Origin of the sequence: Streptomyces venezuelae ATCC 10712 (assembly GCF_008639165.1) — a bacterium.
GTDB classification, from domain to species: domain Bacteria; phylum Actinomycetota; class Actinomycetes; order Streptomycetales; family Streptomycetaceae; genus Streptomyces; species Streptomyces venezuelae.
In genome coordinates this window covers 2430284-2487102 of sequence record NZ_CP029197.1, presented here as the reverse complement: position 1 = coordinate 2487102, position 56819 = coordinate 2430284, and the positions used below count along the sequence as shown (strand labels likewise).

The 56819-nt window shown below is 72.8% G+C and carries 49 protein-coding genes (2 of these 49 running past the window's edge); 21 read left to right on the top strand and 28 right to left on the bottom strand.

Annotation, left to right across the window (positions count from 1 at the left end; translation table 11 throughout):
* Positions 1–112: the end of a DNA repair protein RecO gene (gene recO / locus DEJ43_RS11405; RefSeq protein ID WP_015033505.1), read on the top strand. The gene continues 638 nt to the left of window position 1, outside the view; only the last 112 of its 750 coding nucleotides appear in the window; its start codon lies beyond the left edge, outside the window; the stop codon is at positions 110–112.
* A gap of 12 nt (positions 113–124) precedes the next feature.
* Positions 125–949 carry an isoprenyl transferase gene (locus DEJ43_RS11400; RefSeq protein ID WP_015033504.1) on the top strand — a complete coding sequence of 275 codons (825 nt, stop codon included), beginning with the start codon at positions 125–127 and terminating at the stop codon, positions 947–949.
* A gap of 88 nt (positions 950–1037) precedes the next feature.
* Here DEJ43_RS11400 and DEJ43_RS11395 read toward each other — a convergent pair whose 3' ends face one another.
* From DEJ43_RS11395 to DEJ43_RS11380, 4 genes are all read right to left on the bottom strand, one after another.
* On the bottom strand, positions 1038–1448 hold the full coding sequence (locus DEJ43_RS11395) for a Fur family transcriptional regulator (RefSeq protein ID WP_041662368.1): 411 nt from the start codon (positions 1446–1448) through the stop codon (positions 1038–1040).
* A gap of 72 nt (positions 1449–1520) precedes the next feature.
* On the bottom strand, positions 1521–2414 hold the full coding sequence (locus DEJ43_RS11390) for a metal ABC transporter permease (RefSeq protein WP_015033502.1): 894 nt from the start codon (positions 2412–2414) through the stop codon (positions 1521–1523).
* Positions 2415–2430: 16 nt separating this feature from the next.
* The gene (locus DEJ43_RS11385; RefSeq protein ID WP_015033501.1) at positions 2431–3198 is read right to left on the bottom strand and encodes a metal ABC transporter ATP-binding protein; all 768 of its coding nucleotides are present in this window, start codon (positions 3196–3198) and stop codon (positions 2431–2433) included.
* A 26-nt stretch (positions 3199–3224) separates the two neighbouring features.
* Positions 3225–4214 (bottom strand): metal ABC transporter substrate-binding protein, encoded by a 990-nt coding sequence (locus tag DEJ43_RS11380; protein ID WP_015033500.1) that lies wholly within the window; start codon positions 4212–4214, stop codon positions 3225–3227.
* A gap of 166 nt (positions 4215–4380) precedes the next feature.
* Between DEJ43_RS11380 and DEJ43_RS11375 the strand changes: the two genes are divergently transcribed.
* Positions 4381–5760 carry a glycine--tRNA ligase gene (locus tag DEJ43_RS11375; protein WP_015033499.1) on the top strand — a complete coding sequence of 460 codons (1380 nt, stop codon included), beginning with the start codon at positions 4381–4383 and terminating at the stop codon, positions 5758–5760.
* Between the two features lie 112 nt (positions 5761–5872).
* Here the strand turns inward: DEJ43_RS11375 and DEJ43_RS11370 are convergent, their stop codons facing one another.
* The 4 genes from DEJ43_RS11370 to DEJ43_RS11355 all read right to left on the bottom strand — a co-directional run bounded on the left by DEJ43_RS11370 (position 5873) and on the right by DEJ43_RS11355 (position 10040).
* Positions 5873–6634, bottom strand: a complete 762-nt coding sequence (locus DEJ43_RS11370) for a VC0807 family protein (protein ID WP_015033497.1) — start codon at positions 6632–6634, stop codon at positions 5873–5875.
* Positions 6635–6742: 108 nt separating this feature from the next.
* Positions 6743–7333 (bottom strand): TetR/AcrR family transcriptional regulator, encoded by a 591-nt coding sequence (locus DEJ43_RS11365; protein WP_015033496.1) that lies wholly within the window; start codon positions 7331–7333, stop codon positions 6743–6745.
* Between the two features lie 44 nt (positions 7334–7377).
* Positions 7378–8415 (bottom strand): aldo/keto reductase, encoded by a 1038-nt coding sequence (locus tag DEJ43_RS11360; protein WP_015033495.1) that lies wholly within the window; start codon positions 8413–8415, stop codon positions 7378–7380.
* Positions 8416–8567: 152 nt separating this feature from the next.
* The gene (locus DEJ43_RS11355; RefSeq protein ID WP_015033494.1) at positions 8568–10040 is read right to left on the bottom strand and encodes an MFS transporter; all 1473 of its coding nucleotides are present in this window, start codon (positions 10038–10040) and stop codon (positions 8568–8570) included.
* Between the two features lie 110 nt (positions 10041–10150).
* Between DEJ43_RS11355 and DEJ43_RS11350 the strand changes: the two genes are divergently transcribed.
* Positions 10151–11038, top strand: a complete 888-nt coding sequence (locus tag DEJ43_RS11350; RefSeq protein WP_015033493.1) for an MmyB family transcriptional regulator — start codon at positions 10151–10153, stop codon at positions 11036–11038.
* A gap of 88 nt (positions 11039–11126) precedes the next feature.
* On the opposite strand, the gene DEJ43_RS11345 is transcribed toward DEJ43_RS11350, so the two are convergent.
* Complete coding sequence (locus DEJ43_RS11345) at positions 11127–12584, bottom strand: MFS transporter (RefSeq protein ID WP_015033492.1); 1458 nt, start codon at positions 12582–12584, stop codon at positions 11127–11129.
* A 52-nt stretch (positions 12585–12636) separates the two neighbouring features.
* On the opposite strand from DEJ43_RS11345, the gene dusB reads away from it, so the two are divergent.
* From dusB to DEJ43_RS11330, 3 genes are all read left to right on the top strand, one after another.
* A complete protein-coding gene (dusB, locus tag DEJ43_RS11340) occupies positions 12637–13776 on the top strand; it encodes a tRNA dihydrouridine synthase DusB (RefSeq protein WP_041662365.1) in 1140 nt (379 codons plus the stop codon).
* Between the two features lie 366 nt (positions 13777–14142).
* Positions 14143–16854 carry a pyruvate, phosphate dikinase gene (gene ppdK / locus DEJ43_RS11335; protein WP_041662363.1) on the top strand — a complete coding sequence of 904 codons (2712 nt, stop codon included), beginning with the start codon at positions 14143–14145 and terminating at the stop codon, positions 16852–16854.
* 622 nt (positions 16855–17476) lie between these two features.
* The gene (locus DEJ43_RS11330; RefSeq protein ID WP_015033489.1) at positions 17477–18499 is read left to right on the top strand and encodes an ArsR/SmtB family transcription factor; all 1023 of its coding nucleotides are present in this window, start codon (positions 17477–17479) and stop codon (positions 18497–18499) included.
* 29 nt (positions 18500–18528) lie between these two features.
* Here the strand turns inward: DEJ43_RS11330 and DEJ43_RS11325 are convergent, their stop codons facing one another.
* Positions 18529–19689 carry a PhoX family protein gene (locus DEJ43_RS11325; protein WP_015033488.1) on the bottom strand — a complete coding sequence of 387 codons (1161 nt, stop codon included), beginning with the start codon at positions 19687–19689 and terminating at the stop codon, positions 18529–18531.
* 360 nt (positions 19690–20049) lie between these two features.
* Here DEJ43_RS11325 and DEJ43_RS11320 point away from each other — a divergent pair, with 360 nt between their 5' ends.
* Entirely contained in the window at positions 20050–20499 is a 450-nt protein-coding gene (locus DEJ43_RS11320) for a group III truncated hemoglobin (RefSeq protein WP_015033487.1), read from the top strand.
* 103 nt (positions 20500–20602) lie between these two features.
* The gene (locus DEJ43_RS11315) at positions 20603–21016 is read left to right on the top strand and encodes a VOC family protein (RefSeq protein WP_015033486.1); all 414 of its coding nucleotides are present in this window, start codon (positions 20603–20605) and stop codon (positions 21014–21016) included.
* Positions 21017–21028: 12 nt separating this feature from the next.
* Here DEJ43_RS11315 and DEJ43_RS11310 read toward each other — a convergent pair whose 3' ends face one another.
* The 6 genes from DEJ43_RS11310 to DEJ43_RS11285 form a co-directional block, all read right to left on the bottom strand.
* The gene (locus tag DEJ43_RS11310) at positions 21029–21790 is read right to left on the bottom strand and encodes an SDR family NAD(P)-dependent oxidoreductase (RefSeq protein ID WP_015033485.1); all 762 of its coding nucleotides are present in this window, start codon (positions 21788–21790) and stop codon (positions 21029–21031) included.
* 65 nt (positions 21791–21855) lie between these two features.
* Complete coding sequence (locus DEJ43_RS11305) at positions 21856–23127, bottom strand: MFS transporter (RefSeq protein ID WP_233447943.1); 1272 nt, start codon at positions 23125–23127, stop codon at positions 21856–21858.
* 209 nt (positions 23128–23336) lie between these two features.
* Positions 23337–23921 (bottom strand): TetR/AcrR family transcriptional regulator, encoded by a 585-nt coding sequence (locus DEJ43_RS11300; protein ID WP_041662362.1) that lies wholly within the window; start codon positions 23919–23921, stop codon positions 23337–23339.
* A gap of 51 nt (positions 23922–23972) precedes the next feature.
* Complete coding sequence (gene nirD / locus DEJ43_RS11295) at positions 23973–24320, bottom strand: nitrite reductase small subunit NirD (protein WP_015033482.1); 348 nt, start codon at positions 24318–24320, stop codon at positions 23973–23975.
* The gene (nirB, locus tag DEJ43_RS11290; protein ID WP_150253456.1) at positions 24317–26851 is read right to left on the bottom strand and encodes a nitrite reductase large subunit NirB; all 2535 of its coding nucleotides are present in this window, start codon (positions 26849–26851) and stop codon (positions 24317–24319) included. The genes nirD and nirB overlap by 4 nt, the downstream gene beginning before the upstream one ends.
* Positions 26848–28065 carry an NAD(P)/FAD-dependent oxidoreductase gene (locus tag DEJ43_RS11285; RefSeq protein ID WP_015033480.1) on the bottom strand — a complete coding sequence of 406 codons (1218 nt, stop codon included), beginning with the start codon at positions 28063–28065 and terminating at the stop codon, positions 26848–26850. Before DEJ43_RS11285 ends, nirB begins: the two co-directional genes overlap by 4 nt.
* A 303-nt stretch (positions 28066–28368) precedes the next feature.
* On the opposite strand from DEJ43_RS11285, the gene DEJ43_RS11280 reads away from it, so the two are divergent.
* The 3 genes from DEJ43_RS11280 to DEJ43_RS11270 are packed head-to-tail and all read left to right on the top strand — an operon-like array spanning position 28369 to position 30683.
* Complete coding sequence (locus DEJ43_RS11280; protein ID WP_071892430.1) at positions 28369–29676, top strand: ferredoxin reductase family protein; 1308 nt, start codon at positions 28369–28371, stop codon at positions 29674–29676.
* Positions 29669–29860 carry a hypothetical protein gene (locus DEJ43_RS11275; protein ID WP_145953701.1) on the top strand — a complete coding sequence of 64 codons (192 nt, stop codon included), beginning with the start codon at positions 29669–29671 and terminating at the stop codon, positions 29858–29860. The genes DEJ43_RS11280 and DEJ43_RS11275 overlap by 8 nt, the downstream gene beginning before the upstream one ends.
* Positions 29861–29897: 37 nt before the next feature.
* Positions 29898–30683 carry a sulfite exporter TauE/SafE family protein gene (locus tag DEJ43_RS11270; protein ID WP_015033476.1) on the top strand — a complete coding sequence of 262 codons (786 nt, stop codon included), beginning with the start codon at positions 29898–29900 and terminating at the stop codon, positions 30681–30683.
* 15 nt (positions 30684–30698) lie between these two features.
* On the opposite strand, the gene DEJ43_RS11265 is transcribed toward DEJ43_RS11270, so the two are convergent.
* From DEJ43_RS11265 to DEJ43_RS11245, 5 genes are all read right to left on the bottom strand, one after another.
* Positions 30699–31316, bottom strand: coding sequence for a class F sortase (locus DEJ43_RS11265; protein WP_015033475.1), 618 nt, complete (start codon positions 31314–31316; stop codon positions 30699–30701).
* Positions 31317–31396: 80 nt separating this feature from the next.
* Positions 31397–31903, bottom strand: a complete 507-nt coding sequence (locus DEJ43_RS11260; protein WP_015033474.1) for a hypothetical protein — start codon at positions 31901–31903, stop codon at positions 31397–31399.
* A gap of 227 nt (positions 31904–32130) precedes the next feature.
* Positions 32131–32556: a hypothetical protein gene (locus DEJ43_RS11255; RefSeq protein ID WP_015033473.1), complete on the bottom strand. Its 426-nt coding sequence runs from the start codon at positions 32554–32556 to the stop codon at positions 32131–32133.
* On the bottom strand, positions 32553–34265 hold the full coding sequence (locus tag DEJ43_RS11250) for a right-handed parallel beta-helix repeat-containing protein (RefSeq protein ID WP_015033472.1): 1713 nt from the start codon (positions 34263–34265) through the stop codon (positions 32553–32555). The genes DEJ43_RS11255 and DEJ43_RS11250 overlap by 4 nt, the downstream gene beginning before the upstream one ends.
* A 16-nt stretch (positions 34266–34281) precedes the next feature.
* The gene (locus tag DEJ43_RS11245) at positions 34282–35043 is read right to left on the bottom strand and encodes an aminotransferase class IV (RefSeq protein WP_015033471.1); all 762 of its coding nucleotides are present in this window, start codon (positions 35041–35043) and stop codon (positions 34282–34284) included.
* Between the two features lie 92 nt (positions 35044–35135).
* Here DEJ43_RS11245 and DEJ43_RS11240 point away from each other — a divergent pair, with 92 nt between their 5' ends.
* The 4 genes from DEJ43_RS11240 to cutA are packed head-to-tail and all read left to right on the top strand — an operon-like array spanning position 35136 to position 40161.
* Positions 35136–35768 (top strand): NADPH-dependent FMN reductase, encoded by a 633-nt coding sequence (locus DEJ43_RS11240; RefSeq protein ID WP_015033470.1) that lies wholly within the window; start codon positions 35136–35138, stop codon positions 35766–35768.
* Positions 35769–35780: 12 nt separating this feature from the next.
* Positions 35781–37514 (top strand): ABC transporter ATP-binding protein, encoded by a 1734-nt coding sequence (locus DEJ43_RS11235; protein ID WP_015033469.1) that lies wholly within the window; start codon positions 35781–35783, stop codon positions 37512–37514.
* Entirely contained in the window at positions 37511–39445 is a 1935-nt protein-coding gene (locus DEJ43_RS11230; protein WP_015033468.1) for an ABC transporter ATP-binding protein, read from the top strand. Before DEJ43_RS11235 ends, DEJ43_RS11230 begins: the two co-directional genes overlap by 4 nt.
* Positions 39442–40161: a divalent cation tolerance protein CutA gene (gene cutA / locus DEJ43_RS11225; protein ID WP_015033467.1), complete on the top strand. Its 720-nt coding sequence runs from the start codon at positions 39442–39444 to the stop codon at positions 40159–40161. The genes DEJ43_RS11230 and cutA overlap by 4 nt, the downstream gene beginning before the upstream one ends.
* Here the strand turns inward: cutA and DEJ43_RS11220 are convergent.
* From DEJ43_RS11220 to DEJ43_RS11210, 3 genes are read right to left on the bottom strand one after another with little or no spacing between them, the layout of a single operon-like run.
* Positions 40127–42286, bottom strand: coding sequence for a molybdopterin oxidoreductase family protein (locus tag DEJ43_RS11220; RefSeq protein WP_041662360.1), 2160 nt, complete (start codon positions 42284–42286; stop codon positions 40127–40129). The genes cutA and DEJ43_RS11220 overlap by 35 nt on opposite strands.
* A 45-nt stretch (positions 42287–42331) precedes the next feature.
* Entirely contained in the window at positions 42332–43048 is a 717-nt protein-coding gene (locus DEJ43_RS11215; RefSeq protein WP_015033465.1) for a SanA/YdcF family protein, read from the bottom strand.
* 34 nt (positions 43049–43082) lie between these two features.
* Positions 43083–43808: an aquaporin gene (locus DEJ43_RS11210; protein ID WP_015033464.1), complete on the bottom strand. Its 726-nt coding sequence runs from the start codon at positions 43806–43808 to the stop codon at positions 43083–43085.
* Positions 43809–44093: 285 nt separating this feature from the next.
* Here DEJ43_RS11210 and DEJ43_RS11205 point away from each other — a divergent pair, with 285 nt between their 5' ends.
* The 5 genes from DEJ43_RS11205 (at position 44094) to DEJ43_RS11185 (ending at position 50690) form a co-directional block, all read left to right on the top strand.
* The gene (locus tag DEJ43_RS11205; RefSeq protein WP_015033463.1) at positions 44094–44858 is read left to right on the top strand and encodes a sirohydrochlorin chelatase; all 765 of its coding nucleotides are present in this window, start codon (positions 44094–44096) and stop codon (positions 44856–44858) included.
* 35 nt (positions 44859–44893) lie between these two features.
* A complete protein-coding gene (locus tag DEJ43_RS11200) occupies positions 44894–46213 on the top strand; it encodes a deoxyguanosinetriphosphate triphosphohydrolase (protein ID WP_015033462.1) in 1320 nt (439 codons plus the stop codon).
* Between the two features lie 141 nt (positions 46214–46354).
* Positions 46355–47617: an NAD(P)/FAD-dependent oxidoreductase gene (locus DEJ43_RS11195; RefSeq protein WP_015033461.1), complete on the top strand. Its 1263-nt coding sequence runs from the start codon at positions 46355–46357 to the stop codon at positions 47615–47617.
* Positions 47618–47639: 22 nt separating this feature from the next.
* Entirely contained in the window at positions 47640–49532 is a 1893-nt protein-coding gene (gene dnaG, locus DEJ43_RS11190; protein ID WP_015033460.1) for a DNA primase, read from the top strand.
* A gap of 57 nt (positions 49533–49589) precedes the next feature.
* Positions 49590–50690, top strand: coding sequence for an RNA polymerase sigma factor (locus DEJ43_RS11185; RefSeq protein ID WP_181399427.1), 1101 nt, complete (start codon positions 49590–49592; stop codon positions 50688–50690).
* Positions 50691–50697: 7 nt separating this feature from the next.
* Here DEJ43_RS11185 and DEJ43_RS11180 read toward each other — a convergent pair whose 3' ends face one another.
* From DEJ43_RS11180 to DEJ43_RS11165, 4 genes are all read right to left on the bottom strand, one after another.
* The gene (locus DEJ43_RS11180; RefSeq protein ID WP_106433837.1) at positions 50698–51921 is read right to left on the bottom strand and encodes a TerD family protein; all 1224 of its coding nucleotides are present in this window, start codon (positions 51919–51921) and stop codon (positions 50698–50700) included.
* 51 nt (positions 51922–51972) lie between these two features.
* Positions 51973–53898: an ABC transporter ATP-binding protein gene (locus tag DEJ43_RS11175; protein WP_015033457.1), complete on the bottom strand. Its 1926-nt coding sequence runs from the start codon at positions 53896–53898 to the stop codon at positions 51973–51975.
* Entirely contained in the window at positions 53898–55631 is a 1734-nt protein-coding gene (locus tag DEJ43_RS11170; protein WP_015033456.1) for an ABC transporter ATP-binding protein, read from the bottom strand. Before DEJ43_RS11170 ends, DEJ43_RS11175 begins: the two co-directional genes overlap by 1 nt.
* A gap of 74 nt (positions 55632–55705) precedes the next feature.
* Positions 55706–56819, bottom strand: partial view of an FGGY family carbohydrate kinase gene (locus DEJ43_RS11165; protein ID WP_015033455.1) — the 3' portion only. The gene runs 326 nt beyond the window's last position; only the last 1114 of its 1440 coding nucleotides appear in the window; the start codon falls outside the window, past its right edge; the stop codon is at positions 55706–55708.

Sequence of the window (56819 nt, the reverse complement as noted above, 5' to 3'; positions counted from 1 at the left end):
GGACGCGTGCGAGCCGCGTCACGTCAGGGAGGGCGGCGGACTCGTGTCCGCCTATCTGCACTGGCACCTGGAGCGCGGCCTGCGCTCCCTGCGGTATGTGGAAAAGAGCTAGGAGAGACCACCCATGGCCATCGCACGACTGCTCGGTCGCCAGCGCCGGGAGTACACCACCCCCGAGCCGCACCCCTCCGGCGCCCGGCCGCCGAAGCTCCAGTCCGAGCTCGTCCCGGAGCACGTCGCGATCGTCATGGACGGCAACGGCCGCTGGGCCAAGGAGCGCGGCCTGCCCCGCACCGAGGGCCACAAGGTCGGCGCCGAGCAGGTCCTCGACGTGCTCCAGGGCGCGATCGAGATGGGCGTGGGCTCGATCTCGCTGTACGCCTTCTCCACCGAGAACTGGAAGCGCTCCCCCGAGGAGGTGCGCTTCCTGATGAACTTCAACCGCGACTTCATCCGCAAGTCCCGCGACCAGCTCGACTCCCTCGGCGTGCGGGTGCGCTGGGTCGGCCGGATGCCCAAGCTGTGGAAGTCGGTGGCCAAGGAGCTCCAGGTCGCGCAGGAGCAGACCAAGGACAACACCAAGCTCACCCTGTACTTCTGCATGAACTACGGCGGCCGCGCGGAGCTCACCGACGCGGCGCAGGCGCTCGCTGAGGACGTGCGGGCGGGCCGGCTCGACCCGGCGAAGATCACCGAGAAGACCATCCAGAAGTACCTCTACTACCCGGACATGCCGGACGTGGACCTGTTCCTGCGGCCCAGCGGCGAGCAGCGCACCTCCAACTACCTGATCTGGCAGAGCGCGTACGCCGAGATGGTCTTCCAGGACGTGCTGTGGCCCGACTTCGACCGCCGCGACCTGTGGCGGGCCTGCGTCGAGTTCGCCCAGCGCGACCGCCGCTTCGGCGGCGTCGACCCGGCCGACCTGGCCGTCCTCGACAAGGCCTGAACGCCCGCGGGGTGTGACAGGCGCGCGTGAAGGCCCGTACCCCGGGACGGGTACGGGCCTTCACGTATGTCAGGTCACCGCGCGGAGGTCACTTCCCGGCGCACTCCGCGCAGGTGCCGAAGATCTCCACGGTGTGCGCCACGTTCACGAAGCCGTGCTCCGAGGCGATCGTCTCGGCCCACTGCTCCACCATCGGGCCCTCCACCTCCACGGCCTTGCCGCAGACCCGGCACACCAGATGGTGGTGGTGGTCGCCGGTCGAGCAGCGGCGGTACACCGTCTCGCCCTCGCTGGTGCGCAGCGCGTCGACCTCGCCCGCGTCCGCCAGGGACTGCAGCGTGCGGTAGACGGTGGTGAGGCCGACCGAGTCGCCGCGGTGCTTGAGCATGTCGTGCAGCTCCTGGGCGCTGCGGAACTCGTCCACCTCGTTCAGCGCCGCCGACACGGCGGCCCGCTGCTTGGTGGAGCGGCCTCGTACGGGGGGTCCTGCCGTCACCACGGGGGCCTCCTTGAATTCCTTGTCTGCCCCCGCCATTCTGCCAGCCCCCCGGGCCGCCGGGCCCGGTCCCGATCAGACCTTCACGTCGTCCGCGGGCCGCCGGGTGGCCGGAACCGGTGCGTCACAGCTCTCCGCGTCCGCCTCGGCCGCCCGCGCCCGCCGTTTGGCGAGCGGCGTGGCGAGCAGGGTGAGCAGCACGAAGACGCCGATCGCGTACAGCACGATCGTCGCGCCGGGCGGCACGTCCTGGTAGTACGAGGTGACCGTGCCCGCCAGGGTGACCGTGATGCCCGTCACCACGGCGAGGACGAAGGTCGCGCGGAAGGACTTCGACAGCTGCTGGGCCGCCGCCACCGGCACCACCATGAGCGCGCTGACGAGCAGCAGGCCGACGACCCGCATGGCGACCGTGACGGTGACCGCGGCCGTGACCGCGATCAGCAGGTTCAGGGCGCGCACCGGAAGGCCGGTGACGCGGGCGAACTCCTCGTCCTGGCTGACCGCGAAGAGCTGCCGGCGCAGCCCGACGGTGACCAGGATCACGAAGGCGGCGAGGATCCCGATCGCGGTGATGTCCTCGGTGGAGACCGTGGAGAGCGAGCCGAACAGGTACGAGCTGAGGTTGGCGTTGGAGCCGGTCGGCGAGAGGTTGATCAGCAGGACGCCGCCCGCCATGCCGCCGTAGAAGAGCAGCGCGAGCGCGAGGTCGCCGCGGGTCTTGCCGTACGCCCTGATGAGCTCCATCGCGACCGAGCCGGCGACGGCGACCAGGGTCGCCATCCAGACCGGGCTGGAGTTCAGCAGGAAGCCGAGGCCGACACCGGTCATGGCGACGTGCCCGATGCCGTCGCCCATCAGCGCCTGGCGGCGCTGGACGAGGTAGATGCCGACGGCGGGCGCGGTGATGCCGACGAGCACGGCCGCGAGGAGCGCGCGCTGCATGAAGGCGAGCTGGAGGAATTCCATGGTCAGGTCAGCTTCCTCAGGTCAGCAGACCCGTACGGAGCGGCTCACCGGCCGCATGCGGATGGACGTGGTCGTGGCCCGGCAGGGCGTGCTGGCCGAGGGCCTCCGGCGGCGGGCCGTCGTGCACGACACAGCCGTCGCGGAGCACCACCGCCCGGTCGATGAGCGGCTCCAGCGGGCCCAGCTCGTGCAGCACGAGGAGGACGGAGGTGCCGCTCGCGACCTGCTCGCGGAGGGTGGCGGCCAGGATCTCCTGGCTCGCCAGGTCGACCCCGGCCATCGGCTCGTCCATGATCAGGAGTTCGGGCTCGGAGGCGAGCGCGCGGGCGATCAGGACCCGCTGGTGCTGGCCGCCGGAGAGCGCGGAGACGGAGTCGTCGGCGCGGTCGGCGAGCCCGACGAGCCGGATGGCCCGCTCGACGGCGGCCTTGTCGTTCCTCGTCAGCCAGCCGAACGGGCGTCGGGCCAGCCGGCCGGAGGAGACGACCTCGCGGATGGTGGCGGGGACGCCGCTCGCCGCGGTGGTGCGCTGGGGCACGTAACCGACCCGGGCCCAGTCGCGGAAACGCTTCCGCTCGGTGCCGAACAGCTCGATCGCGCCGCCGGTCAGCGGCACCTGGCCGATGACGGAGCGGACGGCGGTCGACTTGCCGGAGCCGTTCGCGCCGAGCAGGGCGACGACCTCGCCGCGGTGGACGGTGAGGTCGACGCCGCGGAGGACGGGCCGGGCGCCGAGGGCCGCCGTGGCCCCGCGGACGGAAATGACGGGTTCCGGGGCTGCCATGGCTCGTACCTCCTGCTGTGCGGTGATCACTTGGCGCCGAGGGCCTTCTGCAGCGCGGCGAGGTTGGAGCGCATGACCTCGATGTAGTCATCGCCCTTGGACGCGTCCGTGATTCCCTCCAGCGGATCGAGCACGTCGGTCTTCAGACCGGCGTCGCCCGCGAGGGTCTTCGCCGTCTTGTCGCTGGCGAGGGTCTCGAAGAAGACGGTGCTGACCTTGTCCTTCTTCGCGATGTCCTGGAGTTCCTTGATCCGGGCGGGGCTCGGCTCGGACTCGGGGTCGATGCCGGAGATGCCCTCCTGGTCCAGGCCGTAGCGCTCGGCGAGGTAGCCGAAGGCGGAGTGGGTGGTGATGAAGGTCTTCGTGGTGGTGTTCTTCAGGCCGTTCACGAAGGCGGTGTTCAGGCCGTCGAGCTTCTTGACGAGCGCGTCGGTGTTCTTCTTGTAGTCGGCGGCGTGGGCCGGGTCGGCCTTCTCCAGGGCGGCGCCGACGCCCTTGGCGACCTCGGCGTACTTCACGGGGTCGAGCCAGATGTGGGGGTCGGCGCCGGCCTCGGAGCCGTGGTCGTGGCCGGCCTCATCGGCGCCGTGCTCGCCCTCGGCGTGGTCGTGGCCCTCGTGGCCGACCTCGGTACCGTGCGCCTCGAGCTTCGTGAGGGTGGCGGCGTCGACGGTGTGCTTGACGCCGGCCTGGGCGATCGCGTCGTCGACGGCGGGCTGGATGCCCTTGAGGTAGAGGACGACGTCGGCCTCGCCGAGCTCGCCGATCTGCTTCGGCTTGAGCTCCAGGTCGTGGGGTTCGACGCCGGGCTTGGTGAGCGTGTCGACGGCGACGTGGTCGCCGCCTATCTGCTCGGCCAGGTACTGCATGGGGTAGAACGACGCCACCACGTCCAGCTTGCCGCCGCTGCCCTTGTCGGCCGCGTCGGAGGTTCCGGCGCAGGCGGAGAGGGTGACGACGCCGAGCGTGACGGCTCCGGCGAGGGCGGTGGCGGGTATCAGGCGACGTACGTTCATGACACTCATTTTCAACAAAACTGGAAACGATTGTCAATTGTCGTACGTGTGGTCCCGCCCACGGGGCCCCCGCCCGGGCCCGACCACCGAACCGATTTGATACGGGGGGTGCGGGCGCCGGTAACCTGAGGCATTCGCACTTCGTCGTCGTAATGAAGAGAGCACCGTGGCCGCCGACAAGATCGACACCATCGTCAGCCTGAGCAAGCGCCGTGGCTTCGTCTACCCGTGCAGTGAGATCTACGGCGGCCAGCGCGCCGCCTGGGACTACGGACCGCTGGGTGTCGAACTCAAGGAGAACCTGAAGCGTCAGTGGTGGCGTTACATGGTCACCGCGCGCGAGGACGTCGTCGGTATCGACTCGTCGGTCATCCTGGCCACCGAGGTCTGGGAGGCCTCCGGCCACGTCGCGACCTTCACCGACCCGCTGACCGAGTGCACCTCCTGCCACAAGCGCTACCGCGCCGACCACCTGGAGGAGGCGTACGAGGAGAAGCACGGCCGTCTCCCCGAGAGCCTCACCGACCTCAACTGCCCCAACTGCGGCAACAAGGGCACCTTCACGGAGCCCAAGCAGTTCTCCGGCCTGCTCTCCACCCACCTCGGCCCGACCCAGGACAGCGGCTCCGTCGCCTACCTGCGCCCCGAGACGGCCCAGGGCATCTTCACCAACTTCGCCCAGGTGCAGACCACCTCGCGCAAGAAGCCCCCGTTCGGCATCGCGCAGATGGGCAAGTCCTTCCGGAACGAGATCACTCCGGGCAACTTCATCTTCCGCACGCGCGAGTTCGAGCAGATGGAGATGGAGTTCTTCGTCAAGCCGGGCGAGGACGAGCAGTGGCAGGAGTACTGGATGGAGCAGCGCTGGAACTGGTACACCGGCCTGGGTCTCCGCGAGGAGAACATGCGCTGGTTCGAGCACCCGAAGGAGAAGCTCTCCCACTACTCGAAGCGCACCGCCGACATCGAGTACCGCTTCTCGTTCGGCGGCAGCGAGTGGGGTGAGCTCGAGGGCGTCGCCAACCGCACCGACTACGACCTGAGCGCCCACGCCAAGGCCTCCGGCGCCAACCTGTCCTTCCTGGAGCAGGAGTCGGGCGAGCGCTACACGCCGTACGTCATCGAGCCCGCGGCCGGTGTCGGCCGCGCGATGCTCGCCTTCCTGCTCGACGCGTACATCGAGGACGAGGCGCCGAACGCCAAGGGCGTCATGGAGAAGCGCACCGTGCTGCGCCTCGACCACCGTCTGGCCCCGGTCAAGGTCGCCGTCCTGCCGCTGTCCCGCAACCCGCAGCTCTCCCCGAAGGCCAAGGGCCTCGCGGCGGACCTGCGGCAGAACTGGAACATCGAGTTCGACGACGCCGGCGCCATCGGCCGCCGCTACCGCCGTCAGGACGAGATCGGCACGCCGTACTGCGTCACCGTCGACTTCGACACCCTCGACGACAACGCGGTGACCGTGCGCGAGCGCGACACCATGAAGCAGGAGCGCGTCTCCCTCGACCAGATCCAGAGCTACCTGGGCAGCCGCCTGCTCGGCTGCTGACCTCCGGTCGCTTACGGGAGAGCCCCCCGGTTCCGTCAGGAACCGGGGGGCTCTCCCTTTGCCGGGCCGGGCCGGGGCCAGGCCGGGGGGCGGGCTGGGATCAGGCCGAGGATCAGGCCGGGGTCGGGCCCGGTCGGGCCGCCCGCGCGGCCGCCTCGGCCTCGGCCTCAGCCTGGCGCCGCTCACCCTCGGCGGCCCGGCGCTTGCCGAACCAGGCCGTCCACACCCCGAGCGCGCCGAGCACGCCGTAGATCATGAGCGGGCTGAGCGTCACCATGGTCGAGGTGCTCAGGGTGAAGGCGAGCCCCACCCGCACCAGCGCCTCGGCCACGTACGCCACGCCCCACACCAGCGTCATCGTGCGCATGGTGGAGCGGAAGCCCTCGTACTGCCACATGCCGTTCCACCAGGCGGTGCTCGCCGGGGTGCCGTCGGTGGCGAACTTGCGGCCGAAGTAGAACATCAGCGGTCGCGGCGCGAGCAGGGTGGCCAGGCAGAGCAGCCCGAACAGGCCCGTCACCCCCGAGTCCTTGACCAGCAGCGCCCGCGCGGTGTGCGCGCCGATCAGCGAGACGAGCGCCGTGATCACCAGGAACACCAGGGTGACGACGGCGAACTCGTCGACCTTGCGCCGCCAGGCGACCATGATCGCGCTGTCCAGGACGGGCCAGGCGCTGCCGGCGAGCAGGGCGGTGAACTCGGACCAACCGTGGTCCTCGGTCAGGATGTTGTACGTGAGGATCGGCGCGACGACGTTGAGCCCGATGGTCAGGACCCAGCCGGCGGCCGAGGCGCCCCCGGAGCGGGGCGGCGGTCCCGGCCGCCCGTCGGTCGTGGTGGCCGGTGCGGCCGGTGGCCGCTCGTGCGCGGACATGGTTTCCCCCTGGAGGCGTCTCGGTCGCGGTGCGGGGGAACGCTAGTCGGCATCCGGACAGGGAAGGGGAAAATCCGAGCCAAATGATCTTCAAAAGGAGCGTGCGGGTCAGGCCCGCAGCGCGCGCTGCGTCAGGGAGATGACCGCCGCGAACGCGTCCTCGATGTCCGTCGTCGACCAGTCGGCGGCGTGCGCCGGGTCGTGGAAGCGGTCGGTGGCGTCGAAGACCGCCCGGGCCGTCGTCGCGTAGTCCCGCTCCGGCGCGGCGAACACCCCCTCGCGGTGGCCGTCCTCCACGATGCGTGCGATCTGCTCCACCAGATGGTCCTCGTGCCGGTGGACCACCGCGCTGTTCTCACCGATCAGCACCTGGAAGGTGGCCATCAGCTCCGGGTCCCCGCCCGCCTTGCGGCGCTTGAGGGCGAACAGGGCGGTCAGCCAGCCGGTCAGCCGCTCGTCGGCGGAGCCCGGCGCCTCCACGTACGGCTCGAGCGCGACGATCGTGCGCTCCAGCCACCGCTCGGTCACCGCCTCGCGCAGCGCCGCCTTGGTGCGGAAGTGCCGGTAGACGCTGCCATGGCTGACGCCCAGCACCCGCGCCACGTCCACGACGGTCGCCTTCGCCGGACCGTAACGCCGCAGCACCTCCTCGGTGGCTTCGAGGATGCGCTCGGCGGTGAGGGTCTCGGTGGCGGCCATGGAATGACACTACCTGTCAGTCATCGGCGTCCGGGGGCCGCCGGTCAGCGCTCGCTGTCCAGGTGGGCCATCTGCGACGCGGGGTAGCGGTCGCCGGAGGCCGCGCCGGCCGGGACGGCCTCCTCGATGGCGGCCAGGTCGGCGGCGTCCAGGGTGATGTCCAGGGCGCCGAGCGCCTCCGCGAGGCGGTCGCGGCGGCGGGCGCCGATCAGCGGGACGATGTCCACGCCCTGCCGCCCGGCCTGGGCCAGGACCCAGGCGATCGCGGTCTGCGCGACCGTCACGCCCTTCGCCTCGGCCAGCGCCCGCAGCCGGTCCACCAGGTCGAGGTTCCGCTGGAGGTTCTCGCCCTGGAAGCGCGGGCTCATGCCCCGGAAGTCGTTCGCCGCCAGCTCCCGGTCCCGGGTGAAGTGGCCGCTGATCAGGCCGCGCGACAGCACCCCGTACGCCGTGACGCCTATGCCGAGCTCACGGGCGGTGGGGAGGATCTTCTCCTCGATGGAGCGGGAGATCAGCGAGTACTCGATCTGCAGGTCCGAGATCGGCGCCACGGCCGCCGCCCGGCGCAGGGTGTCCGCGCCGACCTCGGAGAGCCCGATGTGCCGCACGTGCCCCGCCTCGACCAGCTCGGCGATGGCGCCGACGGTCTCCTCGATCGGCACGTCCGGGTCGACCCGGGCGATCCGGTAGATGTCGATGTGGTCGGTGCCCAGGCGCTGGAGCGAGTACGCCGCGAAGTTCTTCACGGCGGCCGGCCGGCCGTCGTACCCGGTGAAGCCGCCCTCGACCGTGCGCAGCGCACCGAACTTCACGCTGGTCAGCGCCTGCTCGCGGGCGGCCGCTGGGGCCGTGCGCAGGGCTTCGTTGATCAGTAGTTCGTTGTGGCCCATCCCGTAGAAGTCGCCGGTGTCGAGCAGGGTCACCCCCGCCTCCAGGGCGGCGTGGATCGTCGCGACCGACTCGGCGCGGTCGGCCTCACCGTACAGCGCGGACATGCCCATGCAGCCGAGGCCGAGGGCGGAGACCCGCGGCCCGGTGGTGCCGAGCGGGCGGGTGGGGACGGGACGCCCGGTGGTGGTCATGGCGGTCTCCTCGGGTTCGGGAAGCGATGGATCGGTGTGACACCACAACCATGGCATGACCGATGACAGATTTCAATATCTGTCATTCCTTCGAGTGGTGCGGGGCGAACCCACCCCAGGGGAGCCGAGCCGACGCCGGCCGGCGGCGGCACCTACCCCGCCGACCTCGGCAGCCGCACCGACAGCGCCACCGTCACCGCCACCATGGCCAGTTGGGCCAGCAGCGTCACCGTCAGCGCCGTACCGGCGGCCGCCCCGCCGGAGCCGGCCAGGCCCAGATAGAGGGAGCCCAGGGTCGCGACCCCCAGCGCCAGGGCGGACTGCTGGGTCGTCACCATGACGCCGCTGCCCACGCCCGCGCGTTCCCCCGGCACCTCCGAGAGGATCACCCGGAACAGCACCGGCAGCTGGAGCCCCTGGCCCAGGCCCGCGATCGCCATGCCCGGCAGCAGCAGCACCACCGAAAGGTCCGGCCAGGCCCGCCAGACCGTCACCGCGAGCAGCCCGATGCCGAGGCCCTGGACCAGGCCGCCGGCCGTCACCACCCGCGTCCCCCACCGCCGCACCAGCCGGGGACCCGCCAGCGAGGCCCCGAAGAACGCCACCGCCATCGGCACCAGCGCCGCGCCCGAGGCCACCGCGCCCATGCCCAGGCCCTGCTGGAGCGCCACCGCGATCACGAACATGAAGCCGCCGAAGCCCATGCAGAGCGGCAGCAGCAGCACCAGCCCGCGCCGCAGCGAGACCAGACCGAGCAGGCTCGGCGGCACCAGCGGCGTGCCGCCGCCGGCGTCCGCCCGCCGCTCGATCCGCCGCTCCACCCGCCAGAACGCCACCGCCGCGAACGGGAACACGGCCAGCGCCACCCACGTCCACACCGGCCACCCCGCCGCCCTGCCCTCGGTCAGCGGCGCGAGCAGCGTCACCAGGGCGAGCCCCAGCAGCAGCGTCCCCGGCACGTCCACCGGCGCCGGCCGCTCCGAGCGGGTCTCCGGCACCTCACGGATGGCGAGCACCAGCCCCGCCACCGCCACCGGCACGTTCACCAGGAACACCGCACGCCAGCCGAGGCCCCAGAGGTCGGCGGCGACCAGCACCCCGCCCAGGATCTGCCCGGCCACCATGGAAAGCCCCGCGGTCGCCCCGTACAGACTGAGCGCCCTGGCCCGCCGGGGGCCCTCCGTCGAGGCATGGATCGTCGCGAGCACCTGCGGCAGCATCAGCGCCGCCGCCGCGCCCTGCGCCCCGCGCGCCCCGACCAGCGTCCAGGCGTCCGGGGCGAGCCCGCACGCCAGCGAGGTCAGACCGAAGGCGGCCATGCCCGCGAGGAAGAGCCGACGGCGCCCGAACAGGTCGCCGAGCCGCCCGCCGAGCACCAGCAGCACCGCGTACGTCAGGCCGTACCCGGCGACGATCAGTTCGAGCAGTGCGGGGCCCGCCGCCAGGTCGTGGTCGATGGACGGCAGGGCCACGTTGACGATGGAGAAGTCGACCAGGGGCAGCGAGGCGCCGAGGAGGACGGTGAACAGGCCGAGCCGCCCGAGCGCGGGCCGGCCGTGGACGACGGGCGGAGCGCCGCCCGCAGGAGCGAGCGGGGAACGGGGAGAGGGGGAGGTCGTAGTCACGCGACCGACGATCCGCCGTCGCTCAGCCTGGTACCAGAGTGTCTTTATCCTGGTAGAAACACCACCTGGCAACGGGCTGTCCCGCCCCGCACCCTGAGAGCGTGACGACCATGACGACCGCCGAACCCGGCACGCGGCGACACGAACTCGCCGCCTTCCTGCGCAGCCGGCGCGAGCGCATCACCCCCGAGCAGGTCGGCCTGCCCCGGGGGCGCCGCCGCCGCACCCCCGGCCTGCGCCGCGAGGAGGTCGCCCACCTCTCCGCCGTCGGCGTCACCTGGTACACCTGGCTGGAGCAGGCGCGGGACATCCAGGTCTCCCCGCAGGTCCTCGACGCCCTCGCCGGCGCCCTGCTGCTCGACCCGACCGAGCGGAACCACCTCTTCGCCCTCGCCGGACAGAGCGACCCGCACCCCGAGACGACCTGCCCGGCCGTCACCCCCGCCCTGCGCGCCCTGCTGCACCAGCTGGAACCCGTCCCCGCCTGCATCCAGAACAGCCGGTACGACTTCCTCGCCTACAACCGCACCTTCGGGCGGCTGTACCGCGACCTGGACGCGCTGCCCCGCGAGGACCGCAACACCCTCTGGCTCGCCTTCACCGACGAGGAGTTCCGCGCCGCCTTCACCGACCTCCCCGAGGTCCTGCGCTCGATGGTCGGCAAGCTCCGCGCCTCCATGGCCGAGCACCTCGCCGAGCCCGCCTGGAAGGCGCTGGTCCGGCGGCTCCACGACGCCTCCCCGGAGTTCCGCGAGCTCTGGGCCCGGCACGACGTCGCCGACCTCGGCAGCCGCGCCAAGGTCATCCGCAACGCCCACGTCGGTGTCCTGCGCCTGGACCACACCAACCTCTGGCTCGGACCGGCCGCCGGGCCGCGCCTCGGCACGTACGTCCCCCTGGACGAGGCGTCCCGGGCGGGGCTCGAACGGCTCCTGGAACTGGCCGTACGGGAAGAGGCGGCGGCCCCGGAGGCCGCCACCGCCCTCACCGCGGCCTGACCCGGGCGTCCTTCCAGGGCCCCCCCTCAGCCGCCTGAGCCGCGCGTCCTTCAGCGCCGCCTGACCCGGGCGCCCTTCCTGAGCCCCCTCACCGCCGCCCCAGCCCCCGGCCCTTCTCCGGGGCCGGGCGCGGGTCGGCCTCGGTGGCCAGACAGGCCGCCGTCCGTTCCGCCGTGCGCCGGGCCCACTTCCCGCTGGTCAGCGCCCCGACCGTCAGGACCGCGAGACCGCAGGCCGTCACCACCCAGTAGCCGGGCCGCGCCGCCACCACGAAGTCGTCCGGGGACATCCCGGCGCCCACCCCCGTCGCGAGCACCGTGCCGACCACCGCCACCCCGAGCGTCTGCCCCACCTGGCGGCTCGTCGAGGCCACCGCCGCCGCCACCCCGGCCTGCGCCCGTGGCATGCCCGAGACCGCGGTGTTGGTGATGGGGGCGTTGACCAGGCCGAAGCCGATGCCGAAGACCACGTACCCGGCGAAGAGCAGCGGATCGTGGGTCTCCGCCCCGAACGCGGCGAAGAGCAGCGCCCCCGTCGCCATCGCCGTGCCCGCGAGCAGCAGCGGCACCCGTGGCCCGCGCGCCCCGGTGAGCCGCCCCGACAGCGGGGCGAAGACGAAGGTCATGCCCGCCATCGGCAGCATGTAGAGGCCCGCGCGCAGCGGGGAGAGGCCGCGCACCTCCTGGAGGTACAGCGTGTTCAGGAAGAGGAAGCCGCCGAAGCCCGCGAAGGCGCAGATCGCGACGACGGTCGCCCCGCTGAACGGCGCGCTGCGGAAGAACCGCAGGTCGATCAGGGGCTCGCGGCGCCTCGGCTCGTACCACAGGAGTCCGGCGAGGGCCGCGGCGGCGATCCCGGCGAAGAGCGGGTCGGTCTCGATGATCGCGTACGTGAGGGAGCCGAGGAGCGCCGCCACGAGCAGCTGTCCGACCGGGTCGGGGCGGCGGGGCCTGGGCGCCCGGGACTCCGGGACGTACCGCAGGGTGAGCAGCAGGGCGGTCAGGGCGACCGGCAGGTTGACCCAGAAGATCGCCCGCCAGCCGACGGACTCGACGAGCAGCCCGCCCACCAGCGGACCCAGGGCCATGGAGATCCCGACGACGCCGCCCCAGACGCCGATGGCACGCGCGCGTGCCGCCGGTTCGGTGAAGGTGTTGGTGATGATCGACATGGCGACCGGGTTCAGCATGGAGCCGCCCACGGCCTGCACCGCGCGGAAGGCGATCAGCGCCTCCAGGCTCGGGGCGAGCGAGCAGAGCAGCGAGCCGAGCGCGAAGACGACGAGGCCGGTCACAAAGACCTTGCGGCGGCCGACGCGGTCGGCGGTGGAGCCGGAGAGCATGAGCAGCGAGGCCAGGACGAGGGTGTACGCGTCGATGACCCACTGCAGTCCGGAGACGGAGGCGCCCAGGTCGCGCCGCAGGGAGGGCAGGGCGACGTTGAGCGCGGTGTTGTCGAGGCTGACGATCAGCAGACTCATGCAGCAGATCGCCAGGACGACGAGCTGTCGGCTCCGGGGGAGCTGCGCGGGTGTGAGCTCCGGCATGTTCGGATAGTACGGCTAACTAATGACCGGCGCAGTGCGCGACAATGGCTCAATGACCGCGTTCTCCCCCCTCGCCATCGGGCCGCACATCGTGCAGCCGCCGGTGGTGCTCGCCCCGATGGCCGGCATCACCAACGCCCCCTTCCGTACCCTCTGCCGTGAGTTCAGCGGCGGCAAGGGACTGTTCGTGAGCGAGATGATCACGACGCGCGCCCTGGTCGAGCGCAACGAGAAGACGATGCAGCTCATCCGCTTCGACGCGACCGAGCAGCCGCGCTCCATCCAGCTGTACGGCGTGGACCCGGTGACGGTCGGCAAGGCCGTGCGGATGATCGTCGACGAGGACCTCGCCGACCACATCGACCTGAACTTCGGCTGCCCGGTGCCCAAGGTGACCCGGAAGGGCGGCGGCTCGGCCCTGCCCTACAAGCGGCCGCTGCTGCGCGCGATCCTCCACGAGGCCGTGACCAACGCGGGCGACCTGCCGGTCACGATGAAGATGCGCAAGGGCATCGACGACGACCACATCACCTTCCTCGACGCGGGCCGGATCGCGGTGGAGGAGGGCGTGACGGCGATCGCCCTGCACGGGCGGACGGCGGCCCAGCACTACGGCGGCACGGCGGACTGGGACGCGATCGCGCGGCTCAAGGAGCACGTGCCGGAGATCCCGGTGCTCGGCAACGGCGACATCTGGTCCGCCGACGACGCGCTGCGGATGATGCGGGAGACGGGCTGCGACGGCGTGGTCGTCGGCCGTGGCTGTCTCGGTCGCCCGTGGCTCTTCGCGGACCTGGTGGCGGCCTTCGAGGGCACGGGCGGCGGGTACGCGCAGCCCGGGCTGCGGGAGGTCGCGGACGCGATGGTGCGGCACGCGCGGCTGCTCGGCGAGTGGCTCGGCGACGAGGCACGCGGTGTCATCGACTTCCGCAAGCACGTGGCCTGGTACCTGAAGGGCTTCTCGGTGGGCTCCGAGATGCGCAAGAAGCTGGCGATCACCTCGTCCCTGGACGAACTGAGCGCTCAGTTGAGCGAGCTGGACCTGGACCAGCCGTGGCCGGTGGGTGCCGACGGTCCTCGGGGTCGTACGTCCGGAAACAACCGAGTTGTCCTGCCGGACGGCTGGTTGAAGGACCCCTACGACTGCTCCGGCGTGAGCGAGGACGCCGAGCTGGACACGTCCGGCGGCTGAGATTCGGCCCTGATCCGGCCGTTCCGAAGGAGTGATCCTCGCCACCCTTGAGGGGGGTGGTGCTCAGATGAGCAGGTTACGGGCGGCTGCATCGCCTGAAGGGTGGCACGGGGTGCCACCCTTTTTGCGTTCAAGAGTTGAACGCAAGTGCTTCGATGTGCGCTCATGTGAGCGAGTTCTCTCTGCTTTGGGTCATGGCGGCTTCGGGGCCTGAAAGCGGCGGCTACTTGCTGGTTACTTTCGAAGTGCTGGCGGACGGGTGGTTAAGGCCACGTGACCGCTAGGCGTACCTCCCCAGAAGCCTTCGATCTGGGTATGTTCCTCGCCGTCAGGGCAGCCAACCGAGTCATCGAGGAGTCGGGACCCGTGTCGGAAAACAATGATCAGAAGTTCGTGTACGACTTCACCGAGGGCAACAGGGACCTGAAGGACCTGCTCGGTGGCAAGGGCGCGAACCTGGCCGAGATGACCAACCTCGGTCTGCCGGTCCCCCCCGGGTTCACGATCACCACCGAGGCGTGCAAGGTCTACCTCGAGAGTGGCTCGGAGCCGGTCGAGCTCCGCGACGAGGTGACCGCCCACCTCGACGCCCTCGAGCAGAAGATGGGCAAGAAGCTCGGCCAGGCCGACGACCCGCTGCTGGTCTCCGTGCGCTCCGGGGCCAAGTTCTCCATGCCGGGCATGATGGACACCGTCCTCAACATCGGCCTCTCCGACGAGTCCGTCGCCGGCCTCGCCCGCCAGGCCGACAACGAGCGCTTCGCCTGGGACTCGTACCGCCGTCTCATCCAGATGTTCGGCAAGACCGTCCTCGGCGTCGACGGCGAGCTCTTCGAGGACGCGCTGGACGAGGCGAAGACCGCGAAGAAGGTCGCCAGCGACACCGACCTCGACGCCGCCGACCTGAAGAAGGTCGTCGAGCACTTCAAGAAGATCGTGAAGGCCGAGACCGGCCGCGACTTCCCCCAGGACCCGCGGGAGCAGATGGACCTCGCCATCGAGGCCGTCTTCAACTCCTGGAACACCGACCGCGCGAAGCTGTACCGCCGCCAGGAGCGCATCCCGGGCGACCTCGGCACCGCCGTCAACGTCTGCTCGATGGTCTTCGGCAACCTCGGCCCCGACTCCGGCACCGGTGTCGCCTTCACCCGCGACCCCGCCTCCGGCCACGAGGGCGTCTACGGCGACTACCTGCAGAACGCGCAGGGCGAGGACGTCGTCGCCGGCATCCGCAACACCGTGCCGCTGGCCGACCTCGAGTCGATCGACAAGACGTCGTACGACCAGCTCATGGACATCATGAACACGCTGGAGACCCACTACAAGGATCTCTGCGACATCGAGTTCACCATCGAGCGCGGTCAGCTCTGGATGCTCCAGACCCGCGTCGGCAAGCGCACCGCCGGTGCCGCCTTCCGCATCGCCACCCAGCTCGTGGACCAGGGCCTGATCGACGAGGCCGAGGCGCTCCAGCGCGTCACCGGCGCGCAGCTCGCCCAGCTGATGTTCCCCAAGTTCGACGAGGACGCCAAGGTCGAGCAGATCGGGCGCGGCATCGCCGCCTCCCCGGGCGCCGCCGTCGGCAAGGCCGTCTTCGACTCGTACACCGCCGTCAAGTGGTCCCGGTCCGGCGAGAAGGTCATCCTGATCCGCCGCGAGACCAACCCGGACGACCTGGACGGCATGATCGCCGCCGAGGGCATCCTCACCTCCCGCGGCGGCAAGACCTCGCACGCCGCCGTCGTCGCCCGCGGCATGGGCAAGACCTGTGTCTGCGGCGCCGAGGAGCTGGAGGTCGACACCAAGCGCCGCCGGATGACCACGGCCGACGGCCAGGTCGTCGAGGAGGGCGACGTCGTCTCCATCGACGGCTCCACCGGCAAGGTCTACCTCGGTGAGGTACCCGTCGTACCGTCCCCGGTCGTCGAGTACTTCGAGGGCCGCATGCACGCCGGCGCCGACGACGCCGACGAGCTGGTCCAGGCCGTGCACCGGATCATGGCCTACGCGGACCGCGTCCGCCGGCTGCGCGTCCGCGCCAACGCCGACAACGCCGAGGACGCCAACCGCGCCCGCCGCTTCGGCGCCCAGGGCATCGGCCTCTGCCGCACCGAGCACATGTTCCTCGGCGAGCGCCGCCAGTTCGTCGAGCGGCTGATCCTGGCCGACACGGACGCCGAGCGCGACGAGGCCCTGGAAGCCCTGCTGCCGCTGCAGAAGACCGACTTCGTCGAGCTCTTCGAGGCCATGGACGGGCTGCCCGTCACGGTCCGGCTGCTCGACCCGCCGCTGCACGAGTTCCTGCCCGACATCACCGAGCTCTCGGTGCGCGTGGCCCTCGCCGAGTCCCGCAAGGAGCCGCACGAGAACGACCTGCGCCTGCTCCAGGCCGTGCACCGGCTGCACGAGCAGAACCCGATGCTGGGTCTGCGCGGTGTCCGTCTCGGCCTGGTCATCCCCGGCCTCTTCACCATGCAGGTCCGGGCGATCGCCGAGGCCGCGGCCCAGCGCATCGACGCCAAGGGCGACCCGCGCGTCGAGATCATGATCCCGCTCGTCGGCACCGTCCAGGAGCTGGAGATCGTCCGCGAGGAGGCCGAGCAGGTCATCGCCGAGGTCCAGGCCCGCACCGGCGTCGAGCTCAAGCTCGCGCTCGGCACCATGATCGAGCTGCCGCGCGCCGCCGTGACCGCCGGTCAGATCGCCGAGGCCGCGGAGTTCTTCTCCTTCGGCACCAACGACCTGACGCAGACGGTGTGGGGCTTCTCCCGCGACGACGTGGAGGCCTCGTTCTTCACCGCGTACCTGGAGAAGGGCATCTTCGGCGTCAGCCCGTTCGAGACCATCGACAAGGACGGTGTCGGGGCGCTCGTGCGCAGCGCCGTGGAGGCCGGCCGGGCCACCCGGCCCGACATCAAGCTCGGTGTCTGCGGCGAGCACGGCGGTGACCCGGAGTCGGTGCACTTCTTCCACGAGGTCGGTCTGGACTACGTGTCCTGCTCGCCCTTCCGGATCCCGGTGGCGCGTCTGGAGGCCGGCCGCGCGGCGGCCGAGTCGAAGGGCAGCGACAGCCGCTGAGTCCTGCTGAACGGGGGGTCAGGAGTGGCGGTCGGGCCCTCCTGAACCCCCGTTCAGCAGCGGGGATCCACGGACCGCTCCGGTACCACCGGGGCCGCCGCCGGTCACCTCACCACCCTCACCGGCGGGCGGCGGGCCCGGAATCACAGAGACGGGACGGACACCTTTGTGCGGAGGTGTCCGTCCCGTCGTTTGTTTGTTGAGCGGATGTGAGGAGTTGTTCAATTGCGCCTGATTGAATTATTGGCCATTGAACTTCTTCGCCACTCGGGGGCTAGTCGGAGGCTAGTCGAGGGCTACGCGGCGGCTACTCCGCAAAGGTCCCGCCGCAAAGAATGGAGCGGGCGCGACCCCCGGATCCCCACCCGGAGGCCGCGCCCTTTACCGATGCCGGGCAGGTGAGCCGCAACCTCGCCGACCGCCGCCGGACGGGCAAAGCCCCCCACGGTCTTCACCACGTCACCTCGGTCCTGAAGGTTTCCTGCCCGACCCGTACAGCTTTTCGGTTCCGCCCCGATTGCCGCGATGCTTTTCAACTGTGGCTGAAACACCCTGGTAACGTGCAGTGATGCTGTGCATACTCGTCGTCGGGGGTGGTTGCGAGTGCACAGGTGGGGACGTCATGCTGCGGATTCATTTCACCGGAAACGACTTGGCGGGGGTGCGGACGGCCGCCAGGCCTGACGTTCTGTGGGAAACGATTCTCAGCTTTCACCGTTTAAGGGACCGGCGCGGCCCCGTCGTCTTCGGAGAATGGCGATCCGAAACCCGGATGCGGCTCGGCGGTGAGACCCGGCTCCTCGCGGCGCTGGTCCCCAGCCGCGGCTATTTTCCCGACTTCCTGACGCCCGCCGAGGGCGTCCACGGGCTCGACGAGGGCCTCCAGGCGATCCGCGCGACCGACTCCGGCCGGCTCCGCGGCGAGCTCTCCCTGTTGGCCGCCGACCGCTCCGGCGGGCGGACCGTGCCCCATTCGCTGCGCGCCCTCGCCGACGGCGGCGCGGCGCCCTTCGACCGGCTCGTGGGGGCGCTGCGGAGCTACCACCGGGCCGCCGTCGAGCCGTACTGGCCGCACATCCGGGCCCGCGTCGAGGCCGACCGGGCCCGCCGCGGCCGCGCGCTCCTGGACGGCGGCGCCGACGAACTCCTCGCCTCGCTGCCGCCGATGCTGCGCTGGCGCGCGCCCGTCCTGGAGGCCGACTACCCGGTCGACCGGGACGTCCACCTGGACGGGCGGGGACTGCTGCTGCAGCCCTCGTACTTCTGCCGGGGGACCCCCGTCGTGCTGCGCGACCCCGCGCTGCCGCCGGTCCTCGTCTACCCCGTCACCCATGGCGAGGCGCCGACCGTGCGCGCGCCCGGCGGCTCCTCGCTGGCCAAGCTGGTCGGCCAGACCCGCTCGGCGGTCCTGCACGCGATCGGCGACGGCGGTACGACGAGCGAGCTGGCCCGCCGGGCCGGGGTGTCGCTCGCCTCCGCGAGCCAGCACGCGGGCGTCCTGCGGGAGGCCGGGCTCATCGCGACCCTGCGCCACGGGAACGCGGTCCTGCACACGCTGACGCCGTTGGGCGCCGCCCTGCTCGGCGGCGCCCAACGGACGGTGGACCTGCGGTGCTACGCGCGGAACGGGGCTGTCATCTCGTAGCCGCCCCGGGGCCTGTCACCGCGCGCGGGTCACGCGCGGAACGGGCCCGTCACCTCGTAGGTGATGCCGCCGGAGGAGCTGCCGCTGGTGCCCCGCTGGCTGGAGAAGTACAGGCGCCTGCCGTCGGGGGAGAAGGCCGGGCCGGTGATCTCGGAGGAGGACTGGCCGGTGATCCGCAGGAACGGGGCGACGACGTCGTCCGGGGTGATCACGCAGATCTCCATGTTGCCGCCGTCCTCGGCGATGAACAGGTCGCCGGAGGAGGAGCCCGTCACGTTGTCGACACCGGTGAGCGGGGCGGCGCCGCTGGGGACGAGCGAGTCGTCGTATGCCAGCTCGTAGGTGTTGGTGGTGAGGTTGAGCTGCCAGAGGCGGTTGTCGCCCTTGGTGGTGAACCAGACGGTGTCGTTGGCGTAGTGGCAGCCCTCGCCGCCGTTGAACTTCTTCGCACCGGAGACCTGGCTGCGGGTCACGGTCGGCGAGCCGTCCGGGTCCGGCACGTTCTGCCAGCTGAAGGAGCCGGAGGAGGCGGTGCCCGCGACCATCACCTGGAGGGTGCCGGAGGAGAGGTCGCCCCAGGTGGTGGGGATGAAGCGGTAGAAGCAGCCGCTGGTCTCGTCCTCGGTCAGGTAGACGACCTTGCGGACCGGGTCGGCGGCGGCGGCCTCGTGCTTGAACCGGCCCATGGCGGCCCGGCGGACGGCCGCGTTCACGCCGTACGGGTCGGTCTCGTAGACGTATCCGAGGCTGACCTCCTCGCAGGAGAGCCAGGTGTTCCACGGGGTCTTGCCGCCCGCGCAGTTCTGCCGGGTGCCGGACAGGATGCGGTACGCGCCGGTGACCGCGCCCGTCGATCCGAACCGCACCGCGCTCGCGCCGCCGCTCGGGTTGATCTCCGAGTTGGACACGTAGATCCAGCCGGTCCCGTCGGCGAAACAGGCGCCGCCGTCGGGGGCGCTGTGCCAGGTGTACGAGGTGCCGGGCACGGTCTGGCCCGAGCGGGCGACGACCCGGCTGGTGAACCCGGCGGGCAGCAGGATGCCGTTGGCGTCCGCCGGGCCGAGGGCGCCGTAGGGGCCGGCGCCCGGCTGAGCCGGGGCCGCGTACGCGGCGCCGTGCATCAGGGTGCCGCCGAAGGCGGCCGCCGAGGTGCCGATGACCGCTCCACGCAGGAAACTGCGTCGCTCCACGTCTCACTCCTGAGAAGGGTGGTGAACCGCCCCGTCAGACCGGTCGGCGACGGGGTCGCGCGCTTCCGGAAACTAGGAGTACGGAATTGACTGTGCATCAACAAGCGGTGAAGGGGAAGCGGCGGGGCACTGTCGTTCGGACGGAGCGCGGGTCCGTGAGCGGGTCCACGAGCGGGTCCACGGGCTGATCCATGGCCGGCTCCACGGCCGGGGGCCCACGAGCGGGTCCACGGGCCGATCCACGGCCGGGTCCACGGCCGGGGGTCCACCGGCGGGCCCGTGAGCGGGCCCACGGGCTGATCGCCGGGCGGGGACCTTCGGCACTACGGTTCCGGTCGGCCCGGCGGGCACACTGGGGGCATGAGCGCCACCCGGGACATCCGTGACCGAGACGACCTCGACGTGCTGCTGCGGCGGTTCTACGGGGCCGCCTTCGCCGATCCGCTCATCGGGCCGTTCTTCACCGAGATCGCCGGCACCGACCTGGAGGTCCACCTGCCGCGCATCACCGACTTCTGGGAGCGGGCCCTCTTCCGTACCGCCGGCTACGGGCGCGACGCCTTCGCCCCGCACGCCGCCCTGCACACCGCCCGGCCCCTCACCGCCGCCCACTTCGGCCGCTGGACACAGCTCTGGCGGGCCACCGTCGACGGGCTGCACACGGGACCCCGGGCCGAGCGGGCCAAGGCGCAGGGCGAGCGGATCGCCCTCGCCATGCTGCGGCGGCTCGCCGGGCCCGGCGCGGACACGGCGGGCACCGGCGGCGGTTTCGTCCCCCTGGCGGCCCTCCGGCTGCGCTCGGCGGCCTGAGCGCGAAAGATCTCTTCGGGAGAGCGATGAGTTACGGGCGGCCCGCCCGTCCTCCCTCTTGAGAGCGCCGGAACGACCGGACAGCAAGGGAAGAGAGCGCGTCATGGCCCCCCAGATGATCTTCGTGAACCTGCCCGTCAAGGACGTCGACGCCAGCAAGGCCTTCTACGGGAAGCTCGGCTTCACGCACAACCCGCAGTTCAGCGACGAGACCACCACCTGTGTGGTCCTCAGCGACACGATCTTCGTGATGCTGCTCGAAGAGGACAAGTTCAAGTCCTTCATGGCCCCCGGCAAGGAGATCTCCGACGCGACCAAGGTCACCGAGGTCATGCTCACGCTGAGCGCCGAGAGCATCGACGAGGTCGACCGGCTGGCCCTCGCCGCCCTCGCCGCCGGAGGCACGCAGCCGAAGGACCCGATGGTGAGGAGCTTCATGTACGGCCGGTCGTTCACCGACCTGGACGGCCACCACTGGGAGGCCTTCTGGATGAACCCGGCGGCCGTCCACGGCTGAGCCCCGCCCGCGTCAGGCGGAGACGCCGCCGTCGATCACCAGGTCCGTCCCGACGGCGGAGCCCGCCGCGTCCGACGCGAGGTACAGCACGGCCGCCGCCACCTCCGCGGCGGAGGAGATGCGGCCCAGCGGCGACTCCCCCTTCATCCGGACCTCCCGCTCGGCCTCCGTCTCGCCGGGCCGCAGCGACATCGCGGACTCCGACGCGCCGGGGCTCACGGCGTTGATCCGGACCCCGTCACCGATGTGGTCCAGGGCGGCGGCCCTGGTCAGGGCGGAGACGGCGGCCTTCGACACCTGGTAGCCGAAGAGCCCGGGGAAGCGGACGTGCGGGCCCAGGTTCGACGCGATGTTCACGATCGCGCCGCCGCCGTGCGCCCGCATGTGGGCCACCTCGGCCTGTAGGGCGTGGAGCACGCCCGTGACGTTGATGTCGAGCAGCGTCCGCCAGTCGTCGAGCGGGAAGTCGGCGGCGCTGTGGCCGCCGCGGAAGACGCCCGCGTTGTTCACGGCCACGTCGAGCCCGCCGAAGACCTCGACCGTGCGCCGGACCAGTTCCCGTACGGACGCGGCGTCGGCGACGTCGGCGGTGACGGCCGCGGCGGTGCCCCCGGCGGCGTCGATCAGGTCCACGGTGTCCGCGAGGGGGCCGGCGGTCCGGCCGGCCACGACGACCTTCGCGCCCTCGGCGGCGAAGGCGAGCGCGATGGCCCGGCCGAGACCGGAACCGGCGCCGGTGACGAGGACGACGCGGTCGGTGAAGCGTGCGTTCATGAGAGTCGACTCCCGAGTGAGTGCTGGGTACGTGTGCGGCTTCGGTGCCGGCTGGGTGGGTGGTGTCACTTGAGGCGGATCGTGGTGACGGCGAGTGCGGCGAAGAGGGCGGCCGCGGCCGCCAGGGACACCGCGTCCCCGCCGAGGGTGAGCAGGGTGGCGAAGACGACGGTCGGCCCGAGCTCCATCGCCGTGTTCAGGACGCCGCCCGCGAGGCCCGCCCGGTGCGCGGGGACGCCGTCGGTGGCCAGGACGGCGGCGGCCGCGAAGGACAGCGCGCCGCCCGCCGGCAGCAGGACCATGCCGGGGAGGAGCCCGTACGCGTACGGCGCCGAGGTGTCGAATCCGGTCGCGGCGAGCAGTCCGAGGCCGGCCGCCGCCGTCGTGAGCCCGGCGGCCGTCACGCGCCCGGCGCCGAAGCGGCCGATCAGCGGGCCCGCGAGCCGTCCCGCGCCGAGCAGGGCGGCCGCGAAGGGCACGAAGGCGGCGGAGGTCCGGAGTTCGGTCCAGCCGCGCTGCTGCTGGAAGGAAAGAGAGAGCAGGATGAAGACGGTGGCCGTGCCGGCCGCCGTGAGCCCGATCGCGGCGAGGCCGCGGACCCGGCGGCCGTCGCGCAGGAAGTCGGGGGGCAGCAGCGGGTCGGCGGTGCGTCGCTCCACGGCCGCGAAGGCGGCCAGCAGGACGAGCCCGGTGAGCAGGGGGACCAGGACCGCGGCGGAGCCCCAGGGGTGGGCGTCGGTGAGGACGAGCCCGTAGCTGGCGAGGGTGATTCCGGCGGTGGCGAGCAGGGCGCCCGGGAGGTCGAGGGCGCGGCCCGGGCCCGGCGGCGTCACGGGCAGCGCGCGGGGTGCGAGGAGCAGGGCCGCGAGGGTGACCGCGACCGGGACCGCGAAGGTGCCGCGCCAGGACGTGGCGGCCGCGATCACGCCGGAGAGCAGGTTCCCCGCCGTCGCGCCGAGCACCGAGAGGCCGCCCCAGGTGGCCATCGCCCTGCCGTACGAGGCCGGTTCGGGGAACAGCGACCGGAGCACGGCCATCGCGGCCGGGGCGACCAGCGCCGCGCCCGTGCCCTGCCCGAACCGGGCGGCGAGCAGCGCCTCGTAGCCGGGTGCGAGCGGTGCGAGGGCGGAGGCGGCGCCGAAGACGAGCAGGCCGGTGGTGAGCGTCCGCCGGCCGCCGAAGCGGTCGGCGAGCCGCCCGCCGAGCAGGAGCAGCCCGGCGAAGGTCAGGCCGTACGCGGCGCTGAGCAGGATCAGCTGGGCCCGGTCGAGGTGGAACTCGGCGCCGATGCGGGGGAGGGGTACGGCGAGGGAGGCGAGCGTGAAGATGAGCGTCATCTGCACGGCCCCGAGGAGCAGGAACCCTCCGCGGGTGCGGCGCGGCCGGCTCGCTCCTGTTGCCTCCGCTACCTCCGTTGCCTCCGTTGCCTCCGTGGCCTCGACGGGCTTTGGCGTCGTCGTGGACGGCATACTCGATCCCCCCTATAATTGACCGTACATTCCAGAATGAGCCCCGAAGAAAGGGCGCCCCCCGTGGGCGCCCCTTCTCAGTCCAGCAGGCCCAGTGCCTGCTCCGCCGCGTCCCGGACCCTCGCCGGGTCGCTCGACGCCTTGCCGACCACCCGGATGCCCTGGAGCAGGACCAGGAGCATGCGCGCCAGGGCCCTCGGGTCCCGGTCGGCCGGGAGCTCGCCCCCGGCACGCGCCCGGACGAGCGCCGCGTGCAGGAGCGTCTCGATCTGCTCCCAGCTCAGCTCGACCCGGCGGGCCACCGCCGTGTCGTGCGGCCCCAGTTCCGCCGCCGAGTTGGTGACGAAGCAGCCGTTCAGCCGCTCCTCGTCGGCCGACGCCTCGGCGGCGAAGCGGCGGACGAGCGTGCGCACGGCCGGCAGGGCCGGCCCCGGCGCGGACAGCTCCTCGACGAGCCGGGGGTCCCGGGTCTCCAGGTAGCGGTCCATCGCCTTCAGGTACAGCTCGTGCTTGTTCCCGAAGGTCGCGTAGATGCTGGCCCGGCCGATGCCGAGGCGCTCCACGAGGTCCGACATCGTCGTCGCCTCGTAGCCGCGCGCCCAGAACAGCTCGAGGGCGGCCTGGAGCGCGGCGTCGGGATCGAATTCCTTGGTCCTGGCCACGAGAAGACCGTACAAATATCTGGAACGACCGGTCAAGTATCCGTGGGGGACTTACGCCACGCGCACCGGGAACACCGTCACCGCGACCTCGTCGTCGTCCAGGCAGCGGCCCGTCTCCAGGTCGAAGCGCTGCTTCAGGAGCGGCGAGGCCACGAACGGCCGCCCGTCCGCCGAACCGACGAGCCCGCGCGAGAGCACCTGCGCCCCGGTGAACGGATCGCGGTTGTCGATCGCGTACGTCCGGCCCGCACGGTCGCGGAAGACCGCCGCCTGCCGGCCGTCCGGCAGCAGCGCCGCCACGCCCCGGCCCGGGGTCAGCCGGGCCTCCTCGCAGACGGCCAGCCAGGAACCGGGAGACTCGGGTGACTCGGGGGACAGGGACAGTTCGAGGGTCGTCATCGGGAGGTGGCCCCTTCCAGGTTGCCGATCGTGAGGATCGTGAGGTCCGGCTTGATCTGGTCGCGCTCCGGCACGAACCGGACCGACGGGTCCGGCGCCCCCGGCGCGTTCACGAACGAGACGAAGCGCCGCAGCCGCTCCGGGTCGTCCAGGGTCTGCGCCCACTCGTCCTGGTAGTCGGCGACGTGCGCCGCCATCAGCGCCTCCAGCTCCTCGCAGAGCCCGAGCGAGTCGTGCACCACCACGTCCTTGAGGTGGTCGAGGCCGCCCTCAAGGCGCTCCAGCCAGGTCGACGTCCGCTCCAGGCGGTCCGCCGTCCGGATGTAGAACATCAGGAACCGGTCGATCAGGCGCACCAGTTCGGCGTCCGACAGGTCCTGGGCGAGCAGGTCCGCGTGGCGCGGGGTCGCGCCGCCGTTCCCGCCGACGTACAGGTTCCAGCCGTTGGCCGTCGCGATGATCCCGAAGTCCTTCGACTGCGCCTCCGCGCACTCACGGGCGCAGCCGGAGACCGCCGACTTCAGCTTGTGCGGGGCGCGCAGGCCCCGGTAGCGCAGCTCCAGCTGGATCGCCATCTTCACCGAGTCCTGCACGCCGTACCGGCACCAGGTCTGTCCGACGCAGGACTTGACCGTGCGCAGCGCCTTGCCGTACGCGTGCCCCGACTCGAAGCCCGCGTCGACCAGCCGGGTCCAGATCGCCGGGAGCTGGTCCACCCGGGCGCCGAAGAGGTCGATCCGCTGACCGCCGGTGATCTTCGTGTAGAGGCCGAAGTCGCGCGCCACCTCGCCGATCACGATCAGCTTGTCCGGGGTGATCTCCCCGCCGGGGATGCGCGGCACCACCGAATAGGAGCCGTTGCGCTGCAGGTTGGCGAGGAAGTGGTCGTTGGTGTCCTGGAGGGAGGCCTGCTCGCCGTCCAGGATGTAGCCGCCCAGGCCGATCGTCGGGGCGAGGGACGCCAGGATCGAGCCGACGGTCGGCTTGCAGACCTCGCAGCCCTCACCGCCCCGCGCCTCCTCCCGTCCGTGCGAGTCGAGCAGCGCGGCGAAGGAGGTGATCCGCAGGGTGCGGGCGATCTCGTACAGCTCGCTCCGGTTGTACGAGAAGCAGCGGCACAGGCCCTTGTCGGTGGGCGCCGGCAGCAGCTTCTCGATCACCTTCACGCAACTGCCGCAGCCCGTGCCGGCCTTGGTGCACTTCTTCACCTCGGCGAGCGACTCGCACTGGCCGATCGCGTGCTTCGTGACGTTGTGGCAGGAGCAGATCACCGCGTCGTCCGGCAGCGCCGAGGGCCCCAGCGCCACCGGCGCGCCCGCCCCCGCCGGAAGCACCAGCTGCTCGGGGGAGACCGGCGGCACGGTGCCGGTGAGCGGCCTCAGCAGGCCGTACTGCTCGGCGTCGCCGACCAGGACGCCGCCGAGGAGGACGCCTTCGCCGCTCACCACCAGCTTCTTGTAGACGCCCGAGCGGGAGTCGGAGTACACGACGTCGAGGCAGCCCTCCGCCGCGCCGTGCGCGTCGCCGAAGGAGGCCACGTCCACGCCGAGCAGCTTCAGCTTCGTCGACATGTCGGCGCCGGTGAAGCCGTCGTCGGCCGCCCCGCCGGCGATCGCCGCGGCCGCCGTCTGCGCCATCTCGTACCCCGGCGCGACCAGGCCGTACACCCGGCCGTCGACGGCCAGGGCGCACTCGCCGATCGCGAAGACCGCCGGGTCCGAGGTGCGGCACCGCTCGTCGACCGCGATGCCGCCGCGCTCGCCGACCGTGAGGCCGCAGTCGCGGGCCAGCTGGTCCCGGGGCCGTACGCCCGCCGAGAACACGACCATGTCCGTGGCCAGTTCGGAGCCGTCCGACAGCTTCATGCCCGTGACGACCCCGTCCGCCGTCACGACCTCCTGCGTGCCCGTTCCCGTGTGGACGGTCAGACCCATCCGTTCGATCGTGCGCAGCAGCGCCGCGCCGCCGCCCTCGTCGACCTGCACCGGCATCAGCCGCGGCGCGAACTCCACGACGTGGGTGTCGAGACCGAGGCCCTTGAGCGCGCCCGCCGCCTCAAGGCCGAGCAGACCGCCGCCGACGACCGCGCCGGTCGTCGCCGTCTTCGCGTACTCCTCGATCGCGAGGAGGTCCTCGATCGTCCGGTAGACGAAACAGCCCCGGGCGTCCTTGCCGGGCACGGGCGGCACGAACGGGTACGAGCCGGTGGCCAGGACCAGGGTGTCGTACGCGAACACCCGGCCCGAGCGGGCCGTGACCGTGCGGGCCTCCCGGTCCACCGACTCCGCCGCGTCGCCCACGTACAGCTCGATGCCGTGCTTCTCCATGAAGCCCGCCTCGACCATCGACAGGTCGTCCGGGGTCTTGCCCGAGAAGTACGAGGTCAGCTGCACGCGGTCGTAGGCCGGGCGCGGCTCCTCGCAGAGGACCACGATCCTGGCCCGCTCGGTGACCCCACGGTCGGCGAGCGACTCCAGGAAGCGCTGGCCGACCATTCCGTGGCCGACCAGGACGATGGTGGGGGTGGTCATGAGGAGCCTCCGTCGTGGGTGAGCAGGTGCAGCAGGGGGGCCTCGTCGGGCAGGGCTTCGTCGCCCTCCCAGGCCCGGGCGAGCGTGCCGACGGCGGCCAGGTCGCCGAGGAGGACGCCGCCGACGAGCCGGTCACCGCGGACGATCACCTTGCGGTAGGCGTTGCGGGTGGCGTCGTTGAGCTGGACGACGTCGTCGCCGGGGCGGGCGGTGGTCTCTCCGAAAGCGGCGAGGTCGAGGGGCTCCGCGCCGCCGAGCGTGAGCCGCGTGAGCGCCCGGGTGCCGGTGTAGCCCCCCGTGGTGGGGGCGTCTCGGGGCGGCGTCGCCTCCGAGAGGAGGACGGCCGCCAGGGCGTCGGCCTGTTCCAGGGCGGGGCCCGCCAGGCCGTAGACCCGGCCCGCGTGTTCGGCGCAGTCGCCCACCGCGTGGATGTACGGGTCCGAGGTGCGCAGGGAGTCGTCCACGACGATGCCCGTGGACACCGTCAGGCCCGCCTCCCTGGCCAGGGCCACCCTCGGGCGGACCCCGCAGGCCAGGACCACGACCTGGGCGTCGAGGACGAAGCCGTCGGCCAGTTCGACCGCCGTGACCTCGCCGTCCCGCTGCCGCAGCCCGCTCACCCGGCACTCGGTGTGCACCTCGACCCCGAGGGACTCCATGTGCTCGCGCAGCAGCTCCGAGGCGGACGCGTCCAGTTGGCGTTCCATGAGCCGCTCGCCCTGCTGGGTGAGGACCACCTCCGCGCCGAGGGCCGCCAGCGCCCGCGCCGCCGAGACGCCGAGGAGCCCGCCGCCGATGACCACCGCCCGCACTCCCGGCCGGACCCGGTCGCGCAGCGCCAGGCAGTCGTCGAGGGTGCGGAAGGCGTGGACGCCGGCGGGCGGCTGCGCGCCGCGCAGTCCGCGCAGCGGCGGCAGCACCGGGTTGGAGCCGGTGGCGAGGACGAGCCGGTCGTAGCCGACGAGCGTGCCGTCGGCGCACTCCACCGTCCGCGCCGCGCGGTCGATCCGCACCGCCCGCACCCCGAGCCGTGCCGGCTCCGGGGGTTCGGGCAGGGCGATCACCTCGGGGGCGTACCGCCCGGCGAGGACGTCGGCGAGCAGCACCCTGTTGTAGGGGGCGTGCTGCTCCTCGCCGAGGAGGGTGACGGGCAGGCGCTGGGCGAGCCGGGCGCCCGCCGTTCCGCCCCCGACCACCACGATCCGTGTCTTCATACCGGGAAGCGTGCGCGGCCGGTGTTACCCGGCGGCATCCCGACTGTTTCCCGTACGGAACGCTGATCTCCGCCCGGGGCCGGGAGCGCTGTGAGGCCCGGCCGGGTTAACGCGCGGTCAGCCTTGGCTCAAGCCGGCCTTAAGGATCGGGGAGACCGGGCTGAGCAGGGGTTTCCCGTATACGGGCGGACCTAGGGTGCCGCTGTGACCACCGAGGCCAGCCACCCTCTCTACGTACCCCTGCGCGCCGAAGCCGCCCCCGAGGCGGCCCCCGAACCGGTCCTCGCCGCACCCGTTCCCGCCCTGCGGCTCGCCCCCGACCGGCTGCGGACCGCGATCCTCGCCGGTGCCGGGGCCGTCGCCCTGCTCTGGGGCGTGCAGGCCCGCCCCTCCGCCCGGCTCGACGCCTTCTTCGCCTCCGGCGCCCATCTCACCGGACTCCTCGCCGGGTACGGCGTCCTCGTCCTGCTGCTGCTCATGGCCAGGGTCCCCGCCGTCGAGCACGGCGTGGGCGCCGACCGGCTGGCCCGCTGGCACGCCCTCGGCGGCCGGTACGTGCTCGGCCTGATCGGCGCCCACGCCCTCCTCGCGCTCTGCGGATACGCGGTGCACACCCGTACCGACCTGGTCACCGCCACCGGTGACCTCCTCGCCTACGGGGCGATCGCCGCCGCCACCGCGGGCACCGCCCTGTTCGTCGCCGTCGGCGTCACCTCCGCCCGGGCCGTACGGAGCCGGGTCCGGCACGAGACCTGGCGGGCCGTCCACCTCGGCGGGCTGCTCGCCGCCGCCCTCGGCTTCGTCCACCAGCTCGCCGGCCCCGACCTCGCCGGCGGTCTCCTCACCCGCTGGCTGTGGTCGATGGCCCACGCCACGGTCGCCGTCCTCCTCCTCTGGTACCGGCTGGCCGTCCCCGTCCGCGCCGCCCTCCGGCACGAGCTGCGGGTCGCCGAGGTCCGCGACGAGGGCCCGGGGGTCGTCTCGGTCCTGGTCCGGGGCAGGGGAGTGGCCCGACTGCGCGCCGAACCGGGCCAGTTCTTCCGCTGGCGCTTCCTGCGGCGCGGGCTCTGGGCGACGGCCCTGCCCTTCTCGCTCTCCGCGCCCGTCCGCGACGACACCCTGCGGATCACCGTCAAGGCCCTCGGCGACCACACCCGCCGCATCCGGCGGCTCCGGCCCGGCACCCGGGTCCTGGCCTCCGGACCGTTCGGCGCGCTCACCGCGCACCGCCGCACCCGCCGCAAGGTCCTGCTGCTCGCGGGCGGCGTCGGCATCACCCCGCTGCGGGCCCTGTTCGAGACGCTCCCCGGCGGGCCCGGCGACGTGACCCTGCTCTACCGGGCCCCGGACGCCGCCGGACTCGTGCTGCGCCGGGAACTGGAGGCCATCGCCGGCGAACGGCAGGCCGCCGTCCACTTCCTCCTCGGCCGCTCCGACGACTCCTTCGACCCCCTCGCGCCGCGCGCCCTGCGCCACCTGGTGCCGGACCTCGCCGCCCACGACGTGTACCTCTGCGGCCCGCCCGGGATGGCCCGGGCCGCCACCGCCAACCTGATCCGGGCCGGCGTACCGGCCTCCCGCATCCACAGCGAGGACTTCGACCATGCCTAGACACGGCGCTCCCCGCGTCCCCACCGTCCACCAGGCCCGGCGCCGGCTCGCCGCCGCGCTCCTCGGCGCCGGGGCGCTCACCGCGACCCTCCTCACCGCCTCCGTCACCCCGGCCGCGCCACCGGCCCCCGACCGGGGCCCGGGCGCGGCAAGCTCAGACGTAGCTCAACTCTCCAGGGATTGATGGACGGGGCAACGATCTCCTCCCTACGCTCACGGGCATGCCCGAGATATCGCTGACCACCCTTGTCCTGCTCTGCCTCGCCGCGCTGGTGGCGGGCTGGATCGACGCCGTGGTCGGCGGAGGCGGGCTGCTCCTGCTGCCCGCCCTGCTGCTCGGGCTGCCGAACGTCCACGCCGCGCACATCCTCGGCACCAACAAGGCGGTCGCGATCGTGGGGACCACCGGGGCCGCCGTCACCTATGTCCGCAAGGCGCCCGTCCAGGTCTGGACGGCGGTCCGGATCGGGCTCGCGGCCCTCACGGGCTCGATGGGCGGCGCGTTCTTCGCGGCCGGGATCAGCAGCGACGTCCTGCGCCCGGTCATCATGGTGGTGCTGCTCGCGGTGGCCGCCTTCGTGGTGCTGCGGCCGTCCTTCGGCGCGAAGGCCGAGGGCGAGGAGCGGGCGCCGCTGACCCGGGCCCGGATCGTGACCGCGATCGTGGTGGTCGGCGGCGGGATCGGCTTCTACGACGGCCTGTTCGGGCCCGGCACCGGCACCTTCCTGGTCCTCGCGCTGACCGCCGTGCTCCACCTCGACCTGGTGACGGCCTCCGCCACCGCCAAGATCGTCAACGTCTGCACCAACGCGGGCGCGCTCGCGATGTTCGCCTACCAGGGCAGCGTGTACTGGCAGCTCGCGGCCGTCATGGCGGTCTTCAACCTGATCGGCGGGACCGTCGGCGCGCGGATGGCGCTGAGCAAGGGGGCCGAGTTCGTGCGCGGGGTCCTGCTGGTCGTGGTCCTCTCGCTGGTCGCGAAGCTGGCCTTCGACCAGTGGGCCTGAGCGCTGCCGGGCGGGTCAGCGCACCCCGATGAGGTGGCCGTACGCGACCACGTTCCCCTGGTAGCCGTTCTTCTTCGAGAAGCCGCCGCCGCAGGTGATCACCCGGATCTCGGCCCGGTCCGCCTCGTCGTACACCTTCCGGTCCGGGAAGTCCTTGTTGGCGTAGACCTCGACCGCGTCGACCGTGAACACCGCGGTCCGCCCGTCCTGCCGGTCCACCTCGATCCGGTGGCCCTTCTTCAGGGCGCCGAGCGTGTAGAAGACGGCGGGCCCGTCGGCGTTGTCGACGTGGCCCGCGACGATCGCCGTGCCCTTGGCGCCGGGCGGGGTGCCGTCCTTGTACCAGCCGGCCATGTTCCGGTTCCCGGCCGGCGGTACGTCGAGCGAGCCGTCCCGGGCCAGGCCGAGCCGCATCATCGGGGTGTCCACATCGGTCTCGGGGATGCGCAGCCGGACCGGCGCCGAGGGCGGCAGCGGGTCGGCGGCCGCGTCGGTGTGCACGCTCGGCCCGGCGGCGAAGGCCTGGGCGGCCGACGGCACGGGCGGGGTGACCTGCTCAGAGCCGTTCTGGACGAGCCAGAGCCCGACGCAGGCGGCCACGGCTATGCCCCAGCCCTTGCTCCTGTTGCTCACCTGGGTTCCCTAGGGGGTGTGGCCCCGCCCCCGCCGGACCGTGTTCGGGCGCGCGGCGGGGGCAGGACGGGCGGACGGTCTCAGTGGCCCTGCGCGCCGCTCGCCCGGCGGCGCAGGAGCCAGACCCCGCCCACGGCGGCTGCGGCCAGCACCGCCGCGCCCGCCGTGACCTGGGCGGTGTCGGGGCCCACACTGCCGCCGACACCGGTCTGGACGTGGCCGCTGGGACGACGGTGCTTGACGGTCAGGTCGCCCCGGGCCGTTTTGCCGTTGTCGCAGGCCACGCTGATGCCGTAGGTGCCGGCCTTGGCGTGCTCCGGCACGTGGAACTGTCCGACCACGACTTCCTTGTGGGTGCTCGGGTTCAGCTGGAACTCGCCCGCGCCGAGCGAGTTCGCGTCGCCGACGCCGTGGCCGTGCTTGCCGCAGGCGAGGGTGTTGACGGTCACCGTGGTGCCGGGGGAGGCCTCGGAGGGGAAGATCTCCAGCCATTCGTTGTCACCGGCGAAGGCCGAGGGGACGGCGAGGACTCCGAACGCGGCGACCGTCAGCGCGGTACCGGTGAACAGGCGGACAGTGGTGCGCATAGGGGGGCCTCCGGGGCGCGCGAGCGGTCGAGCGGGGCGGTCCTCCCGGGAGGGACTTCCCGGAACGACCTTCTGTGACCGAGATAAGAGCCGCCGCGCGCACCCCGCCTCCTGATGAGGCATCAGGATTGGGCCGTCCGATACGGTGTGGCGCCTGGATTTTCTGCGTTTACGCAGGTCAGCACGGGTTTCATGGTGTCAGCTGACGCTCCGTGCCGAACGGGTGACTACCCGATCCCGGTCAGGCCGCCGATCGCCGCCAGCGCCCAGGCCTGCGCCCCGGTCGTCGCCCCGGCCGCGACGCCGGTCGCCACCGGGGCGAGGACGCCCCGGAGGGTGGCGAGCGCCCGCCGCACCCTGCTCTCCTCGACCGGCGCGTCCCGGCCGATCGCCGCGAGGACCTCCCCGGCCGCCTCCTCGGCGTCCTGCCGGTCCCGGTCGGCGAGGCCCTGCCGGGGGAGCTCGCGCAGGAGCGTGTTCACCCGCTCGGCGAGCTCCTCGTACCCGGGCGCGACCGTGCTGTTGTTCTGCTGGTTCTGGGTGACGTTCTCGTTGTCCCAGGCGAACTGGCCCTGTGACACGGGGCCGTTGAACACCGGCCCGCTGTAGTGGTTCACCCGCGGTGCGTCGTTGTCGTCCGGTCGGTCGTTCATGAGCGGGAACCGTCCCCTTCCGTTCGCTGCTGGTGCTGGCTGACGTTCTCGTTGCCCCAGGCCACCTGGATGTCGCGGACCGGCCCGTTGAAGACCGGTCCGTTGAAGATGTTGACGATCTGCGGCGGCGGCCCGGCCGGCTTCTCCGGGTGCCGGACGACCTTGAGGGAGGTCCGCAGCCCGACCAGGTCGACCCGGCCGTTGCCGATGACCGCCACCCCCGTGGTGCCGTCCACGGCGCAGTCGACGAGCTGCCCGCCGGCCTGCTCCTCGAAGCTCGCGCCGGCCGCCGCGCAGTCCGTGAACGTGCTCTGCGCGACGTCCACATAGGCCGAACCGGTCCCGTACAGGCCGAGCGCCGCCGAGCCGGTCACGGTGAGGTTCCGGGCGAGGAACTGCCCGCTGCCGAGGGTCGCGGCGCCGCCGCCGCTCACCGCGGTGACGGTGCTGTCGGTGACCCGCAGCCGGGCCTCCTCGGTGACGCCGAAGCCCAGCGCGCCGCCTTCCGCAGTCACGTCCTCGACGGTGACCCGGGACTGGCCGCCGATGGCCACGGCGGCCAGCGCGACGTCGCGGAAGACGCCGCCGGAGACCTCGGCGGTGGTGCCGCCGTCGCCCCGGACCTCCAGGCCGGCCGCGCAGCGCTCCACCCGTACCCGCGCGAAGGCCGCCCCGCTCCCGTCGAGGACCCGCAGCGCGCTGTTGGCGAGGTCCTCGACCTGGACCTCGGTGAAGCGGCCCCGGGCGCCCCCGGTGACGGCGATGCCGACGTTCCCGCGCTCGACGCGGCAGCGGAGCAGTTCGGGCGCGCCGCCCCTGGTCGAGAACACCGCGACGTTGCCCGCGTTCACGATCCGGCAGTCCTCGAAGGTGCCGCGGGCCTCGGTCTGGACGTTGATGCCGGTGTCGTGGCAGTCGGTCAGGACGCAGCCGCGGACCACCGGGTCGGCGCCGCTCGCCGCGCCGATGCCGTGCCGGGCGTCGGTGACCCGGGTGGTGTCGACGGAGCCCCGGGACTGCTCGATGAACATGATCCCCTCCGCGTGCACGGCGGTGATCGCGCAGTCCGCCACGGCGAGCCGGGCCCGGGTGTCGGCCATCAGGGCCGCCTTGCCGGTGCCGGTCAGCTCGCAGCCGACGACCTCGGCGCCGGCGTCGCAGACCCGCACGCCGTGGATGCGGCTGCCTTCGATCCGGCTGCCCCGGACCGTGACGAGGGCGCCGTTGATCGCGGCGATCGCGTTGTCGGCGGCGTCGGTGAGGCGGCAGCGCTCGACGAGCCCCCGGCCGCCGTCGAACAGGACCCGCCCGTGCAGGACCGCGCTGTCCCGCAGGGTGACGGAGGTGCCGGGCCGGGCGTGGACGGCGACGCCCCGGCGCGCCTGGATCCGGGTGTGCTCCAGGGTGAGGCTTCCCGAGCCGCAGCCGACGACGTCCGCCTCGCCGCCGATCAGGGTGAGACCCTGGATGTGGACGGTCCCGAAGGCGTCGAGGACGGCGCCCCCGGGCCGCTCGACGACGACGGTTCCGGGGCCCTCGGCCGCGCTGAGGCGCACCTCGCCCCGGACGGTGAACGCCTCCTCGTAGCGGCCGGGCGCGATCTCGATCAGTGCCGGCTTTCCCCGCGCGGCGGCGGCCCGGAGCGCCGACGTGATGTCGGGGTGGGTGCGGCGGCCGCCGCGCGGTGAGACCACGTATCGCGCGACCATCAGGTTCGAGCCCCCTCTACAGCGCGTCCCACTCCACCGAGTCGTACGCCGAGTACACCCGTCCCATGAGCTCCTCGTCCACCGCGAACGTCACGTCGTCGATCGCCGTCACGGGGGAGATGCCGCGGGAGTTGGTGGTGAACGCCGCCCGGTAGCCCGGCAGATCGGCGAGGGTGACCGGGCGGCTGACCGACTCCAGGCGGGACCGCAGCAGGAGCATGGCGATGCCGTCGAGGCAGGGCGCCGACGGCCAGACCAGTGAACTGCCGTCCCAGAAGCCGATGTTGGTGATCGCGCCCTCGGCGATCTCGCCGTACGGTGAGGTGAGCAGGGCCTCGTCGTAGCCGGCGCGGCGGGCCGCTTCGAGGTGGTAGCTCTGGCCGAAGCCGCCCAGGTGCTTGATGTGCGCGGCGGGCCGCCAGTACTCGACGGTGGTCAGTCGCCGCGGTGCGCCGGGGCCGTCCGGCGTCGGCGGGGCGACGGTCACCGCGATGCGGGGGCCCTCGTACACGTAGACCCGTACCGAGGCGTCGCGTTGCCCGGAGGTCTTCAGGGCGCCGGCGATCAGGGCGCGGACCCGCCGGCCGGGGAGCTCCTGGCCGAAGAGTTCGCGGGTGGCGCCGTCGAGCCGGGCGAGGTGCAGGTCGAGGCCCTTCACGCGCCCGTCGCGCACTTGCATGGCGGTGAAGTGGCCGTAGCCGCTCATCAGGGTGGCGAGCAGGGCCGGGTCGGCCGCCGGGTCGCCGTCGATCTCGATGTGCGGGGGTGCGGTCGTCATGGACTCACCGTACGGCGGCGGAGGGGGCCTTGGGAAAGTCCCCCGGGCCGGCGCTTGACCTCAACCAAACTTGAGGTACCACGATCATCGACATGGACATCACGAACGCCGCCACGGCCACCGTCTCCGCCGCGCCCGCCGCCGCGCCCGCCCCCCTCACCCTCGCCCTCGTCGTCGCCAGCGACCGCGAAGGCCGCTTCGGTCACGTCGTCGCCGACTGGTTCCGCTCCCGGCTCGCCGAGCGCCAGGACTTCACCCCCACCGTCGTCGACCTCGCCGAGGTCGACCTCCCCACCTCCCTCTCCTACGACCCGTCCCCGGCCGTCCGCGCCCAACTCGCCAAGGTCACCCCGGTCCTGGAGGCCGCCGACGCCTTCGTCGTCGTCACCCCCGAGTACAACCACTCCTTCCCCGCCTCCCTCAAGAACCTGATCGACCGGCACTACACCGAATGGCAGGCCAAGCCGGTCGGCTTCGTCTCCTACGGCGGCATCTCCGGCGGCCTGCGAGCCGTCGAGCAACTCCGCCAGGTCTACGCCGAGATGCACGCCGTCACCGTCCGCGAGACGGTCTCCTTCCACCACGCCCACGGGCTGTTCGACGAGGACGGCCGTCACAAGGACCCCTCCGCCGCCGAGACCGCCGCCAAGGCCCTCCTCGACCAGCTCGCCTGGTGGGGGCGCGCCCTCAAGGACGCCAAGTCCGTCCGCCCCTACGGTTCGTGAGGGGACGTCACCATGCTGCTCCGTCTCTTACGCCCCCGGCTCAGGCCGTACCGGCCCCTCCTCGTCCTCCTCATCGCCCTCCAGCTCGTCCAGACCCTCGCCTCCCTCGCCCTGCCCGCCCTCAACGCCGGCGTCATCGACCAGGGCGTGCTGCGCGGCGACACCGGCCGCGTCCTCAGCGGCGGCGCCACGATGGCCGCCGTCACCCTGCTCCAGGCGGCGGCCGCGGCCGCCGCCACCTGGACCGGCGCGAAGATCGCCATGGGCGTCGCCCGTGACCTGCGCTCCGAGGTCTTCCGCCGGGTGCAGGAGTTCTCCGCCCAGGAGCGGGGCCGGTTCGGCGCCGCCTCCCTCATCACCCGGACGACCAACGACATCCAGCAGGTCCAGGCGTTCACCGTGCTCGTCCTGACCATGCTGGTCGCCGCACCGCTGCTCTGCGTCGGCGGCATCGCCATGGCCCTGCGCCAGGACGTGCCGCTCGCCCTGGTCCTGCTGCTCTTCGTGCCCGTGATGACCGGGGCCGTCGGCACCGTCGTGCTGCGCATGCGGCCGCTCTTCCGGGGCATGCAGCAGCGCGTCGACCGGGCCAACCGGGTGCTGCGCGAGCAGATCACCGGCGTCCGGGTGGTCCGCGCCTTCGTCCGCGACCGGCACGAGCGGCAGCGGTTCGCCGCCGCCAACGACGAACTCCTCTCCGTCGGCCTGCGGGCCGGCCGGCTCCAGGCCCTGATGTTCCCCACGGTGCTCGTCCTCTGGCAGCTGACCACCGTCGCCCTCGTCTACGTCGGCGCCCACCGGATCGACTCGGGCGCCCTCCAGCCGGGCGGGCTCGTCGCCTTCCTCGGCTATCTGCTGCAGACCTCGATGTCCGTGATGATGGTCCTCTTCCTCCTCATGCACATGCCCCGGGCCCAGGCGGGCGCCGAGCGCGTCCGCGAGGTGCTCGACACCCGGTCGTCCGTCGTCCCGCCGGTCTTCCCGGTCCGGGCCCCGGAGAGCCGCGGGCATCTGGAGGTGCGGAGCGCGGACTTCCGGTACCCGGGCGCGGAGGAGTCCGTGCTCAAGGACGTCGGGCTCGTCGCCCGGCCCGGCGAGACGACCGCGATCATCGGCTCGACCGGCAGCGGCAAGTCGACCCTCCTCGGTCTCGTGCCGCGGCTCTTCGACGCCACCGGCGGCGAAGTCCTCGTCGACGGCGTCGACGTCCGGGACCTCGACCCGCGGCTGATGGCGAAGACCGTCGGACTCGTCCCCCAGAAGCCCTACCTCTTCTCCGGGACCGTCGCCACCAACCTGCGGTACGGCAAGCCCGACGCCACCGACGAGGAACTCTGGCACGCCCTGGAGGTCGCCCAGGCCGCCGACTTCGTACGGAAACTGGAGCACGGCCTCGGCGCGCCCGTCTCCCAGGGCGGCACCAACTTCTCCGGCGGCCAGCGGCAGCGGCTCGCCATCGCCCGGGTCCTCGTCGCCCGCCCGCGCCTCTACCTCTTCGACGACTCCTTCTCCGCCCTCGACCCCGGGACCGACGCCCGGCTCCGCGCCGCCCTGCGGGAGGAGACGGCGGACGCGACGGTCGTCATCGTCGCCCAGCGGGTCTCCACCATCCGCCAGGCCGACCGGATCGTCGTCCTCGACCGGGGCCGCAGCGTCGGCACCGGCACCCACACGTCCCTGATGCGGGACAGCGCCACCTACCGGGAGATCGTCCTCTCCCAGCTCACCGAGGAGGAAGCCGCATGAGTACGGCCACGGAGAGCCGCACCGGGAAGGAATCCGCCCCGGAGAGCGGCCCGGGGAAGGAGCCGGCCACGGGGACCCGTCCCCGGCAGGGGACCGCCCCGGCCCGCGTCGGCCCCGCCGCCTCCCAGCGCGGCCCCGGCCTCACCACCCCCGGCGTCGAACGCTCCCTCTCCTTCCGCTCCTCCGGCCTCCGCCTCCTGCGCACCCTCGCCCCCGACCGCACCCGCCTCCTCGGCGTCCTCGCCGCCGGCGCCGCGGCCGTCGCCCTCACCGTCCTCAGCCCACTCCTCCTCGGCCGCGCCACCGACCTCGTCGTCACCGGCGCCACCGGCCCCACCGGGGTCGACTTCCCCGCCGTGGGACGGCTGCTCGCCCTCTCCCTCCTGATCGTCGCCGGGTCCTCGTTCCTCACCTGGGTCCAGCTGCGGATCGCCACCACCGTCGTCCAGCGGGCCGGCCACCGACTCCGCCAGGAGGCCCAGCACAAGCTGGCCCGGCTGCCCCTCACCTATCTCGACCGGCAGTCGCGCGGCGAGGTCCTCTCCCGCACCACCAACGACATCGACAACATCGTCCAGACCCTCCAGCAGGCCTTCAGCCAGATGGTCCGGGCCCTGCTGACCCTGGTCGGCGTCCTCGTGATGATGTTCTGGGTCTCCCCGCTGCTCGCCCTCGTCGCCCTCGCCACCGTGCCCGTCTCCATCGCCGTCGCCGGCTTCGTCGGGCGGCGCGCCCAGCCGCAGTTCGTGAAGCAGTGGGCGGTCACCGGCCGGCTCGGCAGCCACGTCGAGGAGATGATCACCGGGCACACCGAGGTCGTCGTCTTCGGCCGCCGCGAGGAGGCCGTGCGCCGCTTCGACGAACTGGGCGAGGAGCTGTACCGGGCGAGCTTCCGCGCCCAGTTCGTGTCCGGCTTCATCCAGCCCGCGCTGACCTTCGTCGGCAACCTCAACTACGTCGTCATCGCCGTCGTCGGAGGACTGCGGGTGGCGAGCGGCACCCTGTCCGTCGGAGACGTGCAGGCCTTCATCCAGTACTCGTACGACTTCAACGGCCCGATCACCCAGGTCGCCGCGATGGCCAACCTCCTCCAGTCCGGAGTGGCCTCCGCCGAGCGGGTCTTCGACCTCCTCGACGCCGAGGAGGAGTCCCCGGAACCGGCCGAACCGCGGCGCCCGGCACGGCTCACCGGCCGGGTCGCCTTCGAACAGGTCTCCTTCCGCTACGAGCCGGACGAGCCGCTCATCGAGGACCTGTCGCTCACCGTCGAGCCGGGCCGGACCGTCGCCATCGTCGGCCCCACCGGCGCCGGCAAGACGACCCTGGTCAACCTGCTCATGCGCTTCCACGAGGTGACCGGCGGCCGGATCACCCTCGACGGCGTCGACACCGCCGCGATGACCCGGGAGGAACTGCGCTCCGGCATCGGCATGGTCCTCCAGGACACCTGGCTGTTCGGCGGCACCATCGCCGACAACATCGCGTACGGCGTGCCCGGCGAGGTCTCGCGCGAGCGGATCGTGGCGGCCGCCCGGGCCGCGCACGCCGACCGCTTCGTCCGCACCCTGCCCGCCGGGTACGACACCGTCCTCGACGAGGACGGCGGCGGCCTCAGCGCCGGCGAGAAGCAGCTGATCACCCTCGCCCGCGCCTTCCTCTCCGACCCGGTGATCCTCGTCCTCGACGAGGCCACCAGCTCCGTGGACACCCGCACCGAGGTCCTCGTCCAGCGGGCGATGTCCTCGCTCCGCGCGGGCCGCACCAGCTTCGTCGTGGCCCACCGGCTCTCCACGATCCGGGACGCCGACACCATCCTGGTGATGGACGGCGGCTCCATCGCCGAACAGGGCACCCACGAGGAACTCCTCGCCGCCGGGGGCGCGTACGCCCGGCTGCACGCGGCCCAGTTCGCCCGTACGGTGGAGACGTGATCGTCACCGTCCGCACCACCACCGACGCCCGCGCCAAGGCAGCCGCCCTGGCGCGCGGCGCCGTCGAGGCCCGGCTCGTGGCCTGCGCGCAGATCTCCGGGCCCGTCACCTCCGTGTACCACTGGCAGGGCGCGGTCGAGACCACCGAGGAGTGGGAGGTGGTGTTCAAGACCACCGAGGCCCGCTACCCGGCCCTGGAGGCGCACCTCCTCGCCGCCCACGACTACGAGACGCCCGAGATCCTCGCCACCCGGGTGACCCGCGTCAGCGAGGAGTACGCCCGCTGGGTCGAACGGGAGACCGCCGCGGCCGAACCGGTCGCGACCCCCGCCCACGACGAGCGGCCCTTCTTCGTCTACGGGACGCTGCGCCCGGGCGCGTACAACCACGACCGGTTCCTGGCCGGCCGGATCGGCGCCGAGGCGGACGCCGTGCTGCACGGGGCCGTGCTGCGGGACGGGCCGGGCTATCCGTACGTGGTCCCGGCGGAGGAGGGCCGGGTCGTCGGCACCCTGCTCACCCCCGCGGACGGCTCGTACGGCGAGCTGTTCGGCCTGCTCGACCGCCTTGAGCTGCCCGTCGGGTACGAGCGGGTGGCGATGGACGTCGTACGCGTACGGGACGGGGCGCGGGTCTCCGCCTGGGTCTTCCTGGCGGCGCCGGACGCACCGCTCGGCCCGGTCATCGAGAGCGGCGACTGGTTCGACCGCCCGTAGCGGGTGTCTCGCCGATGGCGCCCCCGGTGGAGAGCGGCTCCAGGCGCACCGCGCACACTTTGAACTCGGGCATCCGGGAGATCGGGTCGAGCGCAGGGTTGACCAGGGTGTTGGCCCGTCCCTCGCCCGCCCAGTGGAACGGCATGAAGACGGTGTCCGGCCGGATGGCCGCGGTGATCCGGGCCGGGGCGACGGCCCGCCCGCGCCGCGACACGACCGCGAGCTCCTCGCCCTCGGCGACCCCGAGCCGCTCGGCGAGCCGCGGGTGGAGCTCCACGAAGGGCCCGGGCGCCGCCGCGTTCAGCTCCTCGACCCGCCGGGTCTGCGCGCCCGACTGGTACTGGGAGACGACCCGGCCGGTGGTGAGGACGACGGGGTACTCGGCGTCCGTCTCCTCGGCCGCCGCCCGGTGCACCACCGGAACGAACCGGGCCCGCCCGTCGGGCGTCGCGAACCGGTCGAGGAAGAGCCGGGGGGTGCCCGCGTGCTCGGGCTCGCCGGGACCGGTCTCCGGGCAGGGCCAGAACACGCCCTGCTCCTCCTCGATCCGCCGGTAGCTGATGCCCGCGTAGTCGGCGGGCCCGCCGGCCGAGGCGCGCCGCAGCTCCTCGAAGACCTCCTCCGGGTCGGCGGAGAAACCCTTCTCCCAGCCGAGCAGGCCGGCCAGCGCGTGCAGCACCTCCAGGTCGCTGCGGACCCCCGGCGGAGGGGTGAGGGCGCGGCGGCGGAGCAGCACCCGGCCCTCCAGGTTGGTCATGGTGCCGGTCTCCTCCGCCCACTGGGTGACGGGCAGGACGACGTCGGCGAGCGCCGCGGTCTCCGAGAGCACCACGTCCGCGACGGCGAGGAAGTCCAGCGAGCGCAGCCGGCCCTCGACGTGCGCGGCGCGCGGCGCGGACACCACCGGGTTGGAACCCATGAGGAGCAGCGCCTTCACGTCGCCGCCGAGGGCGTCGAGGAGCTCGTACGCGCTCCGCCCCGGCCCCGGCAGCGACTCGGGGGGCACCCCCCAGACCCCGGCCACGTGCGCGCGGGCGGCCGGGTCGTCGAGCTTGCGGTAGCCGGGCAGCTGGTCGGCCTTCTGGCCGTGCTCGCGGCCGCCCTGGCCGTTGCCCTGGCCGGTGAGGCAGCCGTAGCCGCTGAGCGGCCGGCCCGCCTTGCCGGTGGCCAGGCAGAGGTTGATCCAGGCGCCGACGGTGTCGGTGCCCTTGGACTGCTGCTCGGGGCCGCGCGCGGTCAGCACCATGCCGGTGGCGGCGTCGCCGAACAGCGCGACGGCCTCCCGGAGCAGCGGCACCGGCACGCCGGTGATCCGTTCGACCTGCTCGGGCCAGTGGGACATCGCCCCGGCGCGCGCGGCCTCCCAGCCGGTGGTGCGCTCACGGACGAACTCCTCGTCCACCCGGCCCTCGGCGACGACCAGGTGCAGCAGGCCCAGGGCGAGCGCGAGGTCGGTGCCGGGGCGGGGCGCGAGGTGGAGGTCGGCGTGTTCGGCGGTGCGGGTGCGGCGCGGGTCGACGACGATCAGCTTGCCGCCGTTCTCCTTCAGTTCGGTGAGGTAGCGCAGCGCGGGGGGCATGGTCTCGGCGAGGTTGGAGCCGACGAGGATCACGCAGCCGGTCTTCGGGATGTCCTCCAGGGGGAAGGGCAGCCCCCGGTCGAGCCCGAACGCCCTGCCGTGCGCGGCCGCCGCCGACGACATGCAGAAGCGCCCGTTGTAGTCGATCTGCGAGGTGCCGAGGACGAGCCGGGCGAACTTCCCCAGCGTGTACGCCTTCTCGTTGGTGAGACCGCCGCCGCCGAAGACCCCCACGGCGTCGGGACCGTGGTCGGCGCGGGTCCGGCGCAGCCCGTCGGCGACGGCGGCGAGGGCCTCCTCCCAGGACGCCGGTTCCAGGGCCCCGGTGTCAGGGCGTCGGACCAGGGGCCCGGTGAGCCGGACCCGGGAGGAGAGCACGGCGGGGGCGGTGCGGCCCTTGCCGCACAGCGCGCCCCGGTTGACGGGGAAGTCCGTCCGGTCGACCACCTCGGCGGGCAGTTCCGGGGCGCCGGTGGGGCGGAGCGACATGCCGCACTGCAGGGCGCAGTAGGGGCAGTGGGTGGGTACGGCGGTGACCTCGGACATGCCGCCAGGGTGCGCCGGGCGTGTTACGCGGGGCGGCACCGCTGATTACGGGCGCGGTGCCATGCCCTCCGCCGCCGCCGGCCGCGGAGGTGAGGCCAGGGCCTCGGCGACGCCCTTCTCCCGCGGCCCGAGGAAGCGCGGGTCGGGCCGCAGACCGGCGTCGAGGGCGGCCTTGCCGGCCGCGAAGAGCTCCCGGGTGGTGCCGTAGTACCAGGTGCGGTCGTGGGGTTCGGGGACGCCGACGCCGTACGAGTCGACGCCGGCGCGCCCGCAGAGCGCGACGGCCCGCTTGATGTGGAAGTCCTGGGTGACGAGCACGGCCCGGTCGACGCCGAAGACCTTCCGGGCCCGCACGCAGGAGTCCCAGGTGTCGAAACCCGCGTAGTCGCTGACGATCCGGGTGTCCGGCACGCCGCGCGCGGTGAGGTACGCGCGCATGGCGCTGGGTTCGTCGTACGCGGTCCTGCTGTTGTCCCCGGTGACGAGGAGGACCCTGACCTTGCCGCTCCGGTACAGCTCGGCGGCGGTGTCGAGCCGGTGCGCGAGGTACGGGGTGGGGCGGCCGTTCCACAGCCCGGCGCCGAAGACGACGGCGACGTCCCGGGCGGGCACGTCGGCGGTGGTACGGAGCTTCCCGGCGGCGGCGGTGTGCATCCAGGTGACGGGGGCGAGCGCGAGGACCGCGCCCAGCATCACGGCCTGGACGGTACGGCGGCGGCCCCGGGTCGTGCGGGGGACCAGCCGGGAGAGCCGTGCCGGCATGCGGGAACCTCCGGGGGCGTGGGGTGTCGGTCTGTCACCCCGTCCGACGCGCCCGGGGGGCGTTCGGTTCGCCGGCCGTCCGGGGTGTTCCGTACAACACACCGGCCAGGACCATCCCGAGCAGCATCCCGAGGAGCTGGGCGGCGGCGAAGGCGGGCACCGAGGCGGGGGCGATGCCGGTGAACGAGTCGGAGAAGGCGCGGCCGACGGTGGCGGCCGGGTTGGCGAAGGAGCCGGAGGAGGTGAACCAGATCGCCGCGCCGATGTAGCCCGCGACGGCGACCGGGGCGAGTGCGGGGCGGCCGATGTGCCGCAGCCCCTGGACGACGAGGACGAGCCCGGCGGTGGCGACGGCCTCGCCGAGCAGCAGGTGGAGCGCCGTTCGGGACTCGGTGGCCCAGGCGCCCGGGGCCCGGCCGAACATCGCCTCGGCGAGCAGGGCTCCGGCGACGGCTCCGGCGAGCTGGGCGCCGATGTAGGCGAGGACGTCGCGGCCGCCGCCGTCCTCGTGGCGCCGGGACCACCATTCGGAGAGGGTCACGACGGGGTTGAAGTGGGCGCCGGACAGCGGCCCGATGAGGGCGATGAGCAGCCCGAGGCCGATGGCGGACGCGGCGGCGTTGGCGAGCAGCCGGACCCCGATGTCCTGGCTGAGGGAGTCGGCGCGGATGCCGGAGCCGACGATGACGGCGACGAGGGCGCCGGTTCCGATGAACTCGGCGGCGACGCGCCGGGGGAGAGCGGGCGGGGACATTCTCATGGTGGAAAAGATATTCCGTGATTCGGAATGAAAAAAGAGGGCAGGGGAAGGTGCGGCCCTTCTCCGCCGGCCGCCCGGGCCCCCACCGCCGGCCGCCGGGCCCCCGCCGTCGGCCGCCCGTGACCCGGCACGGCACCTCACCACGGGCCGCCCGGCACCCACGCGGCCCGCTGACAGTGCCCGCCGCGGCCCCGTGAGGCCGCCGAAACACCCCCGTACGGGCCCGGAAAGCAGCCGTGACCCCCGCGCAACGGGGAGGCAACGTCCGGCCGCCACGATCGCACCATGACGGAGCCGCACACCCCTCGCCGCCGCCCCACCCTCGTCGCCGTCGGCCACGGCAGCCGGGACCCCAGGGCCCGCGCCACGCTGAGCCGGCTCCTCGACCGGGTCCGCGAGCTGCGGCCCGGGCTCGACGTGCGGCTCGCCCACATCGAACTGAACGCCCCGCTGCTCGACGCCACCCTCGCGGAGCTCGCCGCCGAGGGCCGGGACGCCGTTCTCGTCCCCCTCCTCCTCGCCCCCGGGCACCACGTCACCCACGACCTGCCCGCCGCCCTCGCCGCCGTACCCGCCCTCCGGGCCCGCCTCGCCGCACCCCTCGGCGCGCACCCGCTGCTCGTCGAGGCCCTCGCCGACCGGCTCGCCCAGGCCGGCTGGCCCCCCGGGGACGGCGACTCCCCGGCCACCGGGATCGTCCTCGCCTCCGCCGGCTCCCGCGACCCCCGGTCCGGCGCCGAGACCCGCCGGATCGCGGCCCTGCTCGGCGAGCGGCTCGGCGGCGTCCCCGTCCTCCCCGCCTACGCCTCCGCCGCCGCGCCCACCGTCCCCGAGGCCGTCCGCGTCCTCACCGCCCGCGGCCGCCACCGGATCGCCGTCGCCTCCTGCTTCACCGCCCCCGGCCTCTTCGCCACCCGGGCCGCCGCCCACGCCCCCTGGATCGCCTCCGACCCCCTCGGTGCCCACCCCGCCCTCGCCCGCCTCGTCCTCCACCGCTACGACACGGCGCCCCGCCCGACCACCCGCGGGCGGGAACTCGCCACCGTCTGAGCGCTTCTGTCGGTCCCTCCGGTTACCTTCGAGGCATGGAAGGCATCACGGACACCTCAGGACAGGACACCCCCGCCGACACCCCGGGATACGACTCCGCCGCGACCGAGCGCTGGGACACCGAGCCCGACAAACGCCCCGGGCGCACCGCCTTCCAGCGCGACCGCGCCCGCGTGCTGCACTCCGCCGCGCTGCGCAGGCTCGCCGGCAAGACCCAGGTCGTCACCCCCGGCACCCGGGGCCACGCCTGGGACGCCAGCCCCCGCACCCGGCTCACCCACTCCCTGGAATGCGCCCAGGTCGGCCGGGAGCTCGGCGCCGCCCTCGGCTGCGACCCCGACCTCGTCGAGGCCGCCTGCCTCTCCCACGACATGGGCCACCCGCCCTTCGGGCACAACGGCGAGCAGGCGCTCAACGACGTCGCGAAGGACTGCGGCGGCTTCGAGGGGAACGCCCAGTCGCTCCGCCTCCTCACCCGCATCGAGCCCAAGCGCTTCGTGAAGGACGCCGACGGCGAGCTCGTCAGCGTCGGCCTCAACCTCACCCGGGCCGCCCTCGACGCCGCCACCAAGTACCCGTGGCCGCGCGGCGCACACCCCGAGGACCCCGGCTCGCCCAAGTTCGGCGTGTACGAGGACGACCTGCCCGTCTTCGCCTGGATCCGGGAGGGCGCCCCCGCCCACCGCAAGTGCTTCGAGGCCCAGGTCATGGACTGGTCCGACGACGTCGCCTACTCGGTCCACGACTTCGAGGACGGCCTGCACGCCGGACACATCGACCCCAACCTCCTGCTCGCCGAGCCCGAGCGCGCCGACATCGCCGCCGTCGCCATCGGCCGCTACGTCCCCGAGGACACCGACCCGCAGGAGCTCGCCGAGGCCCTCGACCGGCTCGTCGACCAGGAGTGGTGGCCGCACGGCTACGACGGCTCGGCCGTCGCCCAGGCCCGCCTCAAGGACGCCACCAGCCAGCTCATCGGCCGCTTCTGCCTCGCCGCCGAGGGCGCCACCCGGCAGGCGTACGGCTCGGGCGGCCTCACCCGGTACGGCGCCGAACTGGTCGTCCCCCGCGAGGCGCGCAACGAATGCGCGGTCCTCAAGGCCGTCGCCGACCGGTACGTCATGCAGCGCCCCCAGCAGGAAGCCCTCCGCGCCGACCAGCGCATCGTCGTCGCCGAGCTCGCCGAGGCCCTGGTCGCCCGCGCCCCCGACGGACTCGAACCCCAGTTCCGGTCCCTCTTCGACGCCGCCCGCGACGACCGGGCCCGCAAGCGCGTCATCGTCGACCAGATCGCCTCCCTCACCGACGCCTCCGCCCGCGCCCTGCACGCCGCTCTCCGCCCCCACCACTCCTGACCACTCCCGCCCCGCCGCCGAGGCGCCCTCTTCCGTCACCACCCTCCGTGCGGGACGCTCGCATGCACGCCCCGGGGCGGTACGGCCCGAGGAACGCCCGGGGGCGTAGGTTGGAAGCGGTCGCAAAGAGGAGGAAACGACGTGGTCGACGCAGATCAGACCTTTGTCATCGTCGGCGGGGGCCTGGCAGGGGCCAAAGCGGCGGAGACCCTGCGCGCCGAGGGGTTCAACGGCCGGGTGATCCTCATCGGCGACGAACGCGACTACCCCTACGAGCGCCCACCCCTGTCCAAGGGCTACCTGACCGGCGCGAAGGAACGCGACAGCGCCTTCGTCCACGAGGCCGCCTGGTACGCGCGCCACGACATCGAGCTGCACCTCGGACAGTCCGTCACCGCCGTCGACCGGGAGGCCCACACCGTCCGCCTCGGCGACGGCACCGTCATCCGCTACGACAAGCTGCTCCTCGCCACCGGCGCCGAGCCGCGCCGGCTCGACATCCCCGGCACCGAACTCGCCGGCGTCCACCACCTGCGCCGGCTCGCCCACGCCGACCGGCTCCGCCAGGTCCTCGCCTCCCTCGGCCGGGACAACGGCCACCTGGTCATCGCCGGCGCCGGCTGGATCGGCCTGGAGGTCGCCGCCGCCGCCCGGGGCTACGGCGCCGAGGTCACCGTCGTCGAGTCCGACCCCACCCCGCTGCACCGGGTCCTCGGACCCGAGCTCGGCCAGCTCTTCGCCGACCTGCACACCGACCACGGCGTCCGCTTCCACTTCGGCGCCCGCTTCACCGAGATCGTCGGCCAGGACGGCATGGTCCTCGCCGTCCGCACCGACGACGGCGAGGAGCACCCGGCGCACGCCGTGCTCGCCGCCATCGGCGCCGCGCCCCGCACCGCCCTCGCCGAGAACTCCGGGCTCGCCCTCGTCGACCGGGCCGACGGCGGCGGCATCGCCGTCGACGAATCGCTGCGCACCTCCGACCCCGACGTCTTCGCCGCGGGCGACGTCGCTGCCGCCCACCACCCGCTGCTGCACACCCGGCTCCGCGTCGAGCACTGGGCCAACGCCCTCAACGGCGGCCCGGCCGCCGCCCGCGCCATGCTCGGGCAGCACGTCTCCTACGACCGCGTCCCCTACTTCTTCTCCGACCAGTACGACCTGGGCATGGAGTACTCCGGCTGGGCGCCCCCCGGCTCGTACGACCAGGTCGTGGTCCGCGGCGACACCGGCAAGCGCGAGTTCATCGCCTTCTGGCTGAAGGAGGGCCGGGTCCTCGCCGGCATGAACGTGAACGTGTGGGACGTCACAGACCCCGTCCAGCAGCTCATCCGCGCCCGGAAGCCCGTGGACCCCGACGCCCTCGCCGATGCCTCCGTCCCCCTGGAGAGCCTGATCGCCTGAGGGACCCCCGTACACTTCATGCGTGGCAGGCAGGATCAACGATGACGACGTGAAGGCGGTCCGGGACGCGGTCCCGATCGACGCCGTCGTGTCCGAGTACCTCCAGCTCCGCAACGCGGGCGGCGGCAACCTCAAGGGCCTCTGCCCCTTCCACGACGAGAAGTCGCCGTCCTTCCAGGTCAGCCCCAGCAAGGGACTCTTCCACTGCTTCGGCTGCCAGGAGGGCGGCGACACCATCGCCTTCGTGATGAAGATCGACCACCTCTCCTTCTCGGAGACGGTCGAGCGCCTCGCCGCCAAGGCGGGCATCACCCTGCGGTACGAGGAGGGCGGCTACAACCCGGGCCACCAGCGCGGCGAACGCATCCGCCTGATCGAGGCCCACAAGGTCGCCGCCCAGTTCTACGCCGACCAACTCGGCTCGCCCGAGGCCGAGATCGGCCGCGCCTTCCTCGCCGAGCGCGGCTTCGACCAGGCCGCCGCCGCCCACTTCGGCGTCGGCTACTCCCCGGCCGGCTGGGACCACCTCACCCGCTATCTGCGCGGCAAGGGCTTCTCCGACAAGGAACTCATCCTCTCCGGGCTCTCCCAGGACGGCCGCCGCGGCCCCATCGACCGCTTCCGCGGCCGCCTCATGTGGCCGATCAAGGACGTCGGCGGCGAGATCGTCGGCTTCGGCGCGCGCAAACTCCGCGACGACGACAACGGCCCCAAGTACCTCAACACCCCCGAGACGCCGATCTACAAGAAGTCCCAGGTGCTCTACGGCATCGACCTGGCCAAGAAGGACATCGCCAAGGTCAGCCGGGCCGTCGTCGTCGAGGGCTACACCGACGTCATGGCCTGCCACCTCGCTGGGGTCACCACCGCCATCGCCACCTGCGGCACCGCCTTCGGCGGCGACCACATCAAGATCCTCCGCCGCCTCCTCATGGACAACGGCTCGGCCCGCGTCATCTTCACATTCGACGGCGACTCCGCCGGCCAGAAGGCCGCCCTGCGCGCCTTCGAGGACGACCAGAAGTTCGCCGCCGAGACCTACATCGCCATCGCCCCCGACGGCATGGACCCCTGCGACCTGCGCCTCGCCAAGGGTGACGAGGCGGTCGTCGACCTCGTCCAGCCCCGCACCCCGCTCTTCGAGTTCGCCCTCCGCCAGATCGTGAAGCGGTACGACCTGGAGACCCCGGCCGGCCGCGCCGCCGCCCTCGACGAGGCCGCGCCCGTCGTCGCCCGGATCAAGAACATCGGCGCCCAGCACGAGGTCGCCGTCCAGCTCGCCGGCATGCTCGGCATCCTCGACACCCAGTTCGTCGTCAAGCGGGTCGCCCAGCTCGCCCGCTGGGCCCGCGACCGCGGCGGCAAGGGCCCCGAGCGGCAGCAGGGCCCGCAGCGCGGATACGACACCGCCGCCCCGGCCCCCGCCCCCTCAGGCCCCGCGCTCAACCTGCGCAGCCCCGCGCACCGCACCGAGCGTGAACTCCTCAAGCTCGCCCTCCAGCGCCCCGAGCTCGTCTCCCCGGCCTTCGACGCCTACGGCGTCGACGAGTTCACCGCCCCGCCCTACGCGGCCGTCCGCCAGTGCGTCCAGGACGCCGGCGGCGCCACCGGAGCCCCCGCCGACTACCTCGACGCCGTCCGCGAGGCCGCGCCCAACGACACCGTCCGCGCCCTCGTCACCGAACTCGCCGTCGAGACGATCTTCGCCAAGACCGTCGACGAGGCCTACGCCGGCGACCAGCTCGTCACCGTCCGGCTCCGCGCCGTCGACCGCCGCATCCGCGACGTCCAGGGCACCCTCGCCCGGCTCGGCGCCCAGGGCGACCCCGAGCAGCTCGCCGCCGTCCAGAACGAACTCTGGGTGCTCACCCAGTACGGGCAGTCCCTGCGGAACAACGGCGCCGCCGCCCTCTGACGTACGGTCAGTCACGCCGCGGTCTCAAAAAGTCACCGCACGCCCCTCGTGGCGGCGATGTGTCGTACCCCACACTGGGTGACGGTGTCGTCCCGCTGCCGTACGCCCCCGGACCGGCAGCGATCACCCCCCTGGAGGTCGCCCGCCGTGCAGACCCAGTTCGTGTCCCAGGAACCGCCCGCCGCCGCACCGGACGAGCAGCCGGAGATACCACCCCAGCGCCGCCGCCCCGACCTCGGCGGCAACGGGCCCTCCTCCGACCTCTTCCGCCAGTACCTCCGCGAGATCGGCCGCATCCCGCTGCTGACCGCCGAGGAGGAGGTCGACCTGGCCCGCCGGGTCGAGGCCGGACTCTTCGCGGAGGAGAAACTCGCCAACACCCCCGACCTGGACTCCCGGTTGGCGAGCGACCTGGACCGGCTCGTCGTCCTGGGGCGGATCGCCAAGCGCAAGCTGATCGAGGCCAACCTCCGCCTCGTCGTCTCCGTCGCCAAACGGTACGTGGGGCGCGGCCTGACCATGCTGGACCTCGTCCAGGAGGGCAACCTCGGCCTCATCAGGGCCGTCGAGAAGTTCGACTACGCGCGCGGCTACAAGTTCTCCACGTACGCCACCTGGTGGATCCGCCAGGCGATGTCCCGGGCCCTCGCCGACCAGGCCCGGACCATCCGCGTCCCCGTGCACGTCGTCGAACTCATCAACCGGGTCATCCGGGTCCAGCGCCGGATGCTCCAGGAACGCGGCTACGAACCCACCGCCGAGGAGGTCGCCGCCCAGCTGGACCTGGCCCCCGAGCGGGTCGGCGAGGTGCTCCGGCTCGCCCAGGAACCGGTCTCCCTGCACGCCCCCGTCGGCGAGGAGGAGGACGTCGCCCTCGGCGACCTCATCGAGGACGGCGACGCCGCCTCACCCGTGGAGTCCGCCGCCTTCCTGCTGCTCCGCCGCCACCTGGAGGACGTCCTGTCCACCCTCGGCGAGCGCGAACGCAAGGTCGTCCAGCTCCGCTACGGCCTCGACGACGGCCGGCCCCGCACCCTGGAGGAGATCGGCCGCATCTTCGGCGTGACGCGCGAACGCATCCGCCAGATCGAGTCCAAGACCCTCGGCAAACTCCGGGACCACGCCTACGCCGACCAGCTGCGCGGCTATCTCGACTAGCGGGTGTCTAGTCCAGCTCCTTCACCGTCAGCGTCCACGGGCCGTCGGCCCGGTGCAGCAGCAACAGCGGGCCCGGCGGCAGCGGGACGGTGTGCAGCAGCGGCTCGGTGCGGTTGAGGAGCAGCGTCGGCCGTTCCGTGAGACCGGTGTGCCCGGCGACCTCGTGGCACCGGATGCCGACGTAGCCGCCGCCGTCCTCGTCGCCCTCGAAGTGCACCTGGAGATCGGCCGCGCCGCCCGTGTACAGCAGGGCCTCGGGACCGTACCCCCGCAGCGTCCCCTCGATGCGGCGGGCGGCGGCCACGGGCTTCACCCGCATCACCCAGCGGTGGTACGCCCGCACGCGCAGCCGCAGCGCACGGCCCTCGGGTGCCGGGGTGACCGAACTCCCCCTGAAGTCGGGGAGGGTGGTGCTGAACAGGTACTGCCCGTCCTTGTTCCGCTGGTCGAGGGGGAAGACGGCGAAGTAGCCGTCCCTGCCCTCGTGCGCGGTCTCCACCAGGACCGGGCCCGGCGGGACGCGGTCGTCCACGGTGACCACCTGGTCGCCGTCCCCCGTGATCGCGAACGGCTCGAAGACCGGGCCGAACTCCCATCCCCCGACGAGCTCGTACGGCCGGTCGGCGGGCGGGAACGGGCCACCGGGGGCGGACGGCCCGGCGTGGCCGGGCGCCGCCGCGCCGGCGGCGGACGACCCGCCGGCCTGCCGCGCCCGCACCGGCATCTTCACCACACCCGTCAGCGGTACGGGCCCGGCGGCGACCGGCTCCGGCTGCTGCTGCGCCGCCCCGGTCTCGTCCGCGACCTCGACGCCGAACTCCGTGACCAGCGCGGCGAGTCCGGAGCCGTACCCCTTCCCGCCCCCGGCGAACTTCCAGCCGCCCGACTCCCGGAAGAACTCCGCGAGCACCACGGCGGTCGTCTCCGGCGCGGCCGCCACCGTGTGCGCGGCGACGGCCGCGCCGTCCGGGGCGACCGCCGTCAGGGCGCCGCCGGCCGCGGACCCGGCGATCACGATCCGCTCGACGTCCGCCTCCACCTCGTGCAACGCGAGGAGCAGCGAAGCCTGTTCGTGCCGGACGGCACCGGAGGGATGGGCGGGCTGCCCGTCGAAGACCATGTCCGCGTCCCCCCGGACCCGCCCGTCCGCGGCGAGCAGCAGCGCCGCCACGTCCACGCCCCCGGCGCCCACGCGCAGGGTGACCGAAGGCACCCAGGAACTCTTCGCCATGTGACCCATGTGACCCATGCCGCCCATCATGCGGCATGGGTCATCGGCCGGTCAGTCGACCTCGGCGACCGCCTGCGCGAACTGCGCCGCGTACAAGCGGGAGTAGGCCCCGCCGGACGCCAACAGCTCCTCGTGCGTGCCCTGTTCGACGATCGAGCCGTTCTCCATCACCAGGATGACGTCCGCGTCGCGGATGGTGGAGAGCCGGTGCGCGATCACGAACGAGGTCCGCCCGTGGGCCAGGCGCGCCATGGCCTTCTGGATCAGGACCTCGGTACGGGTGTCGACCGAGCTGGTGGCCTCGTCGAGGACGAGGATCACCGGGTCGGACAGGAACGCCCGGGCGATGGTGATCAGCTGCTTCTCGCCCGCGCTGACCCCCGCCCCTTCGTCGTCGATGACCGTGTCGTACCCCTCGGGCAGGGTGCGCACGAACCGGTCGGCGTGCGCGGCCCGCGCCGCCTCCTCGATCTCCGCCCGGGTCACCTCGCGCGTCGCGCCGTACGCGATGTTGTCGGCGATGGTGCCGCCGAACAGCCAGGTGTCCTGGAGGACCATGCCGATCCCGGCCCGCAGCTGCTCCCGGGACATGCCGGCGATGTCCACCCCGTCGAGGGTGATCCGGCCGCCCGTCACCTCGTAGAACCGCATGAGCAGGTTGACCAGGGTCGTCTTGCCGGCGCCGGTCGGACCGACGATCGCGACCGTCTGGCCCGGCTCGACGGTGAGCGACAGGTCCTCGATGAGCGGCTTGTCGGCCTCGTAGCGGAAGGAGACGCCCTCCAGGGCGACCTTGCCCTTGAGGTCGGCGACCTTCTCGCCCGTCGGGGCGTCCGGCTCCTGCTCCTCGGCGTCGAGCAGCTCGAAGATCCGCTCGGCCGATGCCACGCCCGACTGCACCAGGTTCGCCATCGACGCGACCTGCGTCAGCGGCATCGAGAACTGGCGCGAGTACTGGATGAAGGCCTGCACGTCACCGATGGAGAGCGTGCCGCTCGCCACCCGCAGGCCGCCGACCACGGCCACCAGGACGTAGTTGATGTTCGAGATGAAGAACATCACGGGCTGCATCACACCGCTGTTGAACTGCGCCTTGAACCCGGCCTCGTACAGCGCCTCGTTCTGCTCGCGGAAGTCACGGGCCGACTCCTCCTGGCGGCCGAAGACCTTCACCAGGTTGTGCCCGCTGTACATCTCCTCCACGTGCGCGTTGAGCGCGCCCGTGGACTTCCACTGCTGCACGAAGTGCGGCTGCGAGCGCTTGCCGATCTTCGCGGCGACGAAGACCGAGACCGGCACCGTGATCAGCGCGACGAGCGCGAGCAGTGGCGAGATCCAGAACATCATCGCGAGCACGCCGACGATCGTGAGCAGCGAGTTGATCAGCTGGCCCATCGACTGCTGGAGGGTCTGCGAGATGTTGTCGATGTCGTTGGTCGCCCGCGACAGCACCTCGCCGCGCTTCGCCTTGTCGAAGTACGACAGGGGGAGCCGGGCCAGCTTCGTCTGGACGTCCTCCCGCATCCGGTAGACCGTCCGGTTGATCACCTTGATCGACATCCGGGTGGAGACCAGCATCAGCAGGCCCGCCGCCACGTACACGCCGAGGACCAGGAGCAGCACCCCGCCGACGGCGGAGAAGTCGATCCCCTGCCCCGGTGTGAAGTCGACCCCGGACAGCATGTCCGCCATCCCGGAGTCGCCCGCCGCACGGAGCCGCTCGATCGCCTCCGGCTTGGTGCCGCCCTCGATCTGCCGCCCGATGACACCGGCGAAGACGAGGTCGGTCGCCCTGCCGAGGATCTTCGGGCCGATCACGGAGGCCGCCACCGACAGCACGCCCGCGAGGAGCATCACCCAGAGCGCGCCGCGCTCGGGCGCCAGCTGCTTCAGCAGCCGCTTGCCCGAGCCCTTGAAGTCCATCGACCGCTGGTCGGGGCCGCCACCGGCCATCATGCGTCCGCCAGGACCGGCCATCAGGCTGCCTCCGCCTCGGTGAGCTGGGAGAGCACGATCTCCCGGTACGTCTCGTTGTCCGCCATCAGCTCCTGGTGCCGTCCGGTGCCGACGACCCGGCCCTCGTCGAGGACGACGATCCGGTCGGCGTCCCGGATGGTGGAGACCCGCTGGGCGACGATGACGACGGTCGAGTCGGCCGTCTCCTCGGCGAGCGCCGCCCGGAGCAGGGCGTCCGTCTCGTAGTCGAGCGCGGAGAACGAGTCGTCGAAGAGGTAGATCTCCGGCCGCTGCACCAGGGTCCGCGCGATGGCGAGGCGCTGCCGCTGCCCGCCGGAGACATTGGTGCCGCCCTGGGCGATGGGGGAGTTCAGGCCGTGCTCCAGGTTCCGTACGAAGTCGGCGGCCTGGGCGACCTCCAGGGCGTGCCAGAGTTCCTCGTCGGTGGCGTCGGGCTTGCCGTACCGCAGGTTGGTGGCGACGGTCCCGGAGAAGAGGTAGGGCTTCTGGGGGACGAGTCCGACGGTCTTGGCCATCAGCCGCGGGTCGAGCTCGCGGACGTCGACGCCGTCGACGAGGACTTCGCCGCCGGTGGCGTCGAAGAGCCGCGGCACGAGACCGAGGAGGGTCGACTTGCCGCTGCCGGTCGAGCCGATGATCGCGGTCGTCTCGCCGGGCCGGGCGACGAGCCCGACGTCCTTGAGCACGGACTCCTCCGCGCCCGGGTACCGGAAGTCCGCGCTCCTGACCTCCAGATGCCCGCGCCGGTCGAGCTTCGTCACCGGCTTCACCGGCGGCACCACGCTCGTCTCGGTCGCCAGGACCTCCTCGATGCGCTCCGCGCAGACCTCGGCGCGCGGCACCATCATGAACATGAAGGTGGCCATCATGACCGCCATCACAATCTGCATCAGATACGCGAGGAACGCGGTCAGCGCGCCGATCTGCATCCCGCCGCTGTCGATGCGGTGCGCGCCGAACCAGACCACGGCCACGCTGGAGATGTTCACCACGGTCATGACGACCGGGAACATCAGCGCCATCAGCCGGCCGGTCGCCATCGACACGTCGGTCAGCTGCGCGTTGGCACCGCGGAACCGCTCCTCCTCGTAGCCGTCCTTCACGAACGCCCGGATCACCCGGTTGCCGGTGATCTGCTCGCGCAGCACCCGGTTCACCGTGTCGAGACGCTCCTGCATGGTCCGGAAGAGCGGCCGCATCCTCCGCACGATCAGGGAGACGGAGACCCCGAGGACCGGCACGACGGCGAGCAGCACGCCCGAGAGCGGCACGTCCTGGCCGAGCGCCATCACGATGCCGCCGACACACATGATGGGCGCGGAGACCATCAGGGTGAACGCCATCAGGACCAGCATCTGGATCTGCTGCACGTCATTGGTCGTACGGGTGATCAGCGAGGGCGCGCCGAAGTGCCCCAGCTCCCGCGCGGAGAACGACTGCACGCGGTCGAAGACCGCGGCGCGCACGTCCCGCCCCAGGGCGGACGCGGTACGGGCGCCGTAGAACACGGCGCCGACGTTGCAGACGACCTGGACGACGGAGACGCCGACCATCAGGGCGCCGAAGCGCAGGATGTATCCGGTGTCCCCGTCGACGACACCGTTGTCGATGATGTCCGCGTTCAGGGTCGGCAGGTAGAGGCTCGCGCAGGTCTGCAGGAACTGCAGGAACACGAGCAGCGCGATCGGTTTTCGGTAGGGCCCGAGGTGGGTTCGGAGAAGTCTTATGAGCACGGCTCCACTATCGCCCGCGCCCCCGAGACGTTACGACTCGGTTTCGGGGTCCGCCCCGAGCCCTGGGCAAGACTTTACGAAGCGAACGCGCCCGGGTGGAGCTGGTCGCGCGTCGCCACGTACTGCTGCCGGACCGCCTGGCCGGCGGCCAGGTCCTCACCCGGCTCCAGGATCTGCGCGGCCGCGCCCTGCCAGGCCAGGGGAGCCGACGGCGACAGCGTGCCCCGCGCCACCCCGAGGGCCCAGGCGGCCTGCCGCGCCGCGCCGAGCGCCGCGTAGTCGGCCGGCTGGGGGACGACGACCTGCGCGCCGAACAGCGCGGGCGCGAGCGCCTGCACCGCCGGGAGCGCCGCGGCCGCGCCCAGCAGGAACACCCGCCGGACCTCGACGCCCCGGCCGCGCAGCACGTCCATCGCGTCGGTGAGCCCGCAGAGCATCCCCTCGAACGAGGCCCGCGCCAGGTGCTCGGGCTTCATCGACTCGCGCCGCAGCCCGCTGAGCGTGCCCGCGGAGTGCGGCAGGCTCGGCGTGCGCTCGCCCTCCAGATAGGGGAGCAGGACGAGCCCGGAGGCACCGGGCGTCGACTTCAGCGCCAGCGCCGACAGTTCCTCCAGGGACTCCACGCCCAGCATCTCGGCGGTGCCGCGCAGCGTCCGTACCGCGTTGGAGGTGTGGACGACGGGCAGGTGCATGCCGGTGGCGTCGGCGAAGGAGGTGATCATGCCGCGGGGGTCGGAGAGGGCCTCGTGGTGCACGGCCATCACGGAGCCGGAGGCGCCGAGGGAGACCACCGCGTCGCCGGGGCCGAGCCCCAGGCCGAGCGCCGCGGCCATCGTCTCGCCCGTACCGGCGGAGATGAGGAGCCCCTCGGGCGTGGTGCCGGCCGCCTCGGCGGGGCCGAGCACCTCGGGCAGCACCGCCTGGTGGCCGAGCGCGAGCTCCACCAGGTCCGGGCGGTAGGAACCGGTGCGGGCCGACCAGTAGCCGGTGCCGGAGGCGGCGCCGCGGTCGGTGGTGCGCCGGGCGGGGCGGCCGAGGAGCTGCCAGACCAGCCAGTCGTGCGGCTGGAGGATCATCGCGACCCGCGCCGCGTGCTCGGGTTCGGTACGGGCCAGCCAGCGCAGCTTGGCGACCGGCTGCCCGGCGCCGGGCACGGAGCCGACGGCCTCGGCCCAGGCCTGCCGGCCC

What these genes read in the sequence shown, in the direction of transcription:
- DEJ43_RS11345 (WP_015033492.1), bottom strand. Translation starts at nt 12,584, where the DNA reads ATGCCGGAGCTCACACCCGCGCAGCTCCCCCGGAGCCGACAGCTCGTC.
- DEJ43_RS11260 (WP_015033474.1), bottom strand. Translation starts at nt 31,903, where the DNA reads ATGCGCACCACTGTCCGCCTGTTCACCGGTACCGCGCTGACGGTCGCC.
- DEJ43_RS11185 (WP_181399427.1), top strand. Translation starts at nt 49,590, where the DNA reads ATGTGTCGTACCCCACACTGGGTGACGGTGTCGTCCCGCTGCCGTACG.
- DEJ43_RS11310 (WP_015033485.1), bottom strand. Translation starts at nt 21,790, where the DNA reads ATGAACGCACGCTTCACCGACCGCGTCGTCCTCGTCACCGGCGCCGGT.
- DEJ43_RS11315 (WP_015033486.1), top strand. Translation starts at nt 20,603, where the DNA reads ATGGCCCCCCAGATGATCTTCGTGAACCTGCCCGTCAAGGACGTCGAC.
- DEJ43_RS11235 (WP_015033469.1), top strand. Translation starts at nt 35,781, where the DNA reads ATGCTGCTCCGTCTCTTACGCCCCCGGCTCAGGCCGTACCGGCCCCTC.
- DEJ43_RS11305 (WP_233447943.1), bottom strand. Translation starts at nt 23,127, where the DNA reads ATGACGCTCATCTTCACGCTCGCCTCCCTCGCCGTACCCCTCCCCCGC.
- DEJ43_RS11175 (WP_015033457.1), bottom strand. Translation starts at nt 53,898, where the DNA reads ATGGCCGGTCCTGGCGGACGCATGATGGCCGGTGGCGGCCCCGACCAG.
- DEJ43_RS11255 (WP_015033473.1), bottom strand. Translation starts at nt 32,556, where the DNA reads ATGAACGACCGACCGGACGACAACGACGCACCGCGGGTGAACCACTAC.
- DEJ43_RS11270 (WP_015033476.1), top strand. Translation starts at nt 29,898, where the DNA reads ATGCCCGAGATATCGCTGACCACCCTTGTCCTGCTCTGCCTCGCCGCG.
- DEJ43_RS11180 (WP_106433837.1), bottom strand. Translation starts at nt 51,921, where the DNA reads ATGGCGAAGAGTTCCTGGGTGCCTTCGGTCACCCTGCGCGTGGGCGCC.
- DEJ43_RS11365 (WP_015033496.1), bottom strand. Translation starts at nt 7,333, where the DNA reads ATGGCCGCCACCGAGACCCTCACCGCCGAGCGCATCCTCGAAGCCACC.
- DEJ43_RS11330 (WP_015033489.1), top strand. Translation starts at nt 17,477, where the DNA reads ATGCTGCGGATTCATTTCACCGGAAACGACTTGGCGGGGGTGCGGACG.
- nirD (WP_015033482.1), bottom strand. Translation starts at nt 24,320, where the DNA reads ATGACGACCCTCGAACTGTCCCTGTCCCCCGAGTCACCCGAGTCTCCC.
- DEJ43_RS11230 (WP_015033468.1), top strand. Translation starts at nt 37,511, where the DNA reads ATGAGTACGGCCACGGAGAGCCGCACCGGGAAGGAATCCGCCCCGGAG.
- DEJ43_RS11400 (WP_015033504.1), top strand. Translation starts at nt 125, where the DNA reads ATGGCCATCGCACGACTGCTCGGTCGCCAGCGCCGGGAGTACACCACC.
- DEJ43_RS11210 (WP_015033464.1), bottom strand. Translation starts at nt 43,808, where the DNA reads ATGAGAATGTCCCCGCCCGCTCTCCCCCGGCGCGTCGCCGCCGAGTTC.
- DEJ43_RS11370 (WP_015033497.1), bottom strand. Translation starts at nt 6,634, where the DNA reads ATGTCCGCGCACGAGCGGCCACCGGCCGCACCGGCCACCACGACCGAC.
- DEJ43_RS11205 (WP_015033463.1), top strand. Translation starts at nt 44,094, where the DNA reads ATGACGGAGCCGCACACCCCTCGCCGCCGCCCCACCCTCGTCGCCGTC.
- DEJ43_RS11390 (WP_015033502.1), bottom strand. Translation starts at nt 2,414, where the DNA reads ATGGAATTCCTCCAGCTCGCCTTCATGCAGCGCGCGCTCCTCGCGGCC.
- DEJ43_RS11350 (WP_015033493.1), top strand. Translation starts at nt 10,151, where the DNA reads ATGACGACCGCCGAACCCGGCACGCGGCGACACGAACTCGCCGCCTTC.
- DEJ43_RS11275 (WP_145953701.1), top strand. Translation starts at nt 29,669, where the DNA reads ATGCCTAGACACGGCGCTCCCCGCGTCCCCACCGTCCACCAGGCCCGG.
- DEJ43_RS11380 (WP_015033500.1), bottom strand. Translation starts at nt 4,214, where the DNA reads ATGAACGTACGTCGCCTGATACCCGCCACCGCCCTCGCCGGAGCCGTC.
- DEJ43_RS11285 (WP_015033480.1), bottom strand. Translation starts at nt 28,065, where the DNA reads ATGAAGACACGGATCGTGGTGGTCGGGGGCGGAACGGCGGGCGCCCGG.
- DEJ43_RS11245 (WP_015033471.1), bottom strand. Translation starts at nt 35,043, where the DNA reads ATGACGACCGCACCCCCGCACATCGAGATCGACGGCGACCCGGCGGCC.
- DEJ43_RS11215 (WP_015033465.1), bottom strand. Translation starts at nt 43,048, where the DNA reads ATGCCGGCACGGCTCTCCCGGCTGGTCCCCCGCACGACCCGGGGCCGC.
- nirB (WP_150253456.1), bottom strand. Translation starts at nt 26,851, where the DNA reads ATGACCACCCCCACCATCGTCCTGGTCGGCCACGGAATGGTCGGCCAG.
- DEJ43_RS11385 (WP_015033501.1), bottom strand. Translation starts at nt 3,198, where the DNA reads ATGGCAGCCCCGGAACCCGTCATTTCCGTCCGCGGGGCCACGGCGGCC.
- DEJ43_RS11220 (WP_041662360.1), bottom strand. Translation starts at nt 42,286, where the DNA reads ATGTCCGAGGTCACCGCCGTACCCACCCACTGCCCCTACTGCGCCCTG.
- dusB (WP_041662365.1), top strand. Translation starts at nt 12,637, where the DNA reads ATGACCGCGTTCTCCCCCCTCGCCATCGGGCCGCACATCGTGCAGCCG.
- DEJ43_RS11250 (WP_015033472.1), bottom strand. Translation starts at nt 34,265, where the DNA reads ATGGTCGCGCGATACGTGGTCTCACCGCGCGGCGGCCGCCGCACCCAC.
- DEJ43_RS11240 (WP_015033470.1), top strand. Translation starts at nt 35,136, where the DNA reads ATGGACATCACGAACGCCGCCACGGCCACCGTCTCCGCCGCGCCCGCC.
- DEJ43_RS11320 (WP_015033487.1), top strand. Translation starts at nt 20,050, where the DNA reads ATGAGCGCCACCCGGGACATCCGTGACCGAGACGACCTCGACGTGCTG.
- DEJ43_RS11200 (WP_015033462.1), top strand. Translation starts at nt 44,894, where the DNA reads ATGGAAGGCATCACGGACACCTCAGGACAGGACACCCCCGCCGACACC.
- DEJ43_RS11360 (WP_015033495.1), bottom strand. Translation starts at nt 8,415, where the DNA reads ATGACCACCACCGGGCGTCCCGTCCCCACCCGCCCGCTCGGCACCACC.